Here is a 56,738-nt window from a genome sequence, read left to right on the forward strand (position 1 = left end):
GGGCGTGCCAGAGGAACAGGCCGCAGACCAGGGCGACGACTATGAACTCCTCGATCAGCTTGCCGCTCAGATTGTCGATCGCCCGGTCGATGAGCTGCGAGCGATCGTAGGTCGTCACCACTTCGACTCCCGGGGGCAGTCCGGCTTTGAGCGTCTCGAGTTTCTCGGTCACGGCCGCGATCGTGGCGCGGGCGTTTGCGCCGGATCGAAGGATGACGACGCCGCCCGCGACCTCGCCTTCGCCGTTGAGCTCGGCTATGCCGCGTCTCATCTCCGGGCCGATCTGGATGGTCGCGACATCCCCGAGGCTGATCGGCACGCCTCCAGCCGCCGTGCGGAGCGGCACGGCCCGGAAGTCGTCGAGCTCGGTCAGATAGCCGTTGGCGCGGATCATGTATTCGGCTTCGGCGAGCTGGAGCACCGAGCCGCCCGTCTCGCCGTTGGCGCGCTGGAGAGCGTCCACCACCGCCTGATGGGTGACGCCGTAGGACGCGAGCCTGACGGGGTCGAGCACCACCTGGTATTGCCGCACCATGCCGCCCAGGCTGGCGACCTCGGCGACCCCCGGCACGGTCTTCAGCTCGTAGCGGAGGAACCAATCCTGCAGGCTTCGCAATTGCGCCAGATCGTTGCGGCCTGTGCGATCGACCAGGGCGTATTCATAGACCCAGCCTACGCCGGTGGCGTCCGGACCAAGTGCCGGTTGGGCGGTCGCGGGAAGCCGCGCCTGCACCTGGCTGAGGTATTCGAGGACCCGGGAACGCGCCCAGTAGAGGTCCGTCCCATCTTCGAACAGCACATAGACGAAGCTGTCGCCGAAGAAGGAATAGCCTCGAACCGTTCGCGCGCCGGGTACGGACAGCATGGTGGTCGCCAGAGGATAGGTGACCTGGTTCTCGACGATCTGGGGCGCCTGCCCCGGGTAGCTGGTGCGAATGATGACCTGCACGTCCGACAGGTCCGGCAAGGCGTCGACCGGCGTGCTGCGAACCGCGAACAGGCCGGCGGCGAGCAGGGCGACGGCGGCCATAAGGACGAGGAAGCGCCCCTTGACCGAGGCGCGAATGACCGCGGCGATCATTGGCTCGACCTCCCGCGCGAGGCGGGCGCGGCCATGGATGCGCCCGTTGGGGCGGCGGTGGCGGGCCGGGACGTCGGGCCGATCGGCCGCGCCGTTACGCCTGACAGGCTGGCTTCGGAATCGATCAGGAACTGCCCCGACGCGACGATCCGTTCGCCTTCCCTGAGACCGGCGAGGATCTCGGTTTGCCCCCCGGCTTCTCGCCCGACACGGACCTCGGCCGGTTGATACCGGCCTTCCGGCCGGGCGAGCATGACAATGTCCCGTTCACCCGTTCGGATCACCGCCTCGGTCGGCACGAGCAACGCCGTCGTCGAACCGCCGCCGAAGGTGATCCGGCCGAACATGCCGGGGCGCAAACGGCCCCCGCGATTGGCCATTTCGATCCGTCCCGTGACCGTGCGGCTGTCGCCGACGAGTTCCGGCAACAGGGCGGTCAGACGACCCGTGAACCGCTCTCCCGGGAACGCGGTCAAAGCCACCTCGACGGACTGTCCGACCCTTAGCCGGCTCCCCAGCGCCTCCGGGATGGCGGCATTGACCCAGACGGTGGCCAGGCCGTTGATCTCGGCCAAGGTCATGCCTTGGGTCACGCTCATGCCGGCGCGCACGCCCAGGGTCTTGATCACGCCGCCAGTGGGCGTTGAGATCGTGATCGTGTTTCGCGCCCGCCCGCTGCGCTCCACCGAGGCGATCAGGCTCTCGGACATGCCCATCAGCACCAGTCGCTGCCGCGCCGCCTGGATCAGGGGCGTGTTGCCGGTGCGCCGTACGGCCAGATATTCCGTCTGGGCGCCGCCCCAGGTCGGGATGAGCAAATCGACCAGAGGCGCGCCCGCAGCGATGACATCGCCCGGCGCGCGGTTGTAGACTCGCTGCACGAAGCCGTCGGCCCGCGACTGGACCACGGCGATGTCGCGTTCATTGTAATCGACCACCGCCGTGGCGCTGAGATCGCCCTCGAGAACGCCACGGCGGGCTGTGGCATACCGGACCCCCAGATTCTGGCTCAGCGCCGGATCGATCCGGACGCCCGGGGTGGCGTTGGTTCCCCCCTCATCCGCATATTTGGGGATGGTATCCATGTTCATCGACGACTTCCCCGGTCCCGGGTATCGTTCGTTCGGAACCATGGGATCGTACCAGTAGAGGATCTCGCGCTCCCCTCCTCCCTCGGCGGTCCCGTCGGCGGCCCCGTCCAGGCGCGGGGCGATGACGACGCCGGCCCCGACGCCGACCCCGACCAGAAGAAGCGCGCCCATGGCGATGCCCAGGCGTCTGTTGCGAAGGGCGTTCATCGGTCGGTGTTCCCATAGGTGAGACTGATCTGGACCACCTGGCGCATCACGGCGGCCTCGCGATCGAGCGTGTCGAGCCGGGCGTTCGCCACGGCGGTGAAGGCTTCGAGAACTTCAACGATGCCCGCCCTGCCCGCCGCATAGCTCGCGGTTTCGAGATCGGAACGCTGAAGGACGTTGGGCAGAACGACGTCGCGCGACCGGACCCATTGATCGTGAGCGGTCGCGTATTCGGCCAAGGCGCTCCTCAGCGAAGCAGTCAACAGACGCTCAGCGTCCTCACGCTCGGCGGTGACCCGCAGCGCATCAGCGGCGCGCGCGGCGATGACGGGATCCTGCCTTCGACCGGGAAAGATCGGCAGCCGCACGCTCGCTCCGACGGAGAACAGATCGCCGAACCGCTCATCGCGGCGGGCGTAGCTGGCTTGGAACGACCAGTCCGGGCGACGTCCTGCGCGCGCCAGATCGACCTCGGCGTCGGCGCGCCGCGCCGCGGCGCCATAGACGCGCACGGCCGGCAGCCGGGCGATGCCGTCCCGCAAGGCGGCCAGGTCGAGATCGTCTTGCGGCGGCGCGCCCGCCGTTTCGGGATCGTTATCGCCCGTCCAGCGCGCCAGCTCAGACCGGGCCTTCTCCAAGTCGGCGACGAGCCGGCTGCGGCGATCGTCCAAATTAGCCTTGAGCTGGACCGGACCGAGGGCGTTCGCCGACCGATAGGCGCCCGATGCGACTCCGGCGGGCGCGGTGTTCCACAGCGGCTCAAGGGTTTTCAGAACGTCATCCAGGGCCGCGAGGCGGCGTTCGGCGTAGAAGAGGTCGATCCAGGCCAGTCCCGTTGCGATCTGGACCTCCCGCCGCGCGACGGACTCCTCGGCGCCGGCGATGCCGATCTGCGCCTCGGCGATGTCTCGCTCGGCGCGACGGCGCGCGCGGCTCGGCACGTCCTGCTCGACGCCGATCCTGAGCATGGTGAAGTCGTCCTGGTCGAATTGGCCCGTGAACGGCCCGGTCACCGGAAACCCGTCGAGGCCGAACGTGAGACGCGGATCCGGCAGCCGGCCGGCGGCCCGCGCCGCCGCACGCGCGGCGTCCACCCCCAGGGCGCTGGCTCTGAGGCCGGGCGCTCCGGCCGCCGCGCGGGCCAGGGCCTCGTCGAAGGTCTGGGGGTCGGCCTTGGAAGGCGCGGTCCAGACGCTCACGAGCAAAATGGAAGCCGGGAGGATCGCCCAGCTTGCGATCAGAGCACGGCGCGCGGACGGCGCCGAAACCTCGGCGCGTCGCGTTAGGACGCGCGGCCGGCGGACACGGGGCGGCGGACACGCAGACGCGCGTATCGCCGACCTCAAACGAATGGTCATGGAATTCCTCGAAACCACTTGACCCGCCTTGAGGGCGGGACATCGGCGAAGGGCTCGGATCGATCGATCGGCGGTCGCCCGCGCAACGGCGCTCACGGCCTTCGATCAGCGGAAGCGGTCTACGCCAGCCGTTTCGGCGGATTCTTCAGTGGAAGCGGGCCTGCGCCCTCTCGCACGACATCGACGGCTGCGAACCGGAGTCCCCGCGGAGCCGAAGGCCGTTGAACGGTCGGCGCCGGCGGCATGGGCGCCGCGACGGCGGCGCAGCCCATCTTGGCGATGCAGTCGGGCGTCATCTCGTCGCAAGGGCTAGTAGCGCCGCCGGAAGGCCCGTCCGCCATCACCATCATCTCGGCGCAATCCATGTCCGCCATGCCGCCCGTCGCTTCGAATACCTGGAACGGCGTGGCGTGCGCGGACGACTGGCCGACGAAGCCGGCCACCGCCAGGGCGAACAGAAGGGTGCGGACGAGGTTCCACATGCGCGGTCATCCCACGCCCGTCGGCCGGCCGTGTCAAGCGACCGACGGGCTGGCGTCGGGCGCGCGCAACGCAATGCTCCGGATCAGCGCGCGCCCGCCCGCAGTTCGAACGAGGGATTCAACCCCGGCGCCCGTATAACTCATTGAACCCCTCTGGTTTCGGAGCCTCCCTATGACCACTCGCAAAATCCTTTCCGTCGTCGGCGCGGTCGGCGCCCTGCTGTTGGGGGCGACGCAGGCTGCCGCCCACGCGCGCGTCGTCGCCTCCAACCCGGCGGCGAGCGCGAGCATCGCCTCGCCGCGTTCGCTGACGGTCACCTTCAGCGAACGCGTCGTTCCCGCTTTCTCGGGCCTCGAGGTCGTGAACGCCGCCGGTGCCAAATTCCCGGTCGCGACCACCGTCTCCGATGACGGCATGACCGTTTCGGGACGGACGGCGCGACCGCTCGCGGCCGGCGCCTACAGCCTCAACTGGCATGCCGCCTCCGCCGACGGCCACCGTATGACCGGCGCCATCGCCTTCACGGTACGCTGACCCATCGTGCTCGACGTTCTGGTCATCCTGCTCCGGCTCGCGCAGTACGGCGGCGCTGTCGTCCTGCTCGGGACCCCGCTGTTCCTACTCTACGGCTTGCGCGGGTCGGACGGGCTGCTCCTCGGCTGGACGAGACCCTTGCTGCTCAGCGCGGCGGCCGTGGTCGCCATGGGCTCGGCCGCCGCGCTAGTGGCCCAGACCGCTGTAATGGCAGGGTCGCTGACTGAAGGTCTCAAGCCGGCGACGCTCGGCTTCATGATCACGGGCACGAGCCTCGGGCCCGCCTTTCTCGTCAGGACGCTGGCCGCATTGCTCGCGCTTCTTGCGCTCATCCAAGACAAGCCGTCCCGCGGCCTGTGGGGATTCGTCGCCGTCGCCGGTCTGATCGTCGGCGCCAGCTTCGCCTGGACGGGACACGGCGCGGCCACCGAAGGCGCCGGGCGCTATGTGCATCTGACGGCCGCTATTTTGCACAGCTGGGCGGCGGCGGTGTGGCTCGGCGCGCTCGCGGCGCTGCTTATCCTGACCTTCGGGCGACGGTCAAAAACGGTTGATAGCGACAGGATCCTTCATCGAGCGCTTCACGGATTTGCCGGCGTCGGAACCGCATCGGTCGCCGTCCTGGTTCTGAGCGGACTGGTGAACAGCTGGTTCATGGTCGGGCCAGATCGTATCGCCGGCCTGCTAAGCACGCCCTACGGTCTGCTGTTGACGGGCAAGCTGGTTCTCTTCGCGCTCATGCTGGTTCTGGCGGCCGCGAACCGCTTTCATCTGACCCCCGACCTCGGCAGCGCCCTCGACGATCCCGAGGATCTAGGCCCCGCCATTTCACGGCTGAAACGCAGCTTGGCGATGGAAACCCTCCTCGCGCTGGGGCTGCTGGCCCTGGTGTCCATCATGGGAACCCTGGCTCCGGTCTCGGCCATGGACATGGCGATGTAGCCTCTGGCGCGCGCCGACTTCGCTGGAGCTGCGTGTCGGCTTGGGGACCGGCAAATGGCCGTTGTCCCGGCCGTCGGGAACCGCCTAGACTGGTCAGAAATCGGGGGAGGCGGCGTGCAGGAGCGACTTCGGGATCTTATTGGAGAGTGGCGGCGAGACCCGGCTGCGACCTATCAGACGTGGTTCCTGTGGGACGAGCGTCTAAAGAATTTCCGCTCGATCCGTCGCGGCATCGGTCAAGTCGTCGAGGAGATCGAAGCTGGCCAGTTCGGCGTGGCCTATCGCGGGTCGTCGCTGGAGACGATCGTTCACTCGGTCGCCGAACAACGGCAGATCTTCAAGGGCGCGGATCATGCCTTCCTCTGGAAACCCAAACTCCGCATCCCGGACATCTACGAAAATCCGGCCAATCAACGCGCTTTCGGCCGGCTTTTGCATCACTGCAGCTGTTGTTCGACGGAAACGGAAATTCTCACGGGCATCCGCACGATCGACCAGCTCCGAATCAAGGGCCTCGGGCCCGCAGTAGCCAACCTGATCTATTTTCTTCACCCTACCCACGTTTCGCCGTTTAATACCGCGATCGTCAACGGCTACAATGCGATCACCGGATCAAAGGTCAAGCTCGGGAGCTGGGAGCACTACCTTGCGATGCGGCAAGGAATTTTGGCCCTCAACGCTCGCTACAGCGATCTTCTGTCCAACGATCTCGGGGCGATCGCGGGCTTCCTGTTCGACGTGGGCTCCGGCCGTTATCCCGCGCCGCCCCTGGACGACGAGAGTCTGTCCGCCAGCGGCTGGGACGCGCGGCTGGCCGAAGCGCGCGCCGAAGCGGTCAAGTTCGAGAAGACCGCGCTCCAGCAGGGCGAGACGGACCGGACCCACACAGAGATCCAGGCCTGGGTCCGTGATCTGGGTCGCGCGCTGGGCTACAGGGTCTGGATCGCGTCCAATGACCGCGGGCGCCAGCACGAGGGCGCACGCCTGAGCGAGGGCTGCCTAGAACAACTACCGCCGTCGCTGGCGAACGGTCCAGGCGCCGAGTCCATCCGGCTGATCGACGTACTCTGGCTGGAGGGAGACGCGGACCGCGTGGCGGCCGCCTTCGAGGTCGAGCATTCCACCACGATCTACTCCGGTGTCGTGCGAATGCTGGACCTCGCCCTGTCAGGCGAACTAAACATCTCCGCCGGCCTTTTCCTGGTCGCTCCCGACAGCCGCGAAAACGATGTGCGGGCGCAGTTGCAACGTCCGGCCTTCAGCCGGATCGCCGATCTCAATGTGCGCTATCTGCCCTACGGAGAACTGGAACGGCACCGGGCATCAATCGCCCGCTTCGGAACCGGTCTCAGGGCTCTGACCGAGATTTCGCACCGCGTGACCTGATCGTCGGTGACTGGCCCGCCTCGCATCCAGGTCGTTCTGGCTCACAGGCCTGATAGGCAAGAGCGCGATCCTCCAGCCGCACCCGCCAGGTGATCAGCATGGCATTAAGCGCGGTGAACACCACTGCTATCCAGACCTGGCCGAAAACCAGCGGCAACATGGCGATCTCAAGAGATGCGATCCAGTAGTTGGGATGACGAATGACCCGGAAGGGCCGGATCGGACTAGCGGCGCGCCGGGCAGGTGATGATCCGAGTGGTCCAAAACCGGCCAAGGTCGCGATCACCCCGCTTGCTCCAGCGCGCTCGTCGTGCTCTCGGCCATCAGGGCGACTGCGTGTTCCAGGAACAGGTCGTTCCGCTCCGCGAAGCTGTGCGGCTGCAGATACCAGTCCATTGGGACGCACGAATGCCGTGTGTCGATCAAGGCGTTTCGATAGATAGGCGCCAGCCGCTCGAAACCGCCGTGGGTCGTGGCGAACATCTCGGCCCCGTTGGCCGCGACGTCCTCCTGCCGCAGGATGTACGGCGGCCAGGCGGTAGCCAGGGCAGCGAGACGCGGTTGTGAAGTCCGGTCGCTGTCGTCTCTTGGCGGAGCGTTTTCGTGTGGTCGATTGGTCGCCCGGCTCATGGCTCCCGCCTGCGAGCCGCACGCACCATTTTCAGGTCGCGGGAGATCCGTATCCAGAGCAGGATGAAGCCCGAAATCACGATGCTCAGGGTCAAGGCGGTAGTGATGATGATCAGGGGGTGATTGAAGTCCTCGCCGTCATTCCAATCCATGACGTGGAGACGCCAGAAGAAGTCGAAGATCCGCCACACGCCCGAGCGGCGGGTCATCACCTCGCCGGTGTCCGGCGACAGATAGAAGGACGTCTTTTCGCGGTCCGCGAAGTCCACCCGCCACAGCGGTCCCGTGCGTCCCGTTTCCTCGGGCGCCGTCTCCAGAAGCACCGCGCCGGAAACCCGCGCCTCGCCCTTGTACGCGCCCTTGGCGAAGGCCGAGGCGTCGGCGGCCGACATCGGTCCGAACGGCCGGCCGGTCGCGGCGGACACGACGACTGGCTCGCCCGACGCCGGCTTCAAGGTCCAGGCCGCCCCCCGCGGCGTCGTGTGAAGCTCCGCCTGGACAGGCGCGACGCCCGCTCGGCGCGCGATCTCGCTCAGTGCCGGAAGCGCGCCGAGCTCCAGCGGGCTCGGCTTGAGGTCAACCGCCCGATGTTCGCCGCGCACCGTCTCGATCGGAATGGCCGTCATCACCAGACCGCCGCCGACCCAGAACAGCACCTGAAGGCCGACGACGAGCGCAATCCATTTGTGCAGCTGGGTGGAGAGCTTGAGAACCTTCATCCCTGGGCCTCGCCTAGCCGTGACGCGCGAAGACGCGCGTACCGCCGCCCTTGAGGATCAGCAGGGTCTCATAGGGCTCACGTTGGCCGTCTGGCGTCTCCATGCCGGGAGACCCCAGCGGCATCGCCGGCACTGCGAGGCCCACGGCCTCGGGACGTTCGGCCAGAAGCTTGCGGACATCCTCGGCCGGCACATGGCCCTCGAGGACATAGCCGCCGATCATGGCCGTGTGGCAGGAGGCGAGCGCCTCGGGCACGCCTTGGGTGCTGCGTATAGAGCGAAGGCTCGGGAGTTCGTTGACCCGCGCCTTGAAGCCGGCGGCGCGCATGTGATCCACCCAGGCCGTGCAACAGGCGCAGGTCGGGGTCTTGTAGACCGCGAGCTCGGTCGATGAACGGGCGCCCGGAGCGCAGGCCGCGACGGCGACGGAGCCGGCCCCCGCAGCCAGAAATGCACGGCGTGAAAGCGTGGGCATCGATCTCATGGGTCCCTCTGGCGAGCGATATCTGGAGGCCGCCGATGACGGTCGCCGCCGCGATCAGGCGGCGGGGCGGAAGGGCCGGGCCGAGGAGTGATAGACGTCGAACCTCCACTCGTCACCCCGCTTGCGCAGGACGCTCGTGGCGGCGCCGCGGCGCTCGATGGGGGCCCGGGCGCTGTCCTTGAAGGTGATGTGGTAGGTGTAGGTCTCGCTCACGAAGGCGGTGTCGCCGTCGACCTCGACCTTCATCTCGTGGTCGCGGAAGTCGAAGCCGGCCAGATCCGCGAACTCGGGTCCGAGATGGTGCTCCAGATAATAGGCGAAGGATCCCTCCACGCCGCCGTTCTCGAAGATCTCCGAGTCGGGCCAGAACAGGGCCGGCGTCTGCGACACGTCCATCCGCTCGATGGCGTCCTTGTAGGCGGTGACGACCGTTCGCACCTGGGCCTCGTCAGCGGATTGCGCATGGCCGGGGGCGTGCGCCGAGCCTGGCGTATTGACCGAGCCGGGGGCGTGGGAGTGGGCCGGCGCCTGTGATTGAGCTTGCGCTTGGCCGGAGGTCGCGAGGAGGGCGGCGACCGCCGATCCGGCGAGTGCTGAACGGAACATCATGGTGCAGTCTCCTGGTTTGCCGCGGCCGCAGTAGAACCCGGTCCGGCGAAGTAGATGAAGAACGAGGCGTTCGGGCGACGACGGACCCCAAGGCCGTCAGAACATCAGATGCCTCATGCCATGGGTCAGCATCCCGCCCAGCAGGCCGTTGACCACCACGGCGGCGGCGGTCACGGTCAAAAGACCGATGTAGATCAGCTTGCGCCCGCGCCCCGGCCGGCGGACCCAGTGTTCCTTCGCCCACCAGCTCAGCAGGCCGAGCGCGGCGATCGAGGTGCCGAGCCACCGATGGTAGAGGTGAGTCACATCGTCCTTCCCGGGCAGCCCCATAGCGAACCATCCCAGCGCCACCGCGGCGACCGCGGAGATCGCCGCCAGGGCGATGATCACCCGCGTGCCCTGCGTCAGGACCGGCCGACGCAGCGTCAGGGCGGCGATCTCGAGGAGCGCGGCGACGAGGAACAGCGCGATCGGGAAATGGACGGCGGCGGGATGCATGGCGCCGAGCCAGCGATACAGGCGTTGAGGCATAGGCTTGGGACCCTCGTCCGCAGTCATGGCCCCGTGGTCCATGTCCATGGTCATCCCCGGCATGGCCATCACGCCGCCTTCTGGCACGGCGCCCGCCGGCGCGGCGGCCTGGGCGCGGGCCGCGGCCTGATTGTCATGATCCTCGTGCGCGAACGCGGGCGCGCTGACAGACAGCGCCACCACCAGGGCGAGCCCCGACAGAAGTTTGCGTATCGACATTGTTCTCTCCCATCCCGTCCCTTCTGCTAACTACGCACCGGAGAGGCCGTCCCCTCGTTTGAGGGATTTGGCTCGTTTCGGCGTAGTAGGGATTAGGGGCGCAAGGAGAGTGTTCGATGGCGCGTAATTTGGATGATCTTTTGGCCGGATCGGCGGCGACGCCCTTGGGCCGGTCGCTCGACGGGCTCGAACCGCTGGTCTGGAGCCGGGTCGACGCGCTTCGCGGCGAAAGGTTCGCGTCGCAACTGCGTTTGGGCGCCGTCGCCATGGCCCTGGTCACCGGCCTGACGGCAGGCGGCGTCGGCGCGGTCGCCGCCCCCAGACCGGCCGGAGAGATGGCCATCTTCACGGTCGACGCGGGCCTGTCGCCTCTGGTGAGACTGGAAACCGGCCGATGAAGCGCGGCTGGCAGGCCATCGCCCTGACGGCCGTCCTGGCGGCGGTCGCCAGCGGCGCGGGCACTTGGATCAGCGCCAGCTGGGTGCTGAGCCGGCGCGAACCGCCATCCCTGCACGACATCGTGCACCACGACCTGAAGCTCTCGCCCGACCAGCTGACCCGCATCGACGCAGTCGAAGCCCGGTTCGCCGCGCGCCGGCCCGCGCTCGAAGCGGACGTCCGCGCGGCCAATCAGGAACTGGCGCGCGCGATCGCACGGAGCGACGGCGACGGTCCCCAGGTCCAGGCGGCGGTGGACCATTTCCACGTCGCCATGGGCGCCTTGCAGAAGGAGACGATCGCCCACGTCTTCGAGATGCGGTCCGTTCTGACGCCGGCCCAGGCCGAGGTATTCGACGACCGTATCGTCGAGGCCCTCGCGCCCGACGAAGGCTAGCGTTCCGCGTGGACAGCCCCAACGACCTGTCAGCCCGCGCCGCCGGCGGGGACCGGGCGGCCTTCAGCGAGTTGATGCGGCAGACCAAGACTTCTCTGTTCCGTTTCGTCCGGCGCTATGTCGGCGATGAACAGGACGCCTGGGACCTGTTGCAGGACACCTATGCGGCGGCCTGGATCAACATTCGCCGCTACGACCCGGTCCGACCCTTCGAGGCCTGGATCCGGACCATCGCACTCAATAAATGCCGGGACTGGAGCCGTCGCCGCTTCGTTCGGCGGCTCATCCGGGGCGGCGTCGACCTGTCGTCGCCGGAAGCCATGTCCGTGCCGGACGGGGCCGAGGCGGTCGATGACCGGATGGATGCCAGCGCAAGGCTGGCGCGGTTGAACGAGGCCATGAGCCGTCTGCCGCCGCACCTCAAGGCTCCGCTTATGCTGACGGCAATCGAAGGGCGCAGTCAGGCGGAAACGGCCGGGATGCTGGGTGTCTCCATCAAGACCGTGGAGACCCGCGTGGCGCGGGCTCGTCGCAAGCTGTCCGAGGCGCTGGACGACACGCCCGCTGTCCGGGCCGCTCTTGAGTGATCAGCTCGAGGGTCCTCGGAACCTTCGTCGCGCCTTAGCCCCGCTCGGGCCGCAGCGGCGCTCCGTCGATCGACCTCCAGGCGGCGAGGGATGCGGCGCCCGTCCGCGTATTCTAGTATGAGGGCGTCGCGGGAAATCGACCCGATCATCGCCCTTTTCTTTCAGGAGCTTGTCACATGAGAGTCCCGATCCTAGCCGCCGCAGCGGCGATCACCTTGGGCGCCTGCCAGCCGGCCGCCGACCCTCAACCGGTCGAGGCCCAGACGGCGCCGGGCGCCTCGGCGACGACCCCGATGGAGGCCGCGCCGGTCGCCACGCCCGAGCCGACCCCGCAGCCGCAGGCCGCCGCACCAGCCCCGGCGCCGTCCCCCCGGGCCTCGACGCCCCGACCGACCCGCCCCGCGCCGGCGCCAGCACCCGCCCCGACGCCGCCGCCGGCCGATCCGATGGCCGGCCATGACATGTCGAAGATGGACGGCATGACCATGCCGCCCAACCAGTAGTCCACGTAAGCATCAGGAAGTCTCTCATGAACCGTTCAATCCTCACCAGCCTGGCCGCTCTGGCGGCGCTGGCTCCCGTCTCCCTCGCCCAGGCCCAGAGCCATTCGCACGCGGGCATGTCGGCGCAGGATCACGCCGCCATGCAGGCCCCCGCCAACGGCGTCGTCACCGCGCCCGCGGACAACGCCATGCTAGCGGTCGCGCCGACGACCTTCTCGGCGACGTTCCCGCACGCCATGACCCTGACCTCTCTCAGGCTGACGGGCCCTGACGCCCGGTCCATCGACGTGGCTGTGGTCGACGACGCGGCGCCGGTCACCACGGTCAGCGCGCCCCTCCCCATCCTGGCCCCCGGATCCTATTCCGCCGCCTGGGCCGCGAAGGGCGCCGACGGCCACCAGATGAACGGCCTCGTCCGTTTCATGGTTCACTGAGGGATCGGCCTCCCGCCTCCTGAGGGGCCGAAGCCGGATGTGGAAGGAACGCCGCGCGACCTGCCGCGCGGCGTTTTTCCGTCGTCGATCAGCGGTCGGCTCCCCGGCTGACCCCTCGCGATGGTCTTTCAGCCCTGGGCTCAGTCGGCGCGCCGTGATCGCCGGCCGGCGCGATCCATCCGGCCGGGGGGCGAACTACGCTCCTGAAGGTGGGGCGCCAAGCTCGCCAATGTCCGGGTCACAACGTGGGCGTCGCCGAAACCGCGTCCTACAGCTTGGCCAGCCTCCGGGTCGTACAGAATGGTGAAACAGCCCAGCGCCTTGGCCGGGCGAATGTCCCATTCCAGACTGTCTCCGACGACACAGACCTCGGGCGGATCGACGTTCAAGGCGGCAAACACTCGCCTGAACGCGCCCGGATCGGGCTTGCCAACGCCGACCTCGCCTTCAATCTGGATATGATGGAAACGCGAAGCCAGACCGAAACGCTCGATCTTGGCGCGCTGCAGTGGACCGGCGCCGTTGGTGAGCAGCGCGAGCCGGTATCCAGCGTCCCGCAGTTGGACCAACACGGCGTCCGCCTTGGGTTCGAGCCGCATCTGCCGGTCGCGATGGAGGCTGAAGGCGTCGGCGATGCGCTCTGCGATCTCGGGAGATACCGTTGGACTACTGTCGCGCCGCAAGGCCTCGAAGGCTTTGGCTGCGATGACGCGCCGGGCCTGCTTCGGGTCTGCGCGGCCCACGGCGTGGCTGTCCGGATCGCTCCAGAAGGCCCGCCCCGCCTCCGTCAGGGCGCGCGCTGCAACGTCCGGAGCGAGGTCGCCAAGCTCGGTCTGGTATACCTGACAGACGCTGCGCCACGCCAGATCAGGGCGGCGATAGGCTGAGAGCAGGGTGTCATCCAGATCGATCACGACGGCCCGGATCCGCCGCCCCGCTGTCATTGGACAACACCGGGCCGGTCACCGGCCGGCGCAAGGCACAGGCTGTAGCGAGGCCCTGGCCCCGGCGGGGGCGTCCTGACAACCGACCCGTTGCGTGCCTGTGGGGGCGCCGGCGTCAAGACAAGACCCGCCGCCGCTTCGCTAGAACCACGCCCGAATGCCGACGACCAGCCGGGTGTCTTCCGAGCTTCGCCCGTCAGCTTCCAGGAAGTCCGCCGTATTGCCGAAGCTCTTGGTCCATTCGACGCCGACATAGGGTGCGAATTCCTTGCGGAACTCGTAGCGCAAGCGGGCCCCGATCTGGAGCGTCGACAGGCCGGACCCGATCCGGAGTTCGGGGATGTCCTCCGCCGACAGCACCACCTCGGCCCGGGGCTGCACGATCCAGCGATTGGTGATCCGCTGATCATATTCGGCCTCCGCCCTCGCCGTCAGTTCGCCCTTGTTGGACAGGAAGGCCGCCGCATCGACCTCGAACCAGTAGGGCGCCAGACCCTGAATGCCGACGACCAGATCGGTCCGGTCGCCCTCGGGCCGGTAGGTCTGCCGCAGGCCGGTCTGGAAGTCGAAGAAGGGTCGGAACGCCCGGCTGTAGAGGGCCTGGATCTCGGCCTCCTCGACCTCGCCGTCAAAAGCGCCCTCCCCTTCCGACTTCCACCAGAACCGATTGATGTCGCCGCCGGTCCAGCCCTGGGCGTCCCAGGCGTAGCCTTCCTCGTCGTCGCCAAAGGTCGCTTCGAGCTGGTCGATGATGACCGCCGTCGTGCGGACGTTTCCGTGCTCGACCAACAGCTGGGCGCGGGCCGCCGCCATTTCGGCGGGGTCGAACAGCAGGTCGGCGGCATTGGCCGGCCCGCTTGCCGCGCCCGCCGGAGCGGGGGCTTCCGGTGGACGTCCGGGATTGTTCGCGCTGGTCGGGACGTCGGGCGGCATGGCCATTCCGGACATGTCGTGTCCGGCCGGCATCTGACCCATCGTCGACATGTCGTGCCCCGCCGGCATGGCCGGCGCGGGCGGGGTCTGACCCATGGTCGACATGTCATGGCCGGCATGCGGGGACGCGGCGGCCGGAGCCGGCTGGGTCTGGCCCATCGTCGACATGTTGTGTCCCGCCGGCATGGCTGGCGCGGGCTGGGTCTGACCCATGGTCGACATATCATGACCGGCATGCGGGGACGTGGCGGCCGGAGCCGGCTGAGTCTGGCCCATCGTCGACATGTCGTGCCCCGCGGGCATGGCTGGCGCAGGCTGGGTCTGACCCATGGCCGACATGTCATGGCCGGCATGCGGGGACGCGGCGGCCGGAGCCGGCTGGGTCTGGCCCATAGCCGACATGTCGTGCCCCGCCGGCATGGCCGGCGCGGGCTGGGTCTGACCCATGGTCGACATGTCATGACCGGCATGTCTAGACGCGGCGGCTGGAGCGGGCTGCGTCTGGGGCATCGTAGACATGTCGTGTCCCGCAGGCATGGCCGGCGCAGGCCGGGTCTGGCCCATGGTCGACATGTCGTGCCCCGCCGGCATCGCCCCAGCCTGCAGACGGACGGGCACCGCGCCCGTCGGGCACGTCGGCGCTCCGGCCGTCCCTATCCGGGATGCATCGGCGGTGGAGGAGCCGCGCGCGACGCAACCCTCCGGAAGCGTCTGGCGAACAGGCGCGGGCGTTGCATGCCCGGCGTGGCTCTGCGCCAGCGCAGGCGTTCCCGCCGCCGCGGAGGCCGCGGCGAGGATCAGGGGAAGGACGGCGACCGACGTCTTCACGATGCAGCTCCTTCCATCGGACGGACCGTGACCACATTGAACATCCCGGCATGCATGTGCAGCAATAGGTGACAGTGGAAGGCCCAGTCGCCGGGGTTGTCGGCGGTCAGGTCGAAACTGACCTTGCCGCCCGGCGGAACGTTGACAGTGTGTTTGAGCGGCTGGTGCCCGGCAGGGCCCCCGGTGACCAGTTCGAAGAAATGGCCGTGCAGATGGATCGGGTGCGCCATCATGGAATCGTTGACCAGGGTCACGCGCACCCGCTCGTCCCGCTCGAACCGGATCGGCTCGACCAGCTCGCTGAATTTTCGGCCGTCAAAGCCCCACATGAACCGCTCCATATTGCCGGTCAGATGGATTTCCATCGTCCGGGACGGGGGACGCTGATCCTTGTTGGGCTGGAGCGAGACGAGGTCGGTGTAGACGAGGACGCGATGCGGAACATCCTGAAGCCCGATCGGACGCTCGCCCATGCGGTTGGCCGGCGCCATCGCGATGGCATCGACGCCCACACCGACCGCCATGTCGGGCGGCGCATTCTCGGGATCGCGCATGTTCATTCCGGCCATGGAGCCGTGATCCATTCCAGGCATCGCCCCGGCAGGCTGGGCAGGCACGGCGCCGTGATCCATGCCCGCCATGGCTCCGCCGGAGGCTCCGGTCATGGCCCCGTGGTCCATCCCGGCCATGGCTCCGCCCGGCTGGGCTCCCATGGACCCGTGATCCATTCCGCCCATGCCGCCCATGTCCCCCATGCCCATGTCCTTCATGGTCAGGTTGGGAACCTCCCGCAGCGGCGGAACCTCGGCGGTCATTCCAAGACGCGGCGCCAGGGTCGCCCGCCCCATGCCCGATCGGTCGATGGCTTCGGAGACGATGGTGTAGGCGCGGTCCTCGGTCGGCTGGACGATGACGTCATAGGTCTCGGCCACAGAAATCTGGAACTCGTCGGTCTCGATCGGGCGCACATTCTCGCCGTCGGCCTGAACCACGGTCATCGGCAGTCCGGGAATTCGCACGTTGAAGATCGACATGGCCGAGGCGTTGATGATGCGCAACCGCACCCGCTCGCCGGGCCGGAACAGACCGGTCCAGTTCTCCCGCGGCCCGTGGCCGTTGATCAGATAGGTGTAGGTCGAGCCGTTGACGTCGAGGATGTCGCGCGGATCCATGCGCATCTCGCCCCACATCCGGCGCTCTTCCAGGCTCATCCGGTCGCTGCCGTCCAGCAGGCCGGCCAGGGTGGTGCGCTGGCGGTTGAAGTAACCGGGGCTCTTCTTGAGCTTGTCGAAGATTTCGTGCGGGTGCATGAAGCTCCAGTCCGACAGGACCAGCACATGTTCGCGGTCGTAGGCGACCGGGTCGGCGCCCGCCGGGTCGATGACGATGGGCCCGTAATGGCCGAGCGCCTCCTGCAGTCCTGAGTGGCTGTGGTACCAGAAGGTGCCGGACTGCCGGACCGGGAATTCGTAAACGAAGGTCTCGCGCGGGCGGATGCCGGGGAAGCTGACGCCCGGCACACCGTCCATCTGGAACGGCAGCAGGATGCCGTGCCAGTGGATGGATGTGTCCTCATCAAGCTGGTTCGTCACCGCGAGGCGGACGTTCTGGCCTTCGCGCAAACGGAGCACCGGCGCGGGAAGCACGCCGTTGATCGTTGTGGCCGTGGCGGTGCGCCCGTTCACGGTGAACGGCGACTGACCGATCGTCAGGTCGATGTTCGGGCCGGTGAGGGTCGGCAGGTCCGCCCGCAACCCCGGCGAACCTGTCTGGGCCCAGGCGGGCATCAAGCCCTGCAGGGCCGCGAGACCGCCTCCGGCGACAGCGCCGCGCAGCAGTAGTCGACGATCCAGCTTCATGGGATACTCCTGAAAGTCATGACCGCGCCTCCGTACGGCGACGATCTATAGGGATTTACGCAGGCGACGCGGTCGGCCCTCGCGACACGCTGCCGCAGAGCCGACCGCGCCGGCGGCCCTCGCGGCCGCCCGCCGAATTACCGCCGCGCCAGAAGAGCCTTCATCTGGGCGATCTCCTGTTCCTGGGAGCGGACGATTTCCTCGCACAGACCGAGCACTTCCGGATCCGTCAGCGAGGCTTGCTGGCACATCAGGATGGCGCCGGAGTGGTGCGGGATCATCGAACGCAGGAACTCCGTGTCTCCCACCGCCGCCTGGGTCCGCATACCCCAGAAGCTGACCGCAAACACCAGGGCGGCAGCCCCGCCGATCAGCAGATTCGTCCGTTTCGACGGATACATCGACCGCATGAACACCAGCATGAGGATCGCCATAGGCGAGACCATCATCAGCGTCATGTAGACGTTGTTGAGGTTGAAATAGAAGTGATTGAGGGACGCGATCATCGTGTACATCACCAGGTACATGATGATGAAATCCTTGTTCTTCCTCTACTCGCAAATCTGCAACGGGACTTCTCGCCGACGCCGGATCATCCTGCGCTGGCGGGATGAGCCTCCAGCCAGGCGCGCAGCTCCGCGATGTCCGCGGTCTGCATCTCGATCGTCTTCTGCGCCATGCGCCGGATGTCGGCGTCCTGGCTTTCGCGCAGCACCACCTGGGCCATGTCGAGGGCGCCCTGGTGATGCGCGATCATCTTGCGAGCCCAGGTCTGGTCCGTGTCGACCCCGGTCGCGGCCATCATGGCCTCCATCATTTTCGCTTCGGCCGGCGCGAACGGCGGCTCACCGCCTCCGCCCGGCGCTGCCGCACCGGCTGCGGCCCCCACGTTTGTTTCGAGCCAACGCTGGAGCTCGGCGATGTCCCCGGTCTGCATCTCGACGGTCTTCTGCGCCATCCGGCGAATGTCGGCATCCCGCGTGTCGCGCAGCACGATCTGGGACATATCGAGGGCGCCTTGGTGATGGGGGATCATCTTGCGGGCCCATGCCTCTCCGGCGCTGGCTCCCGTCGCCGACCTCATGGCCTCGTGCATCCTCGCCTCGGCGGCGGAGAAGGGCGTCTGCGCCATCGCCATGGGCTCCGGAGTCTGCGCCGACTCGTCGGCCTTGGAGGCCGCCGGCGGCTCGGCGGCCGGGCTGCACGCCGCCACGAGGAGAGCGGAACAGCCGGCGAGCAGAACGGACGAGCGTGTGAAGGTCAGGTTGAACATCGGGTGTCTCCGGCGTGGGGCGGCGCCGGCGAATCGGCCGGCGGCTAGTTGACGAAAGCGCCGCGGGGCGGCGGCGGGACGCGGACTTGAACCGGGATCTCGGCGCCGTTGCGCAACCGGACATGAACGCCAGTTAAATCCGGGTCCTCCGACACGGTTCCGCCTTGATCAAATATACCCGAACGCTGTTGGATCAGGCGAGGGATCGGCTGCCGGAGTGCGTAATGGCGCAAACGCCGGTCGTCGCCTTCTCCTGGCCCCGGTCCCCCATGCCGCCCCCGTTAAAGTCTGACCGCACGAAGCCGCAGCGCATTGCCGATGACGCTCACGGAGGACAGGGCCATCGCCAACGCCGCCAGAGCCGGCGACAGCAGGAGGCCGAAGACCGGGTACAGCAGCCCCGCCGCGACCGGGATGCCCAGGGCGTTGTACCCGAAGGCGAAGACGAGATTCTGGCGAATGTTGCTCATCACCGCCTTCGACAGCTTGCGGGCCCGGACGATGCCCTGGAGGTCGCCCCCCAGCAGGGTGACGCCGGCGCTCTCGATCGCCACGTCGGAACCTGCGCCCATGGCCACACCAACATCGGCGGCGGCCAGGGCCGGGGCATCGTTGACCCCGTCGCCAGCCATGGCCACGATGCGGCCCTCGGCGCGCAGCCGCTCGACGACCGCCGCCTTGTCCTGCGGCAGGACCTCGGCCTGGACGTCGTCTATGCCGAGCCGGCGCGCCACCGCCTCGGCCGTGGTCCGGTTATCCCCGGTCATCATCACCAGGCGCAGGCCCGCGGCCTTCAGATCGCGAATGGCCCCGGCGGTCGTCGCCTTGACCGGGTCGGCGATGCCGAGGACGCCGGCCGCGGCCCCGTCCACGGCCACGAAGATCGCGGTGGCGCCGTCCTGGCGTAGCGCCTCGGCCTCGGCCTCGAGGGCGGCGACATCGACGCCGATCTCCTTGAGGTAGCGGCCGTTGCCGAGCGCCACGCGGCGGCCGTCGACCACCCCGGTGACGCCACGCCCGACCGGGCTGTCGAACTCCGAGGCCTCCGACAGCGCGAGCTTGCGATCCGTCGCGGCGCGGACGACGGCGTCGGCCAGCGGATGTTCGCTGGCCCGCTCCAGACTGGCGGAGAGTCTCAGAAGCTCGGTCTCGTCGAACCCGGCGGCGGGCCGGATGGCCGTCACCGACGGTCGCCCCTCCGTCAGGGTACCGGTCTTGTCGAGCACCAAGGTGTCGACCTTTTCGAAACGCTCCAGCGCCTCGGCGTTCTTGATCAGCACCCCGGCGTGGGCGCCGCGCCCCACCCCGACCATGATCGAGATCGGCGTGGCCAGGCCCAGGGCGCAGGGACAGGCGATGATCAGCACCGACACCGCGGCGACGAGGGCGTAGGACAGGCGCGGCTCCGGACCGATCAGGCCCCAGACGACGGCGGCGAGAACCGCGATGGCGATCACGGCCGGCACGAACCAGCCGGACACCTTGTCGGCCAGCCGCTGGATCGGCGCGCGGCTGCGCTGGGCCTGGGCCACCATCTGGACGATCTGCGCCAGAAGGGTGTCGGCGCCCACCTTGTCGGCCCGCATCACGAACGAGCCGGTCTTGTTGAGCGATCCGGCGACGACCTTGTCGCCGACGTCCTTGGTCACCGGCATGGATTCACCCGTGACGAGGGACTCGTCGATGGTCACCCGACCGTCCAGAATCTCGCCATCGACCGCCACCTTCTCGCCGGGGCGGACGCGCAGCCGGTCTCCGACGGCGACCATGTCGAGCGTGACGTCCTCGTCGCCGCCGTCGTCACGGAGCCGCCGCGCGGTCTTGGGCGCCAAATCAAGCAGCGCCCGGATGGCGCCGGACGTCTGTTCGCGGGCGCGCAGCTCAAGAATCTGGCCCACCAGAACCAGGACGGTGATGATGGCCGCTGCCTCGAAATAGACCGGCGCGCTGCCGTCCATCCGGCGGACCGCCGCCGGGAACAGAGCCGGCGCCAGCACCGCGACCACGCTGTAGATCCAGGCCGCGCCGACGCCGATGGCGATCAGGGTGAACATGTTGAGGCTGCGGTTGCGGAGGGAAGCCCAGCCCCGCTGGAAGAACGGCCAGCCGGCCCACAGCACCACGGGCGTCGCCAGCGCGAACTGGATCCAGTTGGAGGTTTGGCCCGAAATCCGCATCGCCAGTCCGGTCAGATGGCCGCCCATCTCGAGCGCGAAGACGGGCAGGGTCAGGACCGCGGCAACCCAGAGGCGGCGGGTGAAGTCGATCAGTTCGTGATTGACCGGCGCCTCGGCGGTGACGGTCTCCGGCTCCAGCGCCATGCCGCAGATCGGGCAGGAGCCCGGGCCCTCCTGGCGCACCTCCGGATGCATCGGGCAGGTGTAGATGGCGCCCGGGATGACAGGCGCCGGTTGCCGGGTCTCGCCGAGATAGCGGTCCGGATCGGCGATGAATTTGGTCCGGCAGCCCGCCGAACAGAAGAAATAGTGCTGGCCGTCGTGGACGGCCCGATGCGCCGCGGTCGCGGGATCGACGGTCATGCCGCAGACCGGATCGACCGCCTTCGCGCCGCCGTCGGCCGATTTGGCCGAACAGCAGCTGTGACCGGCCGGATGCGAATGGGAGGGCATGGACATGGCGGGCTCCTTGAAACAGCTGGACGCCAGATATACCCTATGGGGGTATCGCGCAAGGCGCTGTCCTGGGGTAGGGTCGAACGGTCAGAACGAGGAATTGGATGCAGACGGAAACCAAACCCAAGGTGTTGAACCGCCTGAACCGGATCGAGGGCCAGGTTCGCGGCATCGCCCGGATGGTCGAGGAGGACCGCTACTGCGTGGAGGTCCTCACCCAGCTCCAGGCCGTGCGGGCCGCCCTGCTGCGCGTCGAGAGGGAGGTGCTGAAAGACCACCTCGACCATTGCGTCATGGGGGCGATGACCGGCGACGATCTCTCCGATCGCAAGGCCAAGGCCACAGAACTGATCAACCTTCTCGGACGCGCATCGCGCTAGCGCAGGATATTTCCCTAGACGGCCTGTCGGATTGGTTCGGCGAGCGTCCTAAAATATCCTCTCGGGTAGTAGGGCCGATCGGACACGCCGATCTGGCCTGTCCGGGGGCGTGTGGGCCCCGGACCGGAACTTGCCCAAGAGATGATCCCACAGGCTGATGAACAGGCCGAAAAACCCACGGAGAATCACGGGCGCATAGCGAAGACGTGGAGCCTGCATCTGCGCCTAGGCCAGGACCTTGAGGCGCCGACCGACCAGGCCCCACGGGCGACGGCTCCGGGCGCCGGGTCCTCAGACGGCTTGAGAAGCACCCCTTCAAGGCGTGGATCCAGCTTATACGCCTTGACGCCGAGCCGTTCTCTGAAGCCCGCCACGATGCGGTCCGGCTGGGCCTCAGGGCTCGACAGGGCCGTCAGGGAGGGCGGAATGACGAGGCGAGGGCCGGCCCGATCAGCGCCAGAAAGCCCGATGACGATCGCCTGACGGCTCGGGGCGCGACGGTCGTCCAGAACCACGCGGGCCGAGCCCGCGCGAGCCACGGTCAGCTGGATTGCGACATGGGCGTGGGCGACGTGGTCTTCGTGCGGGCCCGCATGGGCGGCCGATCCATCGCCCATGGAGAAAACCGCGCTCGATGAGATCCAGGCCATCGTTCACCATGGCCGCGCCGGTCTGTGGGCTGAGCCGGTGGCGCGCGTCATCGCGCCTTCCGATGAAAACCTGCAAGCCGATCGCCATGAGCCCGCGAGCGGCGCAGGATCAGATCATGGCCTTTTCTCCAGCGCGGCAGGCCTGATCCCCAGATGCGACAGAATGAGGGATGGAGGCGACCGATGCGTAGACCAATTAAGCGGTCCGTCCTGTGCCGCCTGCCTTTGGGGGGCCATCGTTCATGACGTCCGTTTCTCCGACTCACGAAGGCTACCCGGCTGATCTGATGGCCCTGACCAGCCTGCGGGCCTTCCTGGCCATGGGCGTGGTGCTGTTCCACTACCAGCTTCAGTGGGATCCGGCCCTCGGCTACAGCCCGATCATCGAGCGAAGCCGGCTGGCGGTCGACGCCTTCTTCATGCTGTCGGGCTTCATTCTGGCCCACGTCTACGGCCCCGCTTTCGCCGCAGGAACATTCAGCTACAGGCGCTTCCTCGTGGCCCGCTTGGCTCGGCTCTATCCCCTCCATCTGGCGATTTTGGGCGGTGTTCTGATCATGGTGCTCGGAGCTTCAATCTCTGGCGTTCCGTTCGATCTCTCGACCTATACGACAGAGGGCTTCTTCAAGACCCTGTTCCTGGTGCAGGCGTGGTTTCCAAGCGAAATCGGATACAATTGGAGCGGCCCGTCCTGGTCGCTCTCGGCGGAATGGTTCGCCTATCTGCTGTTCCCGGCCTACGCCCTTCTCTCGATCCGGATGAGACATCGTCCTTGGTTCCTGCTCGGCTTGGGCATCGTCAGCTATGTTGTCATCGACGCGGCCTACGTCTCAACCTTCGGCAAGGTTCTGCCTCGGGCCGAGGACGACATGGGCATCTTGCGCATAGCGCCGGCCTTTCTGATCGGCATGGCGCTCTACGGCTTGGGCCATCGCTGGCGCTGGAGCCGGCCCGTCGCCATCGCCGCCGCCCTGGCTGCTACCCTCGTGTTGCTCGGCGCTATGCAGCTGTCGTTGGACGACCGGATCATCGTCGCCCTCTCAGCCCCCGTTATCCTGACCTGGTCCCTGCTCGCACGCGCGGACTGCGAGGGGCCTCTCGCCGCCCCTGCGCTGGTTTTCGCCGGTGAAGCCTCCTTCGCCCTCTATCTCGTGCACATGCCCGTCCTCGTCGCCTTCAAGGGCGTGGTCGCCGAACTGCGCGGCATCGACAGCGCCTTCCGCATCACGCCAGTCGAACTGGCAGGGTTGTTCGTCGTCACGGCGCTGATCGCGGCGGCCCTGCATCTGCTCGTTGAGAAACCTGGGCGAACCTGGATCCGACGCCGGTTCGAAAGCCGGCGAGCCCGGCCCGCAGCGCCGGCCTGACCCCGGGCCACGAGACGTGGGTACTGCCTCGGCGTCGGTCAATCCCGACCGGTCGGCGCCGCACTGGCGCCGCAGCGACCCGCAGCCCACCAAGAAAACATTTTGAGAATGATAGTGAGTCACTCCCATGCCGCCCCTTACCACGACTGGCGGATCGATCAATGTTCGCATCGTCGCAGCCGTCAACGGAGCTCCCGACCTCCGCCATCACGTATCCACCTGAAGGACGAATCCTAGCCATATCGTGATGCGGCAACCTCGACCGTTGCCATTGGGATCGGGTCGCACTATGGCGGATGAAGGAGCCGTTCAATCTTGTCTCGCCTGTTTCGCACCATTTGCGTCAGCCTGTGCGCCGCCCTCGTGGCGACGTTGAGCCTGCATGGGGTTCAGGAAGGGCGGCACCAGATTGCCCATGCGTCGGATTGGCCGGCAGTCGCGATCGGCCACGGTGATCACGCAGAGATCGCGGACGTCGATCATGGCTCGCTGCACGTCCATATCGCCCCCGACGCGCCGGCCGAGGATCCACTGGATCAAGCCGAAGACGGCGAAGACGAGGGCGAGGCCGGGCGTCCAGCAAGCCATCACCACCATACGAGCGGCGACAGCCACACCGCCATCCCGATCCTCAACCGCGATCTGAGCCCCCTCGTCGCCATGAACGCCGTGCTGATCCAGCCGGCGGGCGATGGCGCACGTCCGGCCCACGACGGCGACGGGCCTGAATACCCTCCCAGACGGACGCGCACGATCATCTGATCCGACGCGGCCAATCGGTCGCGCGTGCACCCCCGTTTCCCGGAGAGAATCCCTTGAAGACCCCATCGTCCGGCATTGCCGGGCCGTGGGCGCGACTGACGGCCGTGTCGGCCCTCGCGCTCATTCTGGCGGCCTCGCTGCCGCCGACCCTTGCTGTCGCACAGGATGCGGCGGCCACGTCCACCGCGCCTGTACTGTCGCTGGACGAGGCGCTGCGTCGAGCCGCCCTGGTCGATCCCTCACTGGCACCGACCCAGGCCCGGCGACAGGCGTCGCGGGCAGCCGTGCGTCAGGCGGACGTTCGTCCCAACCCCACGCTTGGGGTGATGGTCGAGAACTTTCCGACCATCGGCGGAGGCGACCTGTTCCGTCGGACCGAGACCACGCTCACAGTCGAGCAACGGTTCGAGCGGGGCGGTGACAGGTCCGCCCGTGTCTCTCTCGCCGAAGCCGAAGGGCTGCTGGTCGACGCCACCGCGCGCATTCGCCAGTTGGACCGGCTCGAACAGGTGCAGCGCGCCTGGGCGGAAGCTCTGGCGGCTCAGGCCGAGTTGGAGATCGCCCGCGAGCGCCTTGACCTCGCCGAACGGTTCCAGACCGAGGTCGGTCGCCGCGTGGACATGGCGCGCGATCCTCTGTTCGCCGGGGCGCGCGCCGAGGCCGAACTGGCTCAGGCCCAGATCGACTTCGATCAGGCCGGGATTACCGTCCGGGTCGCCAACATTTCGCTGGCCCGGTTCTGGGATGGGTCATCGGACTTCACCCTTGGCGCCGAGACCTTCGCCGACACCCGGTCGGCGCTCGACGTCACGGATGGGGTCGCCCAGGCGGACCTGGACATCTTCGTCGCACAGCGCGACATCGCCGTCGCCCGGGTGGCGGTGGAGACGGCCCGCGCCCGGTCGGACGCCACGGTCAGCGCCGGCGTCCGTCACTTCGGGGACGGCAACGACCTCGGCTTTGTCGTCGGCGCGTCGATTCCCCTTGGTCGCTACGACCAGAACCTCGGGGCCATCGACCGCGCCCGAGCGGAGGGGCTGGCCGTCGAGGGTGATCTCGCCGCCGCCCGCATCGACCGTGAACGTGAGATCGCGCGCCTGCAGGTTCAGGTCATGGCCCGAGCCAGCGAAGCTCGCAGGATCGGGCAGGAAACCCTTCCCCAGGCCGAGCGCGCCGTCGTTCTGGTGCGCGACGGCTTCAACAGGGGCGGCTTCACCTACAACGACGTCATCTCCGCCCAGACCGCCCTGCTGCAGACCCGCGCCCGCCGCGTCGCGGTGCTCAAGCAATTCCATATCGATCGCGCCCGCCTCGACAGACTGACCGGCGCGCACGGCGACCTGATCCTCGCCCTGGAGACTCAACCATGATCCGCCTGACACCTTCGCGGCGCTGGCTCGTTGCGTCCGCGATCGTCCTCGCCTTCGCCGCCGCCGCTTGCGGAGACAAGCCCGCCGAAAAGGCAGGCGAAAACGGCGAGGCTGCCGCCGCCGACTATGAGCGTGGCCCTCACCGAGGCCGGATGCTCCGCGACGGAGACTTCGCCCTTGAGATCACCATCTTCGAGGAAGGACCAGAGCCCCTGTTCCGGCTCTATCCCTATCTGAAGGACAAGCCGCTCGATCCACGTCAGGTCCAGGCGACCATGGCCCTGACCCGTCTCGGGCCGAAGGTCGATCGGTTCACCTTCATCCCGACCGAGGACTATCTCGCCAGCCCCGGTGTCGTCTCCGAGCCGCACTCCTTCGACGTGGCGGTCGCGGCGACCCAGAACGGCAAGCGATCGACCTGGGCCTACCAGTCCTATGAGGGTCGCACCGTCATCTCAGCCGACGCCGCCCGCGCCGGTGGCGTCACCACGCAGCGCGCCGGTTCCGCAGTCCTGGGCGAGTCTCTGCCGTTGAGCGGTCGGGTCGAGATCACGCCTGAGGGCCAGAGCGATGTCTTCGCCCGCTATCCGGGTCGGGTGATGGCGTTGAACGTCGAACTGGGCCAGCGCGTATCGCGAGGCCAGGTTGTGGCGCGGGTCGAGTCCAGCGAGAGCCTCCAGACCTATTCCGTCACCGCGCCGATCTCCGGCGTCATCATGGCCAAGAACGTCAACGCCGGGGCCATCACCGGCGCGGGCGGCGAGCCGATGCTGGTGATCGGCGACCCAACCCGCCTCCATGCCGAGTTCGCCCTCTATCCGCGCGATGCAGAACGTGTCCGCCGGGGCCAGCGGGTCGAGGTCACCAGTCTGGCAGGTGACCACCGTTTCAATGGCGTCATCGAAACCATCCTGCCCGGCTCTGATCCGATGAGCCAGACCCTGATCGCCCATGTCGAACTGGCCTATCAGGGCGGCGTCTGGCGGCCGGGCCTGGGAGTACAGGGCACCGTTCAGGTCGGTGAGGGTGCAGTGCCTCTCGCCGTCCAGACCAAGGCCATCCAGCCGTTCCGCGATTTCCAGGTCGTCTACGCCAAGGTCGGCAACACCTATGAGGTGCGGATGCTCGAACTGGGCCGAAGGACCGACGAGTGGACCGAGGTGCTTGGCGGGCTCGAACCCCGAACCGAATACGTCGTGGACGGCGCCTTCCTCATTCGCGCGGACATCGAAAAGTCCGGCGCGAGCCATGATCACTAGGGGGCGCGAGAACCATGCTTGCACGCATCATCGCCCTGTCGATCCGCTTCCGATGGGCGGTCATGGGGCTCGTCCTCCTGGCCTGCGCCATCGGCGTCTGGAGCTTCCAGCGCCTGCCGATCGACGCCACTCCGGACATCACCAACGTCCAGATTCAGATCAACACCGAAGCCCCCGGCTATTCGCCGCTGGAGGCCGAACAGCGCATCACCTTCCCCGTCGAGACCGCCGTCGCAGGCGTTCCGGGCCTTCAATACACCCGCTCGGTTTCGCGATACGGGTTGAGCCAGGTGACCGTCATCTTCGACGACGGCACCGACATCTATTTCGCACGCCAACTGGTGAATGAGCGCCTCCAAAGCGCCCTCGGTCAGCTTCCCCCCGGCGTCACCCCTGAACTTGGCCCTATCGCCACCGGCCTCGGGGAGATCTTCATGTATACGGTCGAGGCCGAGCCGGGTGCACGACGTCCCGACGGCCAGCCCTATACGACCGAAGACCTGCGCACGCTTCAGGACTGGGTCATCCGGCCCCAGCTTCGCAACACGCGCGGTGTCACCGAGGTCAACACCGTCGGCGGCTACGAGCGTCAGTATCACGTCACACCCGATCCGCAGCGGCTGGCGGCCTACGGGGTGACCATGGCCGAGGTGGTCGAAGCGCTGGACAACAACAACGCCAACGTCGGCGCGGGCTATGTCGAGCGCTTCGGCGAACAGTATCTGATCCGGGTGCCGGGGCAGGCTTCGACGAGTGAAGACCTGGGCAACATCGTGATCGCCACGCGTGGGGGCGTTCCGATCCGCATCCTGGACGTCGCCGACATCGGAATGGGCCAGGAACTTCGCACCGGCGCCGCGACCGAGAACGGCAAGGAGACGGTCCTTGCGACGGTTCTCATGCTGGCTGGCGAGAACAGCCGTATCGTCGCCCAGGCCGCCGCCGCCAGCCTGCAGGAAGCCGCCAAGGCCCTGCCGCCCGGTGTCGTCGCCACGCCGGTCTACGACCGCACCGAACTGGTGGAACGCGCCATCCACACCGTCGAAAAGAACCTCGTCGAGGGCGCCCTGCTGGTCATCGTCGTGCTGTTCCTGCTGCTCGGCAACATCCGCGCGGCCCTGATCACGGCGGCGGTCATTCCCGTCACCATGCTGATGACCATCACCGGCATGGTGCGGACCGGAACCTCCGGCAATCTGATGAGCCTCGGCGCGCTCGACTTCGGCCTGATCGTGGACGGCGCCGTCATCATCGTCGAGAACTGCCTCAGGCGCTACGGCGAGGCCCAGCATCGCCTGGGTCGTATCCTGACCCGCGAGGAACGGTTCGATCTGGCGGCGACCGCCTCCAGCGAGGTAATCCGGCCCTCGCTATTCGGGGTCATGATCATCACCCTGGTCTATGTCCCCATCTTCGCCCTGACCGGGGTGGAGGGGAAGACCTTCCACCCGATGGCGATCACCGTCGTCATCGCCCTGACGGCAGCGCTCCTGCTGTCCCTGACCTTCGTACCCGCCGCCGTCGCCATGTTCGTCACCGGCAAGGTCGAGGAGAAGGACAGCTTCCTGATGCGCTGGGCCCGGGTGGGTTATCAGCCGGCGCTCGACTTCGCGCTCAGGACCCGCAGCCTGATGATCGGCATTGCGGTCGTGCTGGTGCTGCTCGCCGGGTTCGGGGCGTCGCGGATGGGCTCGGAGTTCGTGCCCAATCTCGACGAAGGCGACATCGCCATGCACGCCCTGCGCATCCCGGGCACCAGCCTGACCCAGGCCGTGCAGATGCAGACTGCGTTGGAAGCCCGCATCGCCCGCTTCCCCGAGGTGGAGCGGGTCGTGGCCAAGATCGGCACCGCCGAGGTCGCCACCGATCCGGTGCCGCCCTCGGTCGCCGACACCTTCATCATGCTGAAGGACAGGAAGGATTGGCCGAACCCTCGCAAGTCTCGCGGCGACCTCGTCGCCGAGATGGAAGAGGCCGTGAATGAGATTCCCGGCAGCAAATACGAGTTCACCCAGCCGATCCAGATGCGGTTCAACGAACTGCTGAGCGGGGTGCGGGCCGACGTCGCCATCAAGGTCTATGGCGACGATCTCGACGAACTGCTGCGCCTCGGCGCCGAGATCGAAGCCATCGTGGCCTCGGTGGACGGGGCCGCCGATCCCCAGACCGAACAGATCACCGGCCTGCCGGTGCTCCAGATCACACCCAACCGACCCGCCATGGCGCGCCTTGGCCTGAGCATCGAAGACGTCCAGTCGGTTATCTCCACCTCAATGGGCGGCACGACCGCCGGGCAAATCTTCGAGGGTGACCGTCGTTTCGACGTCGTTGTCCGCCTGCCCGAGCGTCTGCGCGCCGACACCAACGCCATCGGTCGTCTCCAGGTCCCGCTCCCGGCGGGCGAAGGACAGCCGCGTCAGTTCGTGCCCCTGAATGAGGTCGCCACGATCGAACTCACAAAGGGTCCGAACCAGATCAGCCGAGAGAACGGCAAACGCCGCATCGTGACCACGGCCAATGTCCGCGACCGCGACCTGGGTTCGTTCATCCGCGAGGTTCAGGACCGGGTCGATGCTGAGGTCGCCATACCGGCCGGCTATTGGGTCACCTATGGCGGAACGTTCGAGCAGTTGATCTCGGCCGCCAAACGATTGCAACTCGTGGTTCCCGCGGTGTTGCTGCTGATCTTCGGCCTGCTGTTCGCCTTGTTCCGCTCGGTCAAGGACTCGGCCATCGTTTTCTCCGGCGTGCCTCTGGCCCTGACCGGAGGGGTGGCCGCCCTGATGCTGCGTGGGCTGCCTCTGTCGATCTCGGCGGGGGTCGGATTCATCGCCCTGTCCGGGGTCGCCGTGCTCAACGGTGTCGTCATGGTCACCTTCATCCGCAGCCTGATCGCCGAAGGGAAGCCTCTTGGCGAGGCAATCCGGGAGGGGGCGCTGACCCGTCTTCGCCCGGTGCTGATGACGGCGCTCGTCGCCAGCCTCGGCTTCGTGCCCATGGCCTTGAACGTCGGAGCCGGCGCCGAGGTCCAGCGCCCGCTGGCCACGGTCGTCATCGGCGGGATCATCTCCTCGACCCTGCTGACCCTGCTCGTGCTCCCCGCCCTCTACAGCCTCGTCCACGGCCGCCCGTCTTCGCCGAACGGCGTCAGACGGTCGTAGCGTGAGCGGCTTCCCTTCGCATACTCCCGGAGGACTTCATGAACCCGCGTCTCCAGCGCGCGACCGCCTGGTTGCGAACGCCCATCGGCCTGCTGAGCGCAGGCCTGTTGGTGCTCTTCCTCAACGGCCTGTTCACCGCCACCCTGGCGCACGGGGTGGCGGCAGGGGACAAGGGCTACATCCAGGAGACGTCCGGCATCGTCTTCTGGCCCTTCGTCTATCTGGGGGCCAAGCACATGGTCACCGGTTACGACCATCTGCTGTTCCTGTTCGGGGTGATCTTCTACCTCTACCGCCTCAAGGATATCAGCCTCTACGTCACCATGTTCGCCGTCGGGCATTCGACGACCCTGCTGCTGGGCGTGATGCTGAACGTCAACGTCTCCAGTTATCTGATCGACGCCATCATCGGCCTGTCCGTCGTCTACAAGGCGCTCGACAACATGGGGGCCTACCGACGCTGGTTCGGTGTCCAGCCGGACGCCAGGGCCGCGACCCTGGCGTTCGGTCTGTTCCACGGCCTGGGTCTGGCGACCAAACTGCAGGACTTCCAGCTGTCTTCAGACGGCCTCTTGGTCAACCTGATCGCCTTCAACATCGGCGTGGAGATCGGCCAGCTTCTGGCGCTCGGAGCCATCCTGATCGCCATGGGATTCTGGCGCCGGACCGCCAGCTTCGGGCGCCACGCCTATCTGGCCAACGTCATCCTCATGATCCTCGGTTTCATCCTGACGGGCTATCAGCTCGTCGGCTTCTTCGTCGCCTGACGGGAGACCTTCCATGCAAAATCTCAATCAACCCGATCCCGCCGAACTGCCGTCGACGGCCAAGCTGCTCAAGTCTACCGGCGTCGCCGTCGTCATCGCCTCGGCCCTGCTGGTCACCGTGGTCCTTCCAGCCGAGTACGGCGTCGATCCTACCCGCATCGGCTCGGTCTTCGGGCTGACCGAGATGGGCCGGATCAAGCGCCAACTCGCCGTTGAAGCTGCGGCTGAAGCGGCCTCAACGGCGGCGGTCATTACATCCACGAGGACCGCGCCTGCCTTGCCGGCAGCCGCACCAGTGGGCTCACCAGACACCGCAACTCAGGAGCCGGCCAGGTCTGCCAAGACCGAAGCCGTCCCGCCAGCGGTCACGACCCAGACGGCAGCCGCAGCTACGACAACCAATGGCGCATCGGCGGGTCGCAGCCATCGCACGTCCCTGACCCTTGAGCCTGACGAGGGGGCCGAGATCAAAATGGCCATGGGGGACGGCGCGAAGGCGAACTTCACCTGGTCCACCAGTGGCCCGGCGGTGAACTATGACACCCATGGTGACGGCCAAGGGATCACCTATCACGGCTATAGCAAGGGAACCTCCGCCCGCGAGACGGGGGTGCTAACGGCCGCTTTCGCGGGTCATCACGGCTGGTTCTGGCGTAACCGCAGCGGCGAGCGTGTCACCATCACGCTTCAAACCTCGGGCGACTACGAGAGCGTCGATTTCGTCGACTGAGGCTTACGGTCGGATGTCTCCCGCCTTGGGCTCACTCCTTCGTCGTCGGCCATCGCGGGTGGCGCTCGTCGATGACGAAGGGATGGCTGTGCAACGCCTCTCCGGATTGACCGTCCAGATGCGGATCGTCTTCGGCCGGTGCGTCATGCCGATGCGGCAGGTCCGTCGGGTCGTTCGCAGGCCAGACTACAAATCCTAGGACCGTTCCGAACGCGCACAGGGCGGCCAGCACCAGAAAGGCCGCGCTGGGGTCCGCAGCCGCGCTGACCAGACCGGCGACCGGATAGGCGATCAGCCAGGCGGCGTGGGACAGGGCGAACTGCGCCGCGAACAGGGCCGGACGATCCTGTGCGTTGGAAGACCGACGCAAGGCGCGACCCGCCGGTGTGAGGGTCAGCGAATAGCCGACGCCCATGACGGCCCAGAGGATGAGCAGGGCGACATAGGTGGTCGCCAGCACCGATCCCCCAAGCAGCACCAGGGTCATGATCGCGGCGCCCCACAACATGGCGGTCCGGTCTGCGACCCGGTCCAGCAGGCGAGGCAGGGCGATCGCCGCCGCCATCGACCCCGCCCCGAAAGCCGCTAGCGCCCAGGCGGCGGCTTGGCCGGACATGGCGAAGCGGGACTGCACCAGGACGACCGTGTTGACGAACACCATGGCCCCGCCGGCGGCCTCGGCGATGCTGATGGCGATCAGACCGCGCAGACGTGGCGTCAAAGCGAACAGGCGAACCCCGCCCGTGAGCCGCTGGATGAAGGGTTTCTGAGCCGTCTGCGTCAGTACCGGCAGTGCAGCCGTGACGACGAAAAGGGCCGAGATAACGAAGCCGAGGGACGTCCCGGCGAACAGATTGTTGTAGCTCATGAAGGCGAGGAGCACGGCCGCCAGCACGGGACTGGCCACGCTCTCGAGATCGGCCGCGAGGCGCGAGAGCGACAGGGCCTTGGTGTATTCCGCCTCGTCAGGCAGCAGGTCGGGGATCATCGCCTGGAACGCCGGGGTGAAGGCCGCCGAGGCGACGTACAGCACCGTCATCAGGGCATAGACCTCCCAGGCCTCGCCAACGAACGGCAAGGCGCCGGCGACACAGGCCCGGACGACATCCAGCGAGACCAGCAGGGCCTTGCGGGGAAGCCTGGCCGCCAGGGCGCTCGCGAAGGGCGCGACGCCGATATAGGCGATCATCTTGATGGCCAGGGCCATCCCCAAGACTTCGCCGGCATTGGCCCCGGCCAGATCATGCGCCAGCAGACCCAGCGCCACCGTCGCCATGCCCGTGCCGAGCAGGGCCGCGACCTGGGCGATGAACAGATGCCGGTAACCGGCATGGCGAAGCGGTGAAAACATCGAACGTCGTCCTGCGGCGGGTAACCAAGAGAGGCTGGTCTTATCCCCTCCAGGGGGATAGCATAGCCTCATGGCTCACGTCGTCCACGAATCCCACCCCGAGATCATCAATCGGCTGAAGCGCGCCGAGGGTCATCTGCGCAAGACCATCGCCATGATCGAGGGTGGGCGAACGTGTCTGGATCTCGCCCAGCAGCTTCATGCGATCGAGAAGGCCGTGGCGGCGGCCAAGAAGACCCTGATCCACGATCACATCGACCATTGCCTCGCCCATGCGGCCGAGGGCGACCCGGCCGAGGCCCGTCGGGCCATGGCCGAGTTCAAAGACATCACCAAATACCTGTGAGACGCCGATGACCCCGTTTGCAGACCTGCTCGCGCAGGGCTCGGCCCATGCCTGGCTGTTCATTCCTTCCGCCCTGCTGCTGGGAGCCTTGCACGGGCTGGAGCCCGGCCACTCCAAGACGATGATGGCGGCCTTCATCGTCGCGGTGCGCGGTACGGTCTGGCAGGCGATCCTGCTGGGTTTGTCGGCGACGCTGTCCCATACGGCCATCGTCTGGGCCATCGCCCTGACCGGGCTCTACTTCGGCCAGTTTTTCGACATCGAAGCCTCGGAGGGCTGGTTCCAGCTGGCCTCGGCCGTGATCATCCTCGGTGTCGCCGCATGGATGCTCTTCGCCACATGGCGCGAGCAGAACGCCGTCCACAACGAGCATGATCGTGACCACGACCATGACCACGACGAGACGCGCTGGATCGACACCGGCCATGGCGTCGTCAGCCTGAGTATCTTCGAGGACGGCGTGCCCCCACGGTTCCGGTTCGCTCCGGAGAAAGGGCCGGTTCCGAGGGCCGACGACGTCATCGTCGCAACCACCCGGGCGGACGGCTCCGTCCAGACATTCCACTTCGAGACACGCGACGGTTATCTCGAATCGGCAGACGTCATTCCTGAACCCCATGCGTTCACCGCAAGGCTGGTCCTGGGCCACGGCAATCACACCCACGAGTTCGATGTCGAGTTCGCCGAACACGATCACGAACACGCTCATGACCACGGCGGGCTTGATGTCTCGGACCCCGGCTATCAGGACGCCCACGAACGCGCCCACGCCAACGACATCAAGAAGCGGTTCGCCAACCGCAAGGTGACCACTTGGCAGATCATGCTCTTCGGCCTGACAGGCGGCCTGATCCCGTGCCCGGCCTCGATCACCGTCCTGCTGCTCTGCCTGCAGCTGAAGCAGGTGGCCTTGGGTGCGACCCTCGTCCTGTGCTTTTCGATCGGATTGGCGGCGACCATGGTCACCGTCGGTGTCGCAGCGGCGATCGGGATGCGGCATGCGGAGAAGCGCTGGTCGGGAGGTTTCGCGGCTTTTGCACGAAAGGCGCCCTATTTTTCAGGGGTTCTGATCGCTGTCGTCGGCCTGGTCTTGACCTGGCAGGCCGTCGTCTCCCTGGCCCGGTAGACAGGTGGGATGGCCAAGACACCCTGTATCGATGTCTGCACTTTCGACGCCCGCTCCGGTTTTTGCGCAGGCTGTGGACGCACGCGGTTGGAAGTCGCGGGGTGGCGCAAACTCACTCCGCATCAGAGGAAAACCATCGAACGCGACTTGCGACGTCGCCTGACGGGACGCTCGTAGGGCGCCTCGCATCCACATACTTGCCGCAGCGATCCGCCTATGACCTTGGGCCCCCGCGAGCCGACGACTTCCTCCTAGCTGATGGCTCGCAGGGAACTCGGAAGGGAAGTGGCCAAGGGGTCCGACATGCGCGCGGATGGACGAGGGGACTGCCACTCCAAGTTGGATTTCGGCAGGGCTTGCGGGGTCCAGCAGGCTCGCGTCCTAATCTCCCCCTTCGCGTCCACCGGCGGCACGCAGCAGGTCGCCGACCCTTCGACCATTAAGGCGGCATGAGGCAATCACCCGATCATAGACGATGACGCGACCGTTACGACCGCGAACCGCCACGCACGTCAGGACACGTCCGCGAACCAAGCCCGACAATCGGTCCCGGTCAGCGCGTCCGGTCGGACTGTGGAGCTCGGGGGCGTTAAAATCCGACAGCCGGACCTCAATCCAGGTCGAGGGGTCACTGTTGGGGCCCGCACACAGGCTGTCACCGTCACCGATGTAGCGCACCAGACCGGAGAAGGACGCGCCCGCGCGGTCAGGCAAACGGCCCTCGCACGGATCCGCGTGGGCGACGGCGGGAGCGAGGAGAAGACCAGTGAGGATCAGGAGCCATTTCATGGGCGCAGCCTGAAGCCATCGCCCCTCTTAGCCAACGGGCATTGGAGAAAAAGGAAGGGCGGGGGGTGGTCGCCCCGATCCGGGGCCAGCAGCCCCTGGAGCCCCGCGATGCGACCCTTGTCCTCATCAACATTCAGGCCTTCCGGCCTGCGTTCGGGAGACCTGTTCGCGGCGTCGCCGGGCCTTGAGCAGGAGATGGACGACGCCACCCTTCTTTCCCTGCTGATGACACGCACCATGCCGGAGCGTGACATCGCGCAGGCTGCAGCGACCTTGCTGGCGGTGTTCGGCACGGTCGCCGCCGTCGTCGCGGCGGATCCGCACGAGCTGGCGCGGGCCGCCACGCTCGACGCGACCACGATCACGGATCTCAAGATGTTGCGCCGGCTGAGTATCAGGTTGGCCCGATCGGAGGCCTGCCGCCGCCCCGTCCTGTCATCATGGTCCGCCCTGGTCGCCTATGTTCGCTCGGCCCTGGCCCACGAACCGAGAGAGCAGTTCCGCGCCCTGTATCTCGACAAGAAGAACATCCTGCTTCGGGACGAATTCCGGGCCGAAGGCACGGTCGATCACGCCCCGGTCTACCCCCGTGAAGTCGTCCGGCGGGCGCTGGAACTCTCGGCTTCGGCGCTCATCCTTGTCCACAATCATCCGTCCGGCGACCCGGCCCCGTCACGGGCCGATATCGAGATGACCCGCAGGATCGTGGACGCCGCCGGCGTTTTCGGCCTGCAAGTGCACGACCATCTCGTCATCGGCCGTCAGGGTACGGCGAGCTTCAAACAGCTCGGCCTGATCTGAGGCGGCCATGACCCTTCACGCGATTGTCGCCGCCCTGGGCGGCGACCTCTATGCCGGAGGTTCGCGCGCCAGCATCCCCGCACCCGGCCACAGCACGGCGGACCGTTCGGTTTCGTTGATGCTGGCCGATGATCGGGTCATCATCCACGGATTCGGCGGCGCCGATTGGCGCACCGCACGGGATGATCTTCGCCTTCGCGGCTTTATCGATGACGCCGGTCGGCTCACCGGCGGCGGGCGCGGACGGTCCTCATCGCCGAGACCGGACCGGCGCCTTCGCGTCGAGACCGCATCGCGTCTGTGGACCGCGACGACGGAGCGACCGCCCCACGGTCCGGCCGCTCTCTATCTACAGCGGCGCGCCGTTCTGGCCGGGGACGCGGTCTCCAATCTTCGGCTGCACCCGGCCGCGCCACTCTCGGTCTATCAGAGTGGTAGGCGCGTGCGTCCCGCTCTGATCGCCCGGGTCAGCGACGCCGAGGATCGTCTGACGGCGGTCGAGCTGACCTATCTCGAGACCAATGGTCTGCCCGCCGGCGGTCTGCGCCTGGCCCGAAAGACTGTGGGTCAGGTCCCGCCCGGCGCGGCCGTTCGCCTCTCGCCTGCGGCCGAAGAGATGTTGGTGGGCGAAGGGGTGGTCACGACCCTGTCGGCCATCGACCGCTTCGGTCTTCCCGGCTGGGCTCTTATGGCCGCCAATAACCTCGTCGCCTGGAGCCCGCCCGCCTGGGTGCGCCGGGTCCTGATCGCCGCTGACCGTGGCGAGGCCGGTGAGGCGGCGGCTGCCCGGCTCCGCCGCCGCCTGGTGAATGACGGTCTCAAGGTTGAGGTGTCATGGCCCGAGCCGCCGTTCGGCGACTGGAACGAGGTCGCGGTCGCGGCGGCGTCGCAAAGGGGGAGCGAGGGCTCTGAGGGGCGCCGGAGTGACGGGGATGGCCCCCGTCGCCCGGCAGGAGAGACCTCATGACCGACCTCGTTCCCGTCATCACCTCAACAACCTCTGTTCCTGAAACCCCGAGCCCGGCCGTCATCTTCACGCCCGTGGAACGCATCGTCCGCCTCGGGGATCTTGGCATCGCGCGAGAGAACCTGCGGTATGGCGAACCGCCGGACGACGAAATTCCAACCCTGGCCGCCACCCTGAAGGCGGCCGGTCAATTGCAGCCCGTGACCGTCAGGCCCGGCCTCGGCAAAAAGGAGCAGCCGTTCATGGCTCTGGACGGTCGTCGTCGTCGTCAGGCGCTGGCGATCCTGCTGGAGGCCGGCGACATCGACGAGAACTATCCGGTCCGGACCTATGTCGAGACCGATCCGGCGCGCCAAGCGGCGGCGGTGCTTTTGACCAACACCGCCGTCCCCGTCCACGTGGCCGACGTCATCGCGGCCATCGGCCGGATGCTGAAGTCGAAACTGACGATCACGGCCATGGCGCGGGCGCTCGGTTACGACGAGATCGAGATCAAGCGTTTAGCGGCCCTGTCCGGCGTCGCGCCAGCCGCTCTGGTGGCGCTGAAGGCGGGCCGCATCACCCTTCGCCAGACCCGGTTGCTGGCACGACTGCCGGATCGCCAGGAGCAGGAGGACCTCGCCCAGATGGCTTTGGACGGCCATGGCTTCCAGGAATGGCGGGTCAGCGAGCGTCTCGACGACAGCCGGGTCACCACGCGCGATCGCCGCTGCGCCCTGGTCGATCCTCAGGCCTATATCGACGCCGGAGGTCGCACCGAAACCGACCTGTTCGGCGAACTGCCTCCTGTTCTACTCGACCCGGACATTCTGACCGAGGTCTGGACCCGTCGCGCACGCGGGATAGCGGCCGTGTTCGAAGCCGAAGGGATCGCGGTTCACGTGACCGCAGGCCCGGAGCCAGAGCTTCCCGATGATCTTGAGGCGCTCGGCTATGTCTATGGCGGTTCGCTCCCGGCCGAGGAGATGGCGCGCTACCGGTCGCAGCGCGAGGTGTTCAACGAACGGGCCGAAAAGGCCCGCATCGCTCTGGCGGATGTCGAGCACCCCGACGTCGCTGATCTCGCCATCGTCGATATGATCCACGCCAGGATCGCCTCCGATCAAACCGGATGCGGCGGCAGGGTCGTGACCACCATGGTGATGTGGCCGGCTACGGGGGCGGGCGTCGAAGTCCGCTGCTACACGCCGGAGGAACCCGAGGTCGACGACGGGGATGAGGACGTCGCGCCCGAGACCGCGCGTCGGACCTCGGCGCCACCGGCGTATATACCGCCAGAAGTCGAGGCTCCCGAGCCGGAGACAGAAGGCGTCAACCATGCCCTTCACGCCGTTCGGACCGATGTGGCGACGCGGGGTCTGATCCGCGCGCTGGCCGACGATCCCGGGGCGGCGCTGACAGCCTTGATCGCGCGGCTGTTCACCGTTCTTGTGCGACGCGCGCACGTCGCGCGGTCGGACTCGGCCCTTGCCATCACCGCCAGTGGGTTCAATCCCGCCAATGGGCGAGTCATCGAGGCACTGGACGGGGACGTGCGTCGCCGGCTCGAGGATCGTCGCACAGCCTGGGAAGCGTCCGGCGAGACCGTCATCGCCTGGGTCCACGGCCTTGCCCACGGCGAGAAGATGGGATTGCTGGCGGAGTTGACCGCCATCAGCCTCGACGTCCGGGAGGAGAAGACCTTCTCCATTCGCCGCAGCGCCCGGGCCGAGGCGGCGGAGCTGGCCGCTCTCTGCCAGGCGGACATCACCCTACACTGGACGCCCGACGCCCTCTTCCTGCAGCCCCACTCCAAGGGCCTGCTGACCGGCATGCTCGAGACCATGGGCGCCGAGGACGAGCGGGCGAAGACGCTCCGCAAGACGGAGCTGGTCGACTGGGTGGCCGAACAGGCTGCGCAACGGGCCTGGGTGCCGGCCGCCCTGTGCTGGGCCGCCCCGATCAACGCCGATCAGGATACCCCGGACATCGAGGACCAAGCGGCCGGCGGTGGCGTCGATGATGACGACGAGGGGGTCGGCGCCTTCGCCGTCACCCCGGCGGGTGAGGCGGCCCTGGGTTCTTCCGCCGCCTGATCGTCCGCACACGGAAGCATCGCAACGGCGACCCGCCGGTGCGGTGTTTCTCTGCGTCGTGCGCGCCGACGCGACTGCCGGGGAGACGAAGGAAGGGCGGGGCGAAGCGAGCCTGGAGGACCGAGAGGGAGGAGCCTTCCGCTCCAGGCGACCGGAGGCTTCCCATGTCCACGACCCGCAACCTCTCGCTGTTCGCCGACCTCGCCGTCGGGAATCTCCCCGCCAACATCCTGGCCGCCGCCCGTGCATTGGCCATCCATCTGGCCCGCTCGCGCCCGCTGGATCGACGCCTCGTGGCCGACGTCATGACCACCGCGTTCGGGGCGTCCGACGCCGAGGGCGGCTGGACCTGGCGTGACGCCTATGACGCTATCGAGGCCGCGACGGTGCTTCAGATACGCCGCCTCGCGCCGCAGATCGCCCGGCTCGAGGACGCCCCGGCCGAGATCGCCGCTCTGCTCGCGGGGGTCTCAGCGCTTGGCCTCACCCACAGCCGGCGCAGCGAGGAACAGGTCGCGCTGGATCAGTTCTCCACCCCGCCCCAACTCGGTGCCCTCGCGGTGCTGGCCGCGCAGGTTCGACCGAAGGACCGTGTCCTGGAGCCGTCGGCGGGGACCGGATTGCTGGCCGTGGTGGCCGAGGCGTGCGGGGCGAGCCTGACGTTGAACGAGCTTGCGCCCACGCGCGCCGCGCTCCTCGACGGACTGTTCGCCAAGGCGACGCGCCGACGGCATGACGGCCGCCATCTACCCGACCTCCTCGAGGACGCCGGGGCGTTCGATGTCGTGGTCTGCAACCCGCCATTTTCGGATCTTCAGGCCCATCTGATCGCGTCGCTCAAGGTTCTGGCGGATGGCGGCCGGATGGCGGCGATCGTGCCCCTCACCGCCCTTGCCGATACCGATCTGAGGCGGGTGCTAGAAGGCCACGGCGTCATGGTGGCCGCAGTGGCGTTTCCCGCGCGTGCTTTCGCCAAACACGGCACCTCGGTCGAGACCGGCCTGCTGGTCATGGATCGCGGCGGGACAGCCGTCTGGGACGGCTTTCTTCACCAGCCCGAAGATCTGGAGGCGACCGCCCGGATTCTTGCAAGCCTTCCGGATCGCGGCACCGCCCGTCCGCGCGTGCGGTTGACGTTGGACGCCGCCGCCTTCCTCGCGCCGCGCGAGCGCGGTCTCGCCCTTCCCGCAGGCCGACTGGCCTTCCTGGCTGGAGCAACACCCCTGGCCTATGAGGCGCGGCCCTGGGCTGGAGAGGGCCGGGACGTCGGCCTCTATCAGGCGCATGCCCTGGCGCGGATCGTCCTGCCTGATCCCCGGCCGCATCCTTCGCCTCTGGTCGAGTCTGGCCCGATGGCCTCCGTCGCGCCGCCCGCGCCGACCTACCGGCCGGTGTTGCCGCCGGGCGTGCTAAACCAGGGCCGGATCTCCGACGCCCAGACGGAGGGTGATCTACGCCGGCGAGGCCCATGCGGCCTTCCTGCCCGGCCGGTTCCGCCTCGGCGAGACGGCCCATGAGGTGGCGCTCGTTCGCGATGATGCTGAGGACGGCGTTTCGTTCCGACGCGGATTCTTCCTTGGCGACGGCACCGGCTGCGGCAAGGGGCGTCAGATCGCCGCCATCGTCGCCGACAACATGAGCCAGGGGCGCGCACGCGCGGTCTGGCTTTCGCGCAATGACGCCCTGCTGGAGGACGCCCGGCGCGACTGGGGCGCCATCGGCGGCGGCGCCCACGACATCGTGCCGCTGTCGAGCTGGAAGCAGGGCGAAGGCGTCAGGCTCGATCGCGGCATCCTGTTCACCACCTACGCGACCCTTCGCCAGCCGGCGCGGGGTTCCCGCCAGTCCCGCCTCGACCAGATCGTCGCCTGGCTCGGCGAGGACTTCGACGGGGTCATCGCCTTTGACGAGGCCCACGCCATGGCCAACGCTGCCGGGGGCGGCAAAGGGGCACGCGGGACGAAGAAGGCCTCGCTTCAGGGCATGGCCGGGCTGGCGCTGCAGAACCGGCTGCCGGAGGCCCGCATCCTCTACGTCTCGGCGACCGGCGCCACCACCGCCGAGAACCTCGCCTATGCCGCCCGGCTTGGCCTTTGGGGCGGGCCGGAGGCGCCCTTCATGACCCGCGCCGACTTCCTCGACGCCATGGATCGCGGCGGGGTTGCGGCGATGGAGCTTGTGGCGCGCGAGCTCAAAGCGCTCGGGCTTTATGTGGCGCGATCGCTGTCGTTCGAGGGCGTCGAGTACGAACCCTTGGTCCATCCGTTGACGCCGGACGACATCGCCATCTGGGACCAGTGGGCTGATGCCTTCCAGCTGATCCACGCCAACCTCGCCGACGCGCTCAAAGCCACCGGCCTGAACGACGAGGACGGCAAGGCCAGGAGTCCGCAGGCCGTCTCGGTCGTCCATTCCGCCTTCGAAGGCGCCAAGTTGCGGTTCTTCGGTCACCTGCTGGCGGGCCTCAAGGCTCCGAGCCTGGTCGCCTCTATCCGCGACGATCTGGGCTCGGAGCGCTCGGCCGTGGTGCAGATCGTCTCGACCAATGAGGCGGTGATGGAGCGGCGTCTATCGTCCATCCCGCCCGAGGAGTGGAACAACCTCTCGATCGACCTGACCCCGCGCGAATACGTTCTCGACTATCTGCGCGAGGCCTTCCCCGTCCATCTGATGGAGGCGATCGAGGACGACGACGGCAATGTCATTATGGTCCCGGTCATGGATGAGGGGCGGCCCGCGGTCAGCCAGGAAGCGCTCGTCCTGCGGGCGGCCCTGATCGAGAAGATGGCCTGTCTGCCCGCCGTGCCCGGCGTGCTCGACGCCCTGCTGGAGGCGTTCGGCACGGACGCCGTCGCCGAGATCACGGGCCGGTCGCGCCGGGTGGTGGTGAGGGACGGTCGTCGCGTCGTGGAGCGGCGGGGCGCCTCCGCGGCTCGCGCCGAGACCGACGCTTTCATGTCGGGCCGCAAGCGGGTGCTGATCTTCTCGGACGCTGGCGGAACGGGCCGCAGCTACCATGCCGACCTGTCGGCTCCGAACCAGCAGCGGCGGGTCCACTATCTGGTCGAACCGGGCTGGCGGGCCGACGCCGCCATCCAGGGCCTTGGCCGCTCCCACCGGACGCATCAGGCATCCGCGCCCCTGTTCCGGCCCGTCACCACCGACATCCAGGGCGAGAAGCGGTTCACCTCGACGATCGCGCGCCGGCTGGACTCTCTGGGCGCGCTTACGCGCGGCGAACGGCGCACCGCCGGAGCCGGCCTGTTCCGCGCCGAGGACAATCTGGAGAGCCCTTGGGCGCGCCGGGCATTGCTGGTCTTCTACGGCGCGCTGGCCTTCGGGGAGCTGGACTCGATGACGCTCGAGACCTTCGTGGCCAAGACGAGCTTGAAGCTGCTCGACGACGACGGCGGCCTCAAACCCTCCGACGACCTGCCACCGATACACACGTTTCTGAGCCGGCTGCTGGCGCTGCGCATCGCCGACCAGAACGCCTTGTTCGCGGACTTCGACCGCATCCTGTCCGGCATCCTCGATCGAGCCGCCGCCTCCGGGGAACTGGACCGCGGGCTGGAGGACATCGAGGCCGAGGAACTGGAGGTCACGGATCAGGAAGTGATCCGGACCGATGTCTCGACCGGCGCCGAGACGGCTCTGGTGACCTTCTCGCTCAAGGTAAGGCGCGAGATCCTCGTCGCCGACGCCGCCCTGACTTGGGCGAAGGATGTCGCCCACCAGCTGGTCGTCAACGAGAAGTCGGGCCGCGCCGCGATTGCGGAACTCGGCTTGACCACCTCGACGAACGAGAACCGCCTGATCACCGCCGTGCGGCTGGTTCGGCCCGACGATCGCCAGACGATGGCCGAGAAGACGTTCGAGGAGTCGGCGTGGAGGCCGGCGGAGGTCTCGACCTGGCGGCGGGTCTGGGACGAAGAGGCCGCCGGGACCGACCCTTGGCGGACACGCGAACTGACGCTTGCCACGGGATTGCTGTTGCCGATTTGGGGCCGGTTGCCGGCGCGGGGTTGCTCGGTTCGCCGGGTCCGGGCGCCGGACGGACGCCGCTGGCTGGGGCGGGTTCTGGACCAGGTTCAGGCTCGAACTCTGAAGACGAGCCTGGGTCTGACCGACGTCGCCGAGGTTTGGGCGGACGGCGCGATAACCGCCGCCACGATCCTCGACCGCAACGTCCAGCTATCGCTGGAGGGCGGGCTGTGGCTGAAGCGGTCCCGCGTTATGGACCGCTGGCGCATCGAGGTGGTGGGAGGCCGGACGGATCGCGACGCCCTGGTCGCCTCGGGCTGTTTCGTGGAGATCATCGCCTACACGGCTCGGGTCTTCGTCCCGGTTGAGCGGCCGACCGTGTTGGAGGTGGTGCTGCGCCGCCATCCGGTTCAGACCGTCCTCGACGGGCAGGCCGCCTGAGCGGGTCAGACCGGCGTCGCCTTCGGCGGGGACCGGGACGGGTTCAGAAGGGGGACGCCGCGACCCGTCACATCCTTGATATTGGCGGTGACGAGCGTCAGACCGTGGACCAGCGCGGTCGCGGCCAGGGCGGTATCCTCCTCGTCGCCGTCGCGCTCGGCCAGCATCCGGCCCCAGACGGCGGCCACGGCTTCGTCGATGGGCAGGATGCGGCCCGCATAGGCGGCGATGACCGCGTCCACGCCCTGTGTGATCGCCGCGGCGGCAGGATGGTCAGCGGCTGTCGCCCGCTCCGCTCCGTATCGCAACTCGCGGACAGTCATGGCGCTGATGCAGAGCTCGTGGTCATCGACCGACCGGAGCCAGGCCAGGATGTTGGCGGACGGTTTGGGCTTGCTGCTCTGGCTGACGACGTTGGTGTCAAGCAGATAGATCATCCCCTCGGCCGCATGAACGGCTCGAGCCCGCCAAGGTCGGCTCCCTGCATCGCGCGCTTCGCCGACGTCGCCGGGTAAGGGCGACCGGATTTGGGATGGGCGCGCGCATAAGCGGTCGCCGCCTTGATCTTGGCGAGCGACAGCGACGGGTAGTCCTCGAGGATCTCCTCATCGGTGGCTCCGCCTGCCGAGAGCGCCGCCAGGCGATGGACCTCGATGTCGGTGCCTCTTACGACGGGAGCGCCGTGTTTGATCTCGATGGCGCGATCCACGGCCTCCAGCGCCTTCAGGCGTTGCGCGACATTTGTCCGATGCCGCTTCAACTGCACGATGAGCGGCCCGACAGAGACGCTGGCGGACTGCGCGGGCTCCTTGGCCACGGCGACGTAGAGGTCGTCGAGCGCGGACGGCGTCAGGGTGTGGCGATAGGTGGCCACCATGTCGAGATAGACGAGATCGGTCAGGCCGACGCATCGCACGGCGCGCTTGGCCGGACCTGAGGCCTCTGGCTTGAGCGGTCGGCGGTTGACGTCGCGTTTGATCGCGTCGAGCGGTTGATCAAGGACGAACGCCGCTTCGGGCAGAGTCCACTGGGGATCGGACATCGAACAAGCCTCCTAATATGATCCAATATAGGATCACATTGTGGGTTCGGCAATGTCGGTGAGACCCAGGATCGCGTGCGCGACCGAACACCGTCCAAAGGAGCGGAGGAAGGGAGTTTCCGGGTGAAGCGGGATTGGGGAGATCGGCTCCCCGACGGCTTCGGATATCCAGGAGACTGACATTAGGATAATGTTCCTATTTCATGCCTTTTCAGGTCATCTCATTCTGTTCCAACTTACGGAAAAGATTGTAGAAATCCTGTTTTCCGGTACGATGTGCAAATCGCGGAAACAGGTAGCAAATCGCACTTTCTGCTACCCATACGCTACCTTTTTTGGGCCGTTCGATGCCGAAACTGACGAAGAAACTGATTGAAAACCTAGAACCCGCAGCCGCCGAGTTCTGCGTGTGGGACACCCAGGTCACAGGCTTTGGAGTTCGCGTCAGGCCCGGAGGCGGACGCAGCTATGTCCTCTTTTATCGACTGGGAGGCCGGTTCCGGAAGCTCACCCTTGGCAAGGCCGACGGAGGGTATGGTCTTGATGAGGCGCGTGACCGGGCGATCGAGAAACTTCAGGACGTGAGGGACGGGGTCGATCCCCAAGCCCAGAAGGTCGCCGACAGGAACGCGCTGACCGTGGAAGCGCTGACCGACCTCTATCTCGAGCAGGGACCCGCGCTGAAGCCGAATAAGAAGGACTCAAGCTGGGAGACGAACCGCATCATGTTCGATTGCCACATCAAGCCGCTGCTCGGCCGGCATCTCGCCCGCGACGTCACCGCGATGGATGTGTCGCGGATGCAGTTCGACATCTCTCAGGGCAAGACGGCCAGAAACGTCATGCTTGGACACCGTCGTCGGTCGAAGGTGAGGGGCGGCAAGCGCGTGGCCGCGATGGCGGTGATCACGCTCGGGGCGGTCTACGAGTTCGCGATTAAGGCCGAGTATCTCCAGAAGAACCCGACCAAAGGCGTCGAAAGGTTCAAAACGATCCGAAAGGAGCGATACCTATCCGAGCGGGAAATTGCCGCGCTCGCCGAGGCCTTGGCGGAGTTTGAGCGCGAGGACGAGCGCTACGCCGTCATGGCCGACTCGGTGCGCCTGCTGATGCTGACCGGGTGCCGCAAATCGGAAATCCTGACGCTGCAATGGGACTTCGTCGACTGGTCCAAGGGCTGCCTGCGCCTCCCCGAGTCAAAGACTGGGGCCAAGGTCGTGCCGCTGGCCGACGATGCGATCGCGGTGCTCCGGCGTCGTTGGGACGAGACCCGAGCTCCCGAGGCGTCGAGGGGCCACAACTCGGGGGACACGACGCCGGCGCTTGGCACGGGATCGCCCTGGGTGCTGCCCGCCCTGAAGGGAGACGGCCACTTCGTCGGCCTCCCCAATCTGTGGACCAAGGTCAAGGCAAGAGCGGATGCGATCCTGCATCGGCGGATCCACGACCTGGGCGGCGACCTTCGCGAAGTCCGGTCATTAACGACCGTCCGACTCCATGACCTCCGGCACAGTTTCGCGAGCTTCGCCATCGCGGATGGCGCGTCACTGTTCCTCGTCGGAAAGGTTCTCGGCCATAAGCAGGCGAGGACGACCGAGATCTACGCGCACCTGAGCGATGATCCGCTGAAGCTTGTGGCGAACAAGACGGCAGCGAGACTGAGCCAGGCCATGAGGTTCTAGCCGCTGCTCTATCATTGCCGCTTAAGCACCCTCCCTTACAGCTCCCAGCCGACAGTTAGACGGTCGCGGCCCGGAGGCAACAGGCCACTCACCCTCCGCCAACGAGAGGCCTCTTGCCCCGCCACAGCTTTAACGTTGATGGTGGGCTATGCCTTTCCCCGACCCAAACTGGATCGCGCCGCGCACGGGCCACGATTGGCGTGACGAAGACGTGCGCGCCGCGGTCGATTGGCTGAAAGGCTTCGTGCCGGTCAGTGAAATGGAGGGCCGGCTTGAGGTCCAGCGCGCTCACCTTGCGTCGGCGCTCGAAGCTTGGAAGCGAGGCCAACACGCCGATCCCTTTGATCCATCCGACGCCGCGGCGTGGTGGATCGTCCAGGGCGAGGCCTTCGCCGCCAACCGCGAGAGCTTCGTGCCGGACGCCATGGTTCGGTCTGTTCCCTACCTGAAGCGCCTCGGCCTGGAGTTGGGGCGATTGCGGGCGATACCGGGTGCCGAGGACCGGGCCGCGCGCCTGATGACGGGCGATCGGCGCCAGCCCGAGCCCGGCATTTATGAACTGCTGGTCGCCCTAGCCTGGAACAGGCATGGCTGGGACACCCGGTTCGTACAAGAAATCCGTGGCGGACCGCCGACCCCGGACTTGCATGCCTCCCGGGGCACTCGTCGCTGGGCCATCGAATGCAAGCGCCTCATGCCATCGGCCTACGCCATCAAAGAGCGTCAGCTTGGCTTGGCGCTCGCTGCGCCCGTCCATCGCCTGAGGGAGCGCCTGGACACGTCCTTCATCCTGACAATCGACTTCAAGGTCGAACTTCAGGACGTCCCGCCCGACTATCTCGTAAACCGGGTGGAGACGGCCCTTCGCGAAAAGCGGGCAGTCTGGTCCGATCAGGTCTCGGACGGTGCGATCGCCGCGCCGACCTGGCATCTGGCGCGCCGGGTCATGGCCCATGACGACGTGTTCTACGGGTCGAGCCGGATGATCGAACTGGTCTCCGGCAACTACGATCACGAAGCCGACCACAACTTCTCGGCCCGGTGGCGCCCGGCGAAGAAGCGGCCAATCTACGCCCATACCATCTACCGTGTGAGCGTTGTGACCTGGACAAGTTCCTCGCCCGCCGCCATCCGGCACAAGGCCAAGCACTTCCGGCAGGTGGTTGCGAAGGCCGAGCGGCAGCTGCCGGCCGACCGGCCTGGTGTCGTCCACGTCGGCGTCGAGACCATGGGCGGACGCGACGTGAACACCGTCAGGCACGTTCGAAACATGGTAGAGGCCCACCAGTTCACGCCCGACAATCCGCGCTTCCGCTGGGTATACGCCAACTACTTGCGCCCTGAACTGACCACGGATCGAAATGAGACCTGGGCGCTGACGGAGTCGATGGCGCCCTACCGTATCGGCCGGCACGCGACGCCGTGGCCGCTTCCGGATCATCTCTTAGTAAGCGAGGAGGCCGAGTCGAGTCCTGGTCTTCGGTTCTGACCGGGGATGCGGATCGTATGAGCGCGCACCTAGGTCGATGTTTTCTTCGTTCCTGGTTTCAAGGCAAAGGTTCCGGCAACCACGCCCGCAGCAATGGTCGCGCTAGAAGTTGTGTCCAGATGGAGCATCGCCTCGCACGCCTTTAAAGTACCTAGCGCGGGGAGGGCGGATGCCGCGAGCGGGGGGAGCCCATTGACGAAGAGTTCTCCAGTTTCCTTTCCAAGACGAAATACGCCTTGGAAAAGCTCACTAACCGCAGCCCATTGGGTTTCAAAAGGGCGTCCTGCGCGGGCCAAACGCAGCAGGTCGCCGAGTTCCCGATGGAGCCTGTGGAGAGCGTCGATCTCCTCCCACAGAAGCGGTTGAGATGCGTTTGAGGCTCCCGGAATGCTCCGATCACGGATCAGCCGTTCCAGACCTTCAAGAGCAATCGGCGCTAGCCGGACCACTCGTTGCGCTCGCGCTGTAAGCGGCATGTCAAAGTTATCGAACGGCTCATCCTCTGAGGAAGAAGGAGTTGGCTCGATCGCTACAGGAAGACTGCCTGGGAGGGGTGCAAATGGCGTGTCTTTGGGTTTGTCGGGCCAAAAGGTGCGAGCGTAGTTTGTTGATCTCGGGCGAAAAACGAGCTCCATGTATTCGCCGAGGGGTTCAAATGCCTCATGCACGTGGGCGATCTGCTCATCAATCGAAAGGCCAGTTCTGGCCAGATATCGCGTGAGCGCCGGCAGGTCCGCGCTGTCTTCGACGAAGTCTGGCACAAGGTCGGACATACCGGTGTCGCGCGTAAAATGACGCCGGAGAAATGCGTAGGCGGGCTCGAGATTGACGCTTGGTTCGAGCAACGCGGTTTCGATAAGGTCCGTAAAAGCGAGCAGAAGATCCCAGTGGTCCTCAGGCATGTCTTCGACAGCCAACGTAAACCGCCCCATGTTCCGTCCTCGTATGGTGATGCGCTCCACCATACTTCGGAGTCGCAAGAGCGAGCTTATCCGAAGAGGCCGCCAGCCACGATCCGATCATCCAGTCGTCGGCCAAAGCGTCTCTGCCCCTGGCTTCCGGACTTCAACGCCGGATGTGGAGCGATGGCGACTACCCGTGCCTTCTGATCACCAGGTTGCGGATTTCGGTCATGTCTTCCATGGCGAACTTGACCCCCTCGCGTCCCAGCCCTGAATCCTTGACCCCGCCATACGGCATGTTGTCCACGCGATAGCTGGGAACGTCGCCGATGAGCACGCCGCCGACCTCCAGCACCTCCCAGGCCCGCATCGCCTTGTGGATGTCGCGAGTGAAGATACCGGCCTGCAGGCCGAACCGGCTGTCGTTGACCTCTTCCAGCGCAACCTCGAAATCGGAGAAACGGGACAGGATCGCGACCGGCCCGAACGCCTCCTCGTCGCGGATCTTCAGGCCCCGACCTACGCCCTCCAGCAGCGTCGCTTCCAACATCGCGCCCTGACGGCCGCCGCCGCACAGTAGGGTCGCGCCCGCAGCGGTAGCCTCGGCGATCCAGCTCTCAAGCCGGCGCGCCTCCCCCTCGTCAATCATGGGGCCGATGAAGACGTTCTCGTCCAGAGGATCGCCAGAGACGAGCGCGCGGACCTTGGTGACCAGCATGTCCCGCAAGGCCTCGTAGATGTCCTCGTGGATCAGGATGCGCTGCACGCCGATGCACGACTGCCCCGACTGGTAAAAGGCCCCGAAGATGATCCGGTCCGTGGCGTCCGCCAGATCGGTATCGCGATCGACGATCACCGCAGCATTGCCGCCGAGCTCCAGCACCACCTTCTTCTTGCCGGATCTGGCCTTGAGGGCCCAGCCCACCTCGGGCGAGCCCGTGAACGAAAGCAGCTTCAACCGGTCGTCGGTGGTGAATAGATCCGCGCCGTCGCGGGTCGCCGGCAGGATGGAGAAAGCGCCTTTGGGAAGGTCGGTCTCGGCCAGCACCTCGCCGATGATCAAGGCGCCCAGCGGCGTCCTCGACGCAGGTTTCATCACGAAGGGGCAGCCGACGGCCAGCGCCGGGGCGATCTTGTGCGCCGCAAGGTTCAGAGGGAAGTTGAACGGTGAGATGAAGGAGCAGGGGCCGATCGGAACGCGCTTCCACATGCCTTGATATCCTTTGGCGCGGGCGGAGATGTCCAGCGGCTGGACCTCGCCGGTCATGCGCACGGATTCCTCGGCCGCGATGCGGAAGGTGTCGATCAGTCGGCTGACCTCGCCGCGCGAGTCCCGGATCGGCTTACCGGCCTCGATGCACAGGGCATAGGCCAGTTCGTCCGCCCGTTCCTGGAACCGAGTCACGCAATGGGCGAGGACCGCCTGGCGTTCGTAGGCCGCCATCTCGGCCATCGGACGCGTGGCCTGAACCGCCGCGCCGATGGCCTTGTCGATCGTCGCCGCGTCGGCCAGGGCGACCCTTGTCGCCACCTCGCCGGAGTATTTGTTGGTGACCTCGAGGTCCTGGTTCGGGCTCAGCGCCTCATTGGCCAGGTAGAGCGGATAGGACGTCTTCAGGGAGGGCAAAGGATCGCTCCGGCATAGGCTGGCGGTTGACCTAGAGCGCGGCGCTCAGGTCACGAATGTCAGTGTTCAGAATACGGTCGTTGTCGGCATAGTCGACCGGAACCTCCACCAGATGGACGCCCGGCGTATCGAGGCAGGCCCGCAAGAGGTCTGGCAGGCCTTCCGCGCTGGTCGCGCGGTGCCCGTGTGCTCCGTAGGACTCGGCGTATTTGACGAAGTCCGGATTGCCGTAGGTCAGACCCCAGTCGGCAAAACCCATATGCGCCTGTTTCCAGCGGATCATGCCGTAACTGTTGTCGTTGAGAACCAGAACGACCAGGTTGAGCCCCAGCCTGACGGCGGTTTCCATCTCCTGGCTGTTCATCATGAAGCCGCCGTCGCCGCAGACGGCCATGACCTTTCGCCCCGGGCAGATCATGGCCGACGCCATCGCCGAGGGCAGGCCGGCGCCCATGGTGGCCAGCGCGTTGTCCACCAGCATGGTGTTGGGCATGTAGGCCGGGTAGTTCCGGGTGAACCAGATTTTGTAGACGCCGTTGTCGAGGCAGACGATGCCGTCGTCCGGCATCACCTGCCGGATCTGGTCGACCAGGTATTGCGGATAGACCGGATAGCGCGTGTCACCCACCGAGGCGGCGGAATGCGCGATCTCGGCGCGCCGGAACCGCTCCATGTCCGCGAATGTCCAGTCGGCCTGCGGGTCAAGGGCTTCCTTCAGCTGCCAGATGGCGTTGGCTATGTCGCCGACCACCTCGATCTGGGGGAAATAGACAGGATCCACCTCGGCTGTGCGGAAGCCGATGTGGATCACGTCGCAACCCTCGGCAGTCATGAAGAAGGGCGGCTTCTCGATGACATCATGGCCGACATTGATGATGACGTCCGCCGCATCGACGACGCGATGAACGAAGTCGCCTGACGAAAGAGCGGCGCAGCCGAGATATTTCGGATTGCGCTCGTCGATGACGCCTTTGCCCAGTTGGGTGGTGATGAAGGGGATGCCGGTTTTCTCGACGAACTCGGTAAGCATCCGGCTGGTCATCTTGCGGTTGGCGCCCGCCCCGACGATCAGAAGCGGGGATTTGGCCCGCGCAATCCGGTCGGCCGCGATCTGGATCGACTTGGGGTCTGGAATGGGACGGCGCACCTGGCTCGCGGGGATCGGGCCGTTGTCGGTCTGTTCGCGGGCGACGTCTTCGGGCAGCTCCAGATGCGTCGCGCCGGGCTTTTCCTCCTGGGCCAGGCGCACGGCCTCGCGCACCCGGGCGGGGATGTTGTCGGCCGAGGCCAGTTGATGCGTGTATTTGGTGATCGGCCGCATCATGTCGACCACATCCAGAATCTGGAATCGTCCCTGTTTGGAGGACTTGATCGGCTTCTGGCCGGTGATCATCATCATTGGCATGCCGCCCAGCTGCGCATAGGCGGCCGTGGTGACGAGATTGGTCGCGCCTGGACCCAGCGTCGCCAGGCAGACGCCGACCTTGCCCGTGTGCCGGCCATAGGTCGCCGCCATGAATCCTGCGCCCTGTTCGTGGCGCGTGAGGATCAGCCGGATCTGTTTTGATCGGGACAGGCTGTCCAGAAGGTCGAGATTCTCCTCGCCCGGCACGCCGAATACGTATTCGACACCCTCCTGTTCGAGGCATGCGACGAACAGATCAGACGCCTTGGTCATGGAAACTCCGGGGTCAGGTGACGATCAACTCCCGGACTGGGGGGCCGGGCGTAGGTGGATCAACGATGGGGCGGTCAACCGACGCGCGATTGATCCTGTAGCTGGCGAACGGTGGCGCGGTCGCCCTGAAGCTCGACCGACTGCTGGCCGATCAGGTGGTTATACCGTCTCGAAAGTAGCGAGATAGGCGCTGAAGTGTGGACCGGCGTAGAAAAGGGATCCCGTTAGCTGTGTGGTCGGCGTCAATAAGGACCCCTGATCCCTGAAGCCTAACGGTGGCGGCTTGGCGGATAGCGCGCGCCGTTTGCTGAATGATCGGATCACGCTTCGCGGCCTGCTCGGTTGGCCGCAGAAAGCCACAGCCTTGCTTGCTGCTCCAAAGCAGACGTCGTGAAGCGCCGTTCTCAGTCCTTGAGGCATGGAGCGACCGGTAGGGATTCGATCCCAGAACCCGCGAGCCTTCCAACGCCAGATCGACGTTATAAACCGCTGCTCTGCGCCGCTACCGACGGCGTCGCCCGTGTCAACGCCCGCATCGGCAATGCGCCGATGCGGGCGTCTTTGACAGGCTAGGCGTTCGCGCCGCCGTCGACCGTTATAACCGTGCCGTTGATCATGCTGGCCGCCGGGCTGGCCAGGAAGGCGACGGCGTCGGCGATTTCGCGCGGGTCCGCATAGCGTCCCACGGACGACAGACCGCGCTGAAAATCGGCGCCTTCGCCGTCAGCCGGATTGGCCTCGGTATCGGTCGATCCTGGCGAGACGAGGTTCACGGTGACGCCGAGCGGACCAAGCTCCCGCGAAAGGCCGCGCGTGAAGGACAGTAGAGCCGATTTCGTCATGGCGTAGGCCGTCACCCCAGGGAAGGGGACCCGATCACCCAAGGCGGAGCCGATCGAGATGATCCGCCCGCCCTGACCGAGGTGCGGGATCGCGGCCTTGGAAAAGGCGACGGGTCCGCGAACATTCACGTCCATCAGGGTCTGGAATTGAGCGAGGTCCAGATCCGCGACGGGACCGGCTAGTCCGATGGCCGCGCTATTGACCAGGATGTCCAAGCCGCCGAGCGCATTGACCGTCTCAGCTACGGCGCTCTCGATGGCGTCGGTGTCGGCGCTGTCGGCCTTCACGGCGAGGCCGCGGCGCCCGACCTTCTGGATCGCAGCGACGACGCTGTCCGCGCGCTGCGGGGAGTTTTGGTAGGTGATGGCGACGTCCGCGCCGCGCTCGGCCAAGGCCTGAGCAATCGCAGCGCCAATAGCGGCATATAGCCCGGGGCCAGGACGACGGCGATGAAGCCGATATCGGTGGCGCTCACGGCCACGAGGTTGATCCACCAGCCCCGTGAACTGTTCCGCCAGTTCAGGACCACCGCGGCTACGATCGCTATCAGGGCGAAGCAGAGCAGGTTCCAGGCGTTCTGCAGAACTCGCGCGCGTTCCATGCCGTCCGCCATCTGCTGTCCGAGACTGTAGACCTTCCACGCCGCCTGAACGTGGAGCAGGCCCCAGATCACGTAGGCGACCGCGCCCGCCTTCGCCAGCCAGGCGGCGGCCGGGGCTGAGGAGGGGGGCGGGGCGGAGCGGGGGCGCTGAAGCGTCATGACGGTCTCTGGTCTCGTGTTGTCGCGCCGAAGCCTTCTTGGCGACCGGTGCTCGGGCGATGTCCGCACGGCGCCGCCGTGTCAGGTTTCCGCTCGTGACGGGGTTGCCAGGGGCGGGCCCCCGGGAAGGTCTAGCCCGTCGGCTGACCAGCGGCGGCGCCGGACTGGAGAACACTGAGTTCTCCCGGTCCAGGCGGACGGCGACAGGCGAGGGGGCTACCTTGACCCCATCGTCGCCTTGGCCGGGCTTCCCCCCAATCCCCCGACCCGGCCGGGCGTCGTCAGCCTGCGTGCTTGCGCGCAGGCGCATCCCGATCTCAACGCCAGGAGTATCTGTAATGGCTAGCGAACCCATCCGTGATCCGAAAACCGATCACCTCCTCACGCCGCAAAACTGCGCTTTTCTTCTGATCGACTATCAGCCGATCCAGGTCAGCTCGATCCGGTCCATCGGCCAGGAGGAACTGCTCTTCAACATCGTCCACACCGTCAAGGCGGTCGTGAATTACAACGTCCCGGTCATCCACTCGTCGGTGAACGTGGCGACGGGCCTCAACAAAGCGCCGATTCAACCCCTCATGGACCTGCTGCCTGACACGCCGGTCATCGACCGCACGACGGTGAATGCGTGGGAAGATGTGGAATTCAAGCAAGCCGTCCTCGCCACGGGCCGCAAGAAGCTGATCATGACCGCGCTGTGGACCGAGGTCTGCCTTGCCTTCCCCGCACTCGACGCACTGCGCGAAGGGTTCGACGTCTACGTCGTGGCCGACGCGATCGGCGGCACCTCCGTGGCGGCGCATGAGCTCGGGCTGCGCCGCGTCGAGCAGGCCGGCGGCAAGCTCATCAGCAAAACTCAGCTGTGGTGCGAGCTCCAGCGCGACTGGTCCCGCAAGGATACGGTCCCGGGCTTCATGGACGTGTTCGAGAGTTGGGACGGGTTCAACCCCGAAAAGAACGCCCACGTCTAAGAGTTCTACCGCTCCCGCGCCCTTCCGAGGGCGCGGGCGCGACGCCTTGGTCTCTCTTCCCGCCGGTCGGCGAGAAGAGAGGTGGGCGCGCATGCAGGCCGTCATCAGGACCTTCACCTGCAGGATGTCGCCATGGACGACGATCGGATTGCGGCAATATTCTTCACACGGGTGTTCCCATCTCCACGTGGTTGGGGGCCGAACCCAACGGCGCGACCGTGAAATGCGCCGAACATGTTTTCACAAAATCCGGGACGGTCGGTTCTACGAGCAGAACTTCCTGCTCGACGGAGCGGCGATACACAGGCAGCTCGTGGTGAACTTGGCGCTGTACAGTCGGTCGCCCGGGCCGACCGGCCAGCGTCGAACCTGAGTTATGGCTGAGCGCCTTGAGCGCCAGTCGGCAAGGTAGAATCGACGCTTCAGACGATGTTGAGGAGTGGCTCGGGCGCCGCGATCTAGCCCTGCGATGATAGTCGCTTGGCTGGAGTTGCAATGGTTTTCGTGACGTCGGAAAGGCCGGTCACCCGCCCGGTTGTCAGCTATAGGGGGCCGGTCGGACTCGATCCTGGAGGATCGCGCCTAGGCCGAGCGAACGCGCCGTCGGTCCTAGTTGCCGCCTTCGCGGCCGCCGGCTTCCCGCAGCAGGTCGCCAATCCCTCGCCCGTTCAGGCGACAGGCGGCGACGACGCGAAGGTAGACGACGACCCGGCCGCTTCTGCCCCTGACCGCGACGCAGGTTAGCCTGCGCCCCCGCACCAGACTGGCCAGACGATCCCGGGCGCCGCGACCGGCCGGGCTGTTGAGTTCCGGGGCGTCAAAGTCCGACAGCCGCACCTCGATCCAGGTCGCCGGGTCCGCCGTGGAGCCAAGGCACAGGCCGTCGCCGTCCCCGACATAGCGGACCACCCCGGAGAAGGTTTCGCCGGCCCGGTCAGGCAGGCGGCCCTCGCACGGGTCGGCGCGGGCAGCGGCGGGGGTGAGGAGGAGGCCGGCGACAACGAGGAGCCATTTCATGGGCACAGGGTGAAGCGTGTCCGCCGCTTCGCCAAGACGCCGTCGATCGAAAGGGAAAGCGAGGGCGGCGGCGGGCGCTCCGATCAGGGAGCGCAGACCAGGAGGTCGCCATGAGATCGCTTCCCGACCGCGCGCCGGCATATCCGGCCCTTGCGGCTACACCCTCCTTCGCTGCCGAGCCGTCAACTCTCTCAAGTCTGGACGACCTGGCCCTGCTCGGCCTGCTGCTTGGGCGATGCCTGTCGGCGCCTATGGTCGGCGCCACCGCTGAGGCCCTCGTCGATCGGTTCGGGTCGCTCGGCGATATCGCCGCCGCCGAGGTCGCCGAACTCGGCCGGCTGCCCGGGATGGGTCCGGCGGCCATTCTGGATCTCAAGCTGTTGCGCGAACTGAGCGTGCGGCTGTCGCGGACCACGGCGTGCGCCCGCCCGGTCCTGTCATCCTGGAACGCGCTCACAGCCTATGCCCGGACGACCCTGGCCCATCTGCCCCGGGAACAGTTCCGAACCCTCTTTCTCGACCGCCGCAATCACCTCTTGCGCGACGAACTGGTCGCCGACGGCACGGTGGACCACGCGCCCGTCTATCCGCGGGAAATCATCCGGCGGGCGCTCGAACTGTCCGCCTCGTCCCTGATCCTGGTGCACAACCACCCCACTCGCTCAAATCGATCACGTTGGATCACGCACAAGCATGCTGAATCACTAGGAAATTCGCGAATTTTTAGCCTTGCGTAGTGGGGGCGGTTTTGTCAAATTGGGGGCGGTTTAAGGGGTAGGAAACGGCATTCCGCTCCCAGCAAGCGATCCCCTTTCTCCTTGACCGATCCCAGTTGCGGGACAGGAGAAACGTGATGCCAAGCCTGACCGATACCGCGATCCGACATGCGTTGAAGCGTGTCGAAGCGAGCCAGAAACAAGAAAACCTCGCCGATGGCGAAGGGCGCGGGACCGGGCGGCTCGTCCTCGTCCTGAAGCCGATGCCCAAACGCGTGACCGCCGACTGGATGGCGCAGCAATGGCGTGACGGCAAGCGCTCCAAGAAGAAGATCGGCGCCTACCCTTCCATGTCCCTCGCCGAGGCGCGCGAAATCTACAAGCGCGACTATGCCGACGTTATCCAGAAGGGCCGAAGCATCAGGATCGCGACGGACACCCGTCCCGGCACCGTCGCCGACCTTTTCGAAGGCTATGTCGCGTCGCTCAAAGCCGCAGGCAAGCCGTCATGGAAGGAGACGGAGAAGGGCCTGAACAAGATCGCCGACACGCTTGGCCGCAATCGTCTCGCCCGCGAGATCG

General features: G+C 66.8%; 52 protein-coding genes and 1 pseudogene (2 of these 53 cut by a window edge). 27 read left to right on the forward strand and 26 right to left on the reverse strand.

Features of this window, described 5'->3' with window-relative positions; genetic code table 11:
* The 4 genes from DI624_RS09675 to DI624_RS09690 all read right to left on the reverse strand — a co-directional run.
* Nucleotides 1-1,081 carry the 5' end (the start) of an efflux RND transporter permease subunit gene (locus DI624_RS09675; protein WP_112863184.1) on the reverse strand. Its footprint begins 2,072 nt before the window's first position, so only the first 1,081 of its 3,153 coding nucleotides appear in the window; its start codon is at nucleotides 1,079-1,081; its stop codon lies off the left edge, out of view.
* On the reverse strand, nucleotides 1,078-2,379 hold the full coding sequence (locus DI624_RS09680; RefSeq protein WP_291537719.1) for an efflux RND transporter periplasmic adaptor subunit: 1,302 nt from the start codon (nucleotides 2,377-2,379) through the stop codon (nucleotides 1,078-1,080). The genes DI624_RS09675 and DI624_RS09680 overlap by 4 nt, the downstream gene beginning before the upstream one ends.
* On the reverse strand, nucleotides 2,376-3,578 hold the full coding sequence (locus DI624_RS09685; protein WP_291537825.1) for a TolC family protein: 1,203 nt from the start codon (nucleotides 3,576-3,578) through the stop codon (nucleotides 2,376-2,378). The genes DI624_RS09680 and DI624_RS09685 overlap by 4 nt, the downstream gene beginning before the upstream one ends.
* A gap of 278 nt (nucleotides 3,579-3,856) precedes the next feature.
* The gene (locus DI624_RS09690; RefSeq protein ID WP_088582514.1) at nucleotides 3,857-4,219 is read right to left on the reverse strand and encodes a hypothetical protein; all 363 of its coding nucleotides are present in this window, start codon (nucleotides 4,217-4,219) and stop codon (nucleotides 3,857-3,859) included.
* A 172-nt stretch (nucleotides 4,220-4,391) separates the two neighbouring features.
* Between DI624_RS09690 and copC the strand changes: the two genes are divergently transcribed.
* The 3 genes from copC to DI624_RS09705 are packed head-to-tail and all read left to right on the forward strand — an operon-like array spanning nucleotide 4,392 to nucleotide 7,082.
* Complete coding sequence (copC, locus tag DI624_RS09695; protein ID WP_088582513.1) at nucleotides 4,392-4,754, forward strand: copper homeostasis periplasmic binding protein CopC; 363 nt, start codon at nucleotides 4,392-4,394, stop codon at nucleotides 4,752-4,754.
* Between the two features lie 6 nt (nucleotides 4,755-4,760).
* Nucleotides 4,761-5,696: a copper homeostasis membrane protein CopD gene (gene copD, locus DI624_RS09700; protein ID WP_291537729.1), complete on the forward strand. Its 936-nt coding sequence runs from the start codon at nucleotides 4,761-4,763 to the stop codon at nucleotides 5,694-5,696.
* A 54-nt stretch (nucleotides 5,697-5,750) separates the two neighbouring features.
* Entirely contained in the window at nucleotides 5,751-7,082 is a 1,332-nt protein-coding gene (locus DI624_RS09705) for a type II restriction endonuclease (RefSeq protein WP_291537731.1), read from the forward strand.
* On the opposite strand, the gene DI624_RS16150 is transcribed toward DI624_RS09705, so the two are convergent.
* From DI624_RS16150 to DI624_RS09730, 6 genes are all read right to left on the reverse strand, one after another.
* Complete coding sequence (locus DI624_RS16150; protein WP_353738806.1) at nucleotides 7,045-7,242, reverse strand: hypothetical protein; 198 nt, start codon at nucleotides 7,240-7,242, stop codon at nucleotides 7,045-7,047. The two genes, DI624_RS09705 and DI624_RS16150, sit on opposite strands and share 38 nt — an antisense overlap.
* Before the next feature lie 122 nt (nucleotides 7,243-7,364).
* Nucleotides 7,365-7,712 (reverse strand): hypothetical protein, encoded by a 348-nt coding sequence (locus DI624_RS09710; RefSeq protein WP_291537734.1) that lies wholly within the window; start codon nucleotides 7,710-7,712, stop codon nucleotides 7,365-7,367.
* On the reverse strand, nucleotides 7,709-8,431 hold the full coding sequence (locus DI624_RS09715; protein ID WP_291537736.1) for a PepSY domain-containing protein: 723 nt from the start codon (nucleotides 8,429-8,431) through the stop codon (nucleotides 7,709-7,711). Before DI624_RS09715 ends, DI624_RS09710 begins: the two co-directional genes overlap by 4 nt.
* Before the next feature lie 13 nt (nucleotides 8,432-8,444).
* Nucleotides 8,445-8,906 (reverse strand): DUF411 domain-containing protein, encoded by a 462-nt coding sequence (locus tag DI624_RS09720; RefSeq protein WP_088582509.1) that lies wholly within the window; start codon nucleotides 8,904-8,906, stop codon nucleotides 8,445-8,447.
* Between the two features lie 63 nt (nucleotides 8,907-8,969).
* Nucleotides 8,970-9,524: a nuclear transport factor 2 family protein gene (locus DI624_RS09725; RefSeq protein WP_081836204.1), complete on the reverse strand. Its 555-nt coding sequence runs from the start codon at nucleotides 9,522-9,524 to the stop codon at nucleotides 8,970-8,972.
* Nucleotides 9,525-9,620: 96 nt separating this feature from the next.
* Nucleotides 9,621-10,274, reverse strand: coding sequence for a DUF2231 domain-containing protein (locus tag DI624_RS09730; protein ID WP_291537743.1), 654 nt, complete (start codon nucleotides 10,272-10,274; stop codon nucleotides 9,621-9,623).
* A gap of 116 nt (nucleotides 10,275-10,390) precedes the next feature.
* On the opposite strand from DI624_RS09730, the gene DI624_RS09735 reads away from it, so the two are divergent.
* From DI624_RS09735 to DI624_RS09745, 3 genes are read left to right on the forward strand one after another with little or no spacing between them, the layout of a single operon-like run.
* A complete protein-coding gene (locus tag DI624_RS09735) occupies nucleotides 10,391-10,672 on the forward strand; it encodes a hypothetical protein (RefSeq protein WP_035309315.1) in 282 nt (93 codons plus the stop codon).
* Nucleotides 10,669-11,109: a periplasmic heavy metal sensor gene (locus DI624_RS09740; RefSeq protein WP_088582505.1), complete on the forward strand. Its 441-nt coding sequence runs from the start codon at nucleotides 10,669-10,671 to the stop codon at nucleotides 11,107-11,109. The genes DI624_RS09735 and DI624_RS09740 overlap by 4 nt, the downstream gene beginning before the upstream one ends.
* A gap of 8 nt (nucleotides 11,110-11,117) precedes the next feature.
* Nucleotides 11,118-11,696 (forward strand): RNA polymerase sigma factor, encoded by a 579-nt coding sequence (locus DI624_RS09745; protein WP_035309312.1) that lies wholly within the window; start codon nucleotides 11,118-11,120, stop codon nucleotides 11,694-11,696.
* Nucleotides 11,697-11,940: 244 nt separating this feature from the next.
* On the opposite strand, the gene DI624_RS09750 is transcribed toward DI624_RS09745, so the two are convergent.
* On the reverse strand, nucleotides 11,941-12,204 hold the full coding sequence (locus DI624_RS09750) for a hypothetical protein (protein ID WP_291537758.1): 264 nt from the start codon (nucleotides 12,202-12,204) through the stop codon (nucleotides 11,941-11,943).
* Between the two features lie 21 nt (nucleotides 12,205-12,225).
* Between DI624_RS09750 and DI624_RS09755 the strand changes: the two genes are divergently transcribed.
* Nucleotides 12,226-12,633 (forward strand): copper resistance CopC family protein, encoded by a 408-nt coding sequence (locus DI624_RS09755; protein WP_052004988.1) that lies wholly within the window; start codon nucleotides 12,226-12,228, stop codon nucleotides 12,631-12,633.
* Between the two features lie 140 nt (nucleotides 12,634-12,773).
* On the opposite strand, the gene DI624_RS09760 is transcribed toward DI624_RS09755, so the two are convergent.
* The 6 genes from DI624_RS09760 to DI624_RS09785 form a co-directional block, all read right to left on the reverse strand.
* Nucleotides 12,774-13,577 carry an HAD family hydrolase gene (locus tag DI624_RS09760; RefSeq protein ID WP_088582503.1) on the reverse strand — a complete coding sequence of 268 codons (804 nt, stop codon included), beginning with the start codon at nucleotides 13,575-13,577 and terminating at the stop codon, nucleotides 12,774-12,776.
* Nucleotides 13,578-13,718: 141 nt separating this feature from the next.
* Nucleotides 13,719-14,957, reverse strand: coding sequence for a copper resistance protein B (locus DI624_RS09765; RefSeq protein WP_230307596.1), 1,239 nt, complete (start codon nucleotides 14,955-14,957; stop codon nucleotides 13,719-13,721).
* A 377-nt stretch (nucleotides 14,958-15,334) separates the two neighbouring features.
* Entirely contained in the window at nucleotides 15,335-17,197 is a 1,863-nt protein-coding gene (locus tag DI624_RS09770) for a copper resistance system multicopper oxidase (protein ID WP_035308097.1), read from the reverse strand.
* 137 nt (nucleotides 17,198-17,334) lie between these two features.
* Entirely contained in the window at nucleotides 17,335-17,724 is a 390-nt protein-coding gene (locus DI624_RS09775) for a DUF305 domain-containing protein (protein WP_291537770.1), read from the reverse strand.
* A gap of 65 nt (nucleotides 17,725-17,789) precedes the next feature.
* Nucleotides 17,790-18,470, reverse strand: a complete 681-nt coding sequence (locus tag DI624_RS09780; RefSeq protein WP_052004990.1) for a DUF305 domain-containing protein — start codon at nucleotides 18,468-18,470, stop codon at nucleotides 17,790-17,792.
* 281 nt (nucleotides 18,471-18,751) lie between these two features.
* The gene (locus tag DI624_RS09785) at nucleotides 18,752-21,106 is read right to left on the reverse strand and encodes a heavy metal translocating P-type ATPase (RefSeq protein WP_291537773.1); all 2,355 of its coding nucleotides are present in this window, start codon (nucleotides 21,104-21,106) and stop codon (nucleotides 18,752-18,754) included.
* Between the two features lie 101 nt (nucleotides 21,107-21,207).
* Between DI624_RS09785 and DI624_RS09790 the strand changes: the two genes are divergently transcribed.
* From DI624_RS09790 to DI624_RS09825, 8 genes are all read left to right on the forward strand, one after another.
* A complete protein-coding gene (locus tag DI624_RS09790) occupies nucleotides 21,208-21,483 on the forward strand; it encodes a metal-sensitive transcriptional regulator (protein WP_035308104.1) in 276 nt (91 codons plus the stop codon).
* Between the two features lie 892 nt (nucleotides 21,484-22,375).
* Nucleotides 22,376-23,500 (forward strand): acyltransferase, encoded by a 1,125-nt coding sequence (locus DI624_RS09795; protein WP_291537777.1) that lies wholly within the window; start codon nucleotides 22,376-22,378, stop codon nucleotides 23,498-23,500.
* Between the two features lie 315 nt (nucleotides 23,501-23,815).
* Nucleotides 23,816-24,262 carry a hypothetical protein gene (locus tag DI624_RS09800; RefSeq protein WP_088582500.1) on the forward strand — a complete coding sequence of 149 codons (447 nt, stop codon included), beginning with the start codon at nucleotides 23,816-23,818 and terminating at the stop codon, nucleotides 24,260-24,262.
* A 53-nt stretch (nucleotides 24,263-24,315) separates the two neighbouring features.
* On the forward strand, nucleotides 24,316-25,632 hold the full coding sequence (locus tag DI624_RS09805; RefSeq protein ID WP_291537781.1) for a TolC family protein: 1,317 nt from the start codon (nucleotides 24,316-24,318) through the stop codon (nucleotides 25,630-25,632).
* Complete coding sequence (locus tag DI624_RS09810; protein ID WP_035308110.1) at nucleotides 25,629-26,891, forward strand: HlyD family efflux transporter periplasmic adaptor subunit; 1,263 nt, start codon at nucleotides 25,629-25,631, stop codon at nucleotides 26,889-26,891. The genes DI624_RS09805 and DI624_RS09810 overlap by 4 nt, the downstream gene beginning before the upstream one ends.
* A gap of 14 nt (nucleotides 26,892-26,905) precedes the next feature.
* Entirely contained in the window at nucleotides 26,906-30,052 is a 3,147-nt protein-coding gene (locus tag DI624_RS09815; protein ID WP_291537784.1) for a CusA/CzcA family heavy metal efflux RND transporter, read from the forward strand.
* 38 nt (nucleotides 30,053-30,090) lie between these two features.
* Nucleotides 30,091-30,819 (forward strand): HupE/UreJ family protein, encoded by a 729-nt coding sequence (locus DI624_RS09820; protein ID WP_035308114.1) that lies wholly within the window; start codon nucleotides 30,091-30,093, stop codon nucleotides 30,817-30,819.
* Between the two features lie 13 nt (nucleotides 30,820-30,832).
* On the forward strand, nucleotides 30,833-31,549 hold the full coding sequence (locus tag DI624_RS09825) for a hypothetical protein (protein WP_035308115.1): 717 nt from the start codon (nucleotides 30,833-30,835) through the stop codon (nucleotides 31,547-31,549).
* Nucleotides 31,550-31,580: 31 nt separating this feature from the next.
* Here the strand turns inward: DI624_RS09825 and DI624_RS09830 are convergent, their stop codons facing one another.
* Nucleotides 31,581-32,900, reverse strand: a complete 1,320-nt coding sequence (locus DI624_RS09830; RefSeq protein WP_035308117.1) for an MFS transporter — start codon at nucleotides 32,898-32,900, stop codon at nucleotides 31,581-31,583.
* A gap of 70 nt (nucleotides 32,901-32,970) precedes the next feature.
* On the opposite strand from DI624_RS09830, the gene DI624_RS09835 reads away from it, so the two are divergent.
* The 7 genes and pseudogenes from DI624_RS09835 (at nucleotide 32,971) to DI624_RS09860 (ending at nucleotide 43,429) form a co-directional block, all read left to right on the forward strand.
* Nucleotides 32,971-33,246, forward strand: coding sequence for a metal-sensing transcriptional repressor (locus tag DI624_RS09835; RefSeq protein WP_035308120.1), 276 nt, complete (start codon nucleotides 32,971-32,973; stop codon nucleotides 33,244-33,246).
* A gap of 7 nt (nucleotides 33,247-33,253) precedes the next feature.
* Complete coding sequence (locus tag DI624_RS09840; RefSeq protein WP_271145752.1) at nucleotides 33,254-34,372, forward strand: nickel/cobalt efflux transporter; 1,119 nt, start codon at nucleotides 33,254-33,256, stop codon at nucleotides 34,370-34,372.
* A 9-nt stretch (nucleotides 34,373-34,381) separates the two neighbouring features.
* Complete coding sequence (locus DI624_RS16155) at nucleotides 34,382-34,549, forward strand: DUF1289 domain-containing protein (RefSeq protein WP_081836171.1); 168 nt, start codon at nucleotides 34,382-34,384, stop codon at nucleotides 34,547-34,549.
* An 807-nt stretch (nucleotides 34,550-35,356) separates the two neighbouring features.
* A complete protein-coding gene (gene radC, locus DI624_RS09845) occupies nucleotides 35,357-35,962 on the forward strand; it encodes a DNA repair protein RadC (protein ID WP_052004993.1) in 606 nt (201 codons plus the stop codon).
* Between the two features lie 7 nt (nucleotides 35,963-35,969).
* Complete coding sequence (locus DI624_RS09850; protein ID WP_291537792.1) at nucleotides 35,970-36,929, forward strand: toprim domain-containing protein; 960 nt, start codon at nucleotides 35,970-35,972, stop codon at nucleotides 36,927-36,929.
* Nucleotides 36,926-39,004 (forward strand): ParB/RepB/Spo0J family partition protein, encoded by a 2,079-nt coding sequence (locus tag DI624_RS09855; protein WP_291537795.1) that lies wholly within the window; start codon nucleotides 36,926-36,928, stop codon nucleotides 39,002-39,004. The genes DI624_RS09850 and DI624_RS09855 overlap by 4 nt, the downstream gene beginning before the upstream one ends.
* Before the next feature lie 164 nt (nucleotides 39,005-39,168).
* Nucleotides 39,169-43,429: pseudogene (locus DI624_RS09860) on the forward strand (strawberry notch-like NTP hydrolase domain-containing protein).
* A gap of 5 nt (nucleotides 43,430-43,434) precedes the next feature.
* Here DI624_RS09860 and DI624_RS09865 read toward each other — a convergent pair.
* Both DI624_RS09865 and DI624_RS09870 read right to left on the reverse strand, forming a co-directional pair.
* Nucleotides 43,435-43,866 (reverse strand): type II toxin-antitoxin system VapC family toxin, encoded by a 432-nt coding sequence (locus DI624_RS09865; RefSeq protein ID WP_035305778.1) that lies wholly within the window; start codon nucleotides 43,864-43,866, stop codon nucleotides 43,435-43,437.
* Nucleotides 43,863-44,471 carry a DUF433 domain-containing protein gene (locus DI624_RS09870; RefSeq protein ID WP_291537800.1) on the reverse strand — a complete coding sequence of 203 codons (609 nt, stop codon included), beginning with the start codon at nucleotides 44,469-44,471 and terminating at the stop codon, nucleotides 43,863-43,865. Before DI624_RS09870 ends, DI624_RS09865 begins: the two co-directional genes overlap by 4 nt.
* Before the next feature lie 347 nt (nucleotides 44,472-44,818).
* On the opposite strand from DI624_RS09870, the gene DI624_RS09875 reads away from it, so the two are divergent.
* Nucleotides 44,819-46,153 carry a site-specific integrase gene (locus DI624_RS09875; protein WP_191554966.1) on the forward strand — a complete coding sequence of 445 codons (1,335 nt, stop codon included), beginning with the start codon at nucleotides 44,819-44,821 and terminating at the stop codon, nucleotides 46,151-46,153.
* Between the two features lie 148 nt (nucleotides 46,154-46,301).
* Nucleotides 46,302-47,642: a hypothetical protein gene (locus DI624_RS09880; protein WP_291537807.1), complete on the forward strand. Its 1,341-nt coding sequence runs from the start codon at nucleotides 46,302-46,304 to the stop codon at nucleotides 47,640-47,642.
* Between the two features lie 29 nt (nucleotides 47,643-47,671).
* On the opposite strand, the gene DI624_RS09885 is transcribed toward DI624_RS09880, so the two are convergent.
* From DI624_RS09885 to DI624_RS09905, 5 genes are all read right to left on the reverse strand, one after another.
* Entirely contained in the window at nucleotides 47,672-48,607 is a 936-nt protein-coding gene (locus DI624_RS09885; protein ID WP_191554968.1) for a hypothetical protein, read from the reverse strand.
* Nucleotides 48,608-48,734: 127 nt separating this feature from the next.
* Nucleotides 48,735-50,171, reverse strand: a complete 1,437-nt coding sequence (locus tag DI624_RS09890) for an aldehyde dehydrogenase family protein (protein WP_191554969.1) — start codon at nucleotides 50,169-50,171, stop codon at nucleotides 48,735-48,737.
* A gap of 31 nt (nucleotides 50,172-50,202) precedes the next feature.
* A complete protein-coding gene (locus DI624_RS09895; RefSeq protein WP_191554970.1) occupies nucleotides 50,203-51,849 on the reverse strand; it encodes an acetolactate synthase large subunit in 1,647 nt (548 codons plus the stop codon).
* A 569-nt stretch (nucleotides 51,850-52,418) separates the two neighbouring features.
* A complete protein-coding gene (locus DI624_RS09900) occupies nucleotides 52,419-53,084 on the reverse strand; it encodes an SDR family oxidoreductase (RefSeq protein WP_224761173.1) in 666 nt (221 codons plus the stop codon).
* Nucleotides 52,976-53,452 carry a hypothetical protein gene (locus DI624_RS09905; RefSeq protein WP_291537832.1) on the reverse strand — a complete coding sequence of 159 codons (477 nt, stop codon included), beginning with the start codon at nucleotides 53,450-53,452 and terminating at the stop codon, nucleotides 52,976-52,978. The genes DI624_RS09900 and DI624_RS09905 overlap by 109 nt, the downstream gene beginning before the upstream one ends.
* A gap of 338 nt (nucleotides 53,453-53,790) precedes the next feature.
* Between DI624_RS09905 and DI624_RS09910 the strand changes: the two genes are divergently transcribed.
* Nucleotides 53,791-54,423: a hydrolase gene (locus DI624_RS09910; protein WP_191554971.1), complete on the forward strand. Its 633-nt coding sequence runs from the start codon at nucleotides 53,791-53,793 to the stop codon at nucleotides 54,421-54,423.
* Between the two features lie 609 nt (nucleotides 54,424-55,032).
* Here DI624_RS09910 and DI624_RS09915 read toward each other — a convergent pair.
* Nucleotides 55,033-55,440, reverse strand: a complete 408-nt coding sequence (locus tag DI624_RS09915; protein WP_191554972.1) for a nuclease — start codon at nucleotides 55,438-55,440, stop codon at nucleotides 55,033-55,035.
* 110 nt (nucleotides 55,441-55,550) lie between these two features.
* Here DI624_RS09915 and DI624_RS09920 point away from each other — a divergent pair, with 110 nt between their 5' ends.
* The gene (locus DI624_RS09920; protein WP_291537816.1) at nucleotides 55,551-56,177 is read left to right on the forward strand and encodes a RadC family protein; all 627 of its coding nucleotides are present in this window, start codon (nucleotides 55,551-55,553) and stop codon (nucleotides 56,175-56,177) included.
* Nucleotides 56,178-56,293: 116 nt separating this feature from the next.
* Nucleotides 56,294-56,738 carry the 5' end (the start) of a site-specific integrase gene (locus DI624_RS09925; protein WP_191554974.1) on the forward strand. Its footprint extends 809 nt past the window's final position, so 445 of the gene's 1,254 nt are visible here — the first part of the coding sequence; the start codon lies at nucleotides 56,294-56,296; the stop codon falls past the right edge of the window.

Source organism: Brevundimonas sp., from assembly GCF_003248455.1.
In the GTDB taxonomy this organism is placed as follows: domain Bacteria; phylum Pseudomonadota; class Alphaproteobacteria; order Caulobacterales; family Caulobacteraceae; genus Brevundimonas.

Bases quoted from the DNA above. Each gene is read 5' to 3' on its own strand.
- DI624_RS09795 (WP_291537777.1), top strand. From the start codon at position 22,376: ATGACGTCCGTTTCTCCGACTCACGAAGGCTACCCGGCTGATCTGATG.
- DI624_RS09715 (WP_291537736.1), bottom strand. From the start codon at position 8,431: ATGAAGGTTCTCAAGCTCTCCACCCAGCTGCACAAATGGATTGCGCTC.
- DI624_RS09740 (WP_088582505.1), top strand. From the start codon at position 10,669: ATGAAGCGCGGCTGGCAGGCCATCGCCCTGACGGCCGTCCTGGCGGCG.
- DI624_RS09785 (WP_291537773.1), bottom strand. From the start codon at position 21,106: ATGTCCATGCCCTCCCATTCGCATCCGGCCGGTCACAGCTGCTGTTCG.
- DI624_RS09835 (WP_035308120.1), top strand. From the start codon at position 32,971: ATGGCTCACGTCGTCCACGAATCCCACCCCGAGATCATCAATCGGCTG.
- DI624_RS09730 (WP_291537743.1), bottom strand. From the start codon at position 10,274: ATGTCGATACGCAAACTTCTGTCGGGGCTCGCCCTGGTGGTGGCGCTG.
- DI624_RS16155 (WP_081836171.1), top strand. From the start codon at position 34,382: ATGGCCAAGACACCCTGTATCGATGTCTGCACTTTCGACGCCCGCTCC.
- DI624_RS09895 (WP_191554970.1), bottom strand. From the start codon at position 51,849: ATGACCAAGGCGTCTGATCTGTTCGTCGCATGCCTCGAACAGGAGGGT.
- DI624_RS09705 (WP_291537731.1), top strand. From the start codon at position 5,751: ATGGCCGTTGTCCCGGCCGTCGGGAACCGCCTAGACTGGTCAGAAATC.
- DI624_RS09760 (WP_088582503.1), bottom strand. From the start codon at position 13,577: ATGACAGCGGGGCGGCGGATCCGGGCCGTCGTGATCGATCTGGATGAC.
- DI624_RS09720 (WP_088582509.1), bottom strand. From the start codon at position 8,906: ATGCCCACGCTTTCACGCCGTGCATTTCTGGCTGCGGGGGCCGGCTCC.
- DI624_RS09870 (WP_291537800.1), bottom strand. From the start codon at position 44,471: ATGTCCGATCCCCAGTGGACTCTGCCCGAAGCGGCGTTCGTCCTTGAT.
- DI624_RS09735 (WP_035309315.1), top strand. From the start codon at position 10,391: ATGGCGCGTAATTTGGATGATCTTTTGGCCGGATCGGCGGCGACGCCC.
- DI624_RS09710 (WP_291537734.1), bottom strand. From the start codon at position 7,712: ATGAGCCGGGCGACCAATCGACCACACGAAAACGCTCCGCCAAGAGAC.
- DI624_RS09820 (WP_035308114.1), top strand. From the start codon at position 30,091: ATGAACCCGCGTCTCCAGCGCGCGACCGCCTGGTTGCGAACGCCCATC.
- DI624_RS09855 (WP_291537795.1), top strand. From the start codon at position 36,926: ATGACCGACCTCGTTCCCGTCATCACCTCAACAACCTCTGTTCCTGAA.
- DI624_RS09865 (WP_035305778.1), bottom strand. From the start codon at position 43,866: ATGATCTATCTGCTTGACACCAACGTCGTCAGCCAGAGCAGCAAGCCC.
- DI624_RS09790 (WP_035308104.1), top strand. From the start codon at position 21,208: ATGCAGACGGAAACCAAACCCAAGGTGTTGAACCGCCTGAACCGGATC.
- DI624_RS09905 (WP_291537832.1), bottom strand. From the start codon at position 53,452: ATGACGCTTCAGCGCCCCCGCTCCGCCCCGCCCCCCTCCTCAGCCCCG.
- DI624_RS09680 (WP_291537719.1), bottom strand. From the start codon at position 2,379: ATGAACGCCCTTCGCAACAGACGCCTGGGCATCGCCATGGGCGCGCTT.
- DI624_RS09775 (WP_291537770.1), bottom strand. From the start codon at position 17,724: ATGTACCTGGTGATGTACACGATGATCGCGTCCCTCAATCACTTCTAT.
- DI624_RS09885 (WP_191554968.1), bottom strand. From the start codon at position 48,607: ATGGTGGAGCGCATCACCATACGAGGACGGAACATGGGGCGGTTTACG.
- DI624_RS09910 (WP_191554971.1), top strand. From the start codon at position 53,791: ATGGCTAGCGAACCCATCCGTGATCCGAAAACCGATCACCTCCTCACG.
- DI624_RS09830 (WP_035308117.1), bottom strand. From the start codon at position 32,900: ATGTTTTCACCGCTTCGCCATGCCGGTTACCGGCATCTGTTCATCGCC.
- DI624_RS09880 (WP_291537807.1), top strand. From the start codon at position 46,302: ATGCCTTTCCCCGACCCAAACTGGATCGCGCCGCGCACGGGCCACGAT.
- DI624_RS09770 (WP_035308097.1), bottom strand. From the start codon at position 17,197: ATGAAGCTGGATCGTCGACTACTGCTGCGCGGCGCTGTCGCCGGAGGC.
- DI624_RS09725 (WP_081836204.1), bottom strand. From the start codon at position 9,524: ATGATGTTCCGTTCAGCACTCGCCGGATCGGCGGTCGCCGCCCTCCTC.
- DI624_RS09850 (WP_291537792.1), top strand. From the start codon at position 35,970: ATGACCCTTCACGCGATTGTCGCCGCCCTGGGCGGCGACCTCTATGCC.
- DI624_RS09755 (WP_052004988.1), top strand. From the start codon at position 12,226: ATGAACCGTTCAATCCTCACCAGCCTGGCCGCTCTGGCGGCGCTGGCT.
- DI624_RS09815 (WP_291537784.1), top strand. From the start codon at position 26,906: ATGCTTGCACGCATCATCGCCCTGTCGATCCGCTTCCGATGGGCGGTC.
- DI624_RS09765 (WP_230307596.1), bottom strand. From the start codon at position 14,957: ATGGGTCAGACCCAGCCCGCGCCGGCCATGCCGGCGGGGCACGACATG.
- DI624_RS09810 (WP_035308110.1), top strand. From the start codon at position 25,629: ATGATCCGCCTGACACCTTCGCGGCGCTGGCTCGTTGCGTCCGCGATC.
- DI624_RS09920 (WP_291537816.1), top strand. From the start codon at position 55,551: ATGAGATCGCTTCCCGACCGCGCGCCGGCATATCCGGCCCTTGCGGCT.
- DI624_RS16150 (WP_353738806.1), bottom strand. From the start codon at position 7,242: ATGTTGCCGCTGGTTTTCGGCCAGGTCTGGATAGCAGTGGTGTTCACC.
- radC (WP_052004993.1), top strand. From the start codon at position 35,357: ATGGACGACGCCACCCTTCTTTCCCTGCTGATGACACGCACCATGCCG.
- DI624_RS09690 (WP_088582514.1), bottom strand. From the start codon at position 4,219: ATGTGGAACCTCGTCCGCACCCTTCTGTTCGCCCTGGCGGTGGCCGGC.
- DI624_RS09840 (WP_271145752.1), top strand. From the start codon at position 33,254: ATGACCCCGTTTGCAGACCTGCTCGCGCAGGGCTCGGCCCATGCCTGG.
- DI624_RS09915 (WP_191554972.1), bottom strand. From the start codon at position 55,440: ATGAAATGGCTCCTCGTTGTCGCCGGCCTCCTCCTCACCCCCGCCGCT.
- DI624_RS09875 (WP_191554966.1), top strand. From the start codon at position 44,819: ATGCCGAAACTGACGAAGAAACTGATTGAAAACCTAGAACCCGCAGCC.
- DI624_RS09825 (WP_035308115.1), top strand. From the start codon at position 30,833: ATGCAAAATCTCAATCAACCCGATCCCGCCGAACTGCCGTCGACGGCC.
- DI624_RS09780 (WP_052004990.1), bottom strand. From the start codon at position 18,470: ATGTTCAACCTGACCTTCACACGCTCGTCCGTTCTGCTCGCCGGCTGT.
- copC (WP_088582513.1), top strand. From the start codon at position 4,392: ATGACCACTCGCAAAATCCTTTCCGTCGTCGGCGCGGTCGGCGCCCTG.